This is a genomic window from Streptomyces sp. NPDC090088 (genome assembly GCF_044747345.1).
Taxonomy (GTDB): Bacteria; Actinomycetota; Actinomycetes; order Streptomycetales; family Streptomycetaceae; genus Streptomyces.
In genome coordinates this window covers 822,346-880,016 of record NZ_JBIVDZ010000005.1, presented here as the reverse complement: position 1 = coordinate 880,016, position 57,671 = coordinate 822,346, and the positions used below count along the sequence as shown (strand labels likewise).

The window sequence follows — 57,671 nt, the reverse complement described above, 5'->3', positions numbered from 1 at the left end:
CCCTGTCGCACCACAACGGGAGGCAGTGATGTTCAATCAGCTTCCTCGCGGCCGCAACGAGCCGATCGCTCCCCATCATCGACGCGCACCACCATTTGTTCGTCCGGCCCAAAATCCGCTACCTCCTGGACGACTACCTGGCCGATGCTCGAGCGGGCCACCAGATCGTCGCCTCGGTCTGCCGAGGCGAACGCGTTCTACCGCCCAGGCGGCCCTGAGATCATGCGGCCGCTGGGCGAGATCGAGTTCGCCAACGGGGCAGGCGCCATGGCCGTAAGCGGGGCCTTCGGCGATCAACGCGCTTGCGCCGCGATCGTGGGATTCGTCGATCTGCGGTGCGGCGACGGCATCGCCGCCTACCTCGACCGTGCCCTGCAATCGGCGCTCGACCGGCTGCGCGGGACCCGGCAGGGTGCCGCGCAGCATCCGAGCGAAGCCCCCTACCGGTACCTGCCGGGCAGGCCGCGCCGCAGCATGCTGGCCAGCCCGCAATTCCGGGCCGGGTTCCGTCATCTTGCCCCACTCGATCTAAGCTTCGACGCTGCGGTATTCCACCACCAGCTACCCGAACTCGCCTGCGTCGCCGACGAGTTCCCCGAGGCGACCATCACCGTCAACCACTGCGGCCTAGCAGTCGCCATAGACACGGACGCCGCCGACCATGCAGAGGTGTTCGCCGAGTGGTGCGAGGCCCTGCTCCAGATCGCCCAGCGCCCCAACGTCCTGTGCAAGATCAGAGGCCTGGAGTTGCCCTTCTGGGGCTTCAGCTTCGAAGACCGCACCGACACCATCGGCTCTCTGGAACTCGCCACCGCTTGGGCGCCCTACGTGGAAACCGCCATCGAAACCTTCGGAGCCGACTGCTGCATGATGGCCAGCGACTACCCACCCGACAGCAACTCGAGCGGCTTCGTGCCGCTGTGGAACGCCTTCAAATCCATCGTTCGCTCAGCCATGCCCTCTTCCACGACACCGCAGCCCGGGCCTACCGCATTGAACCGCTCGGGTAGCGAGATCGGGCACCTGCCCACTGCTGCTCGCAGACACGGCAACGCTCTGCCCCACGACATCGCGACGCCCCGCTGACAGCGGGCTGACCACCGTCTCTTATGTGCCTGAACGGACCCGCGGCCAACCGGACGGGGACGGGCCCGGGCCGTGAGCAGCGAGCACGCGCTCGGGCCGCGGGGCGCAGTCCGAGCAGCCCTCCACCTGGCATCCCTATCGAACCAACGGCAACGCACCGAAGGACACACGTGGACATCGTCGACGCGCAAATCCATCTGCACCTCACCATGAACGTCGAGGAAACCCTCGCCGCAATGAACTCGATGGCATCCAGGCCGCCCTGGCCGACGAGTTCCGGGGTTTCGACGCGCAGACCGGCCGCAGCAGCCCGGGAATGTTCCTGCCGGAGCACAACGCCTTCCGAGCCACGGCGGCCGGCGCCGAAATCGCTGCCGCACGCCATCCGGAGCGCTTCTCCTACCTGCTGCGCATCCATCACCGCGACCCCGACCTGGTGTCCGGGGTCAAGGCCGTGGCGGATGCCCCGCATGCACGGGCAGTGCGGATTGTCGCCCGGCGTGACGAGGACATCAAAGAACTCGCAGACGGTGCATACGGGCCCGTCTTCGACGCCGCCGCCGACAACGGCTTGCCGGTTTTTGCCATCGCTCCGCGCAACGCACCCCTGCTGCGCCCCTACGCCCAAGCCCACCCGGAGATCTCGGTGGTCGTCGACCATGTCGGCATGCCGGGCAACGACGAGGAGTTCGAGCAGGTGCTGCGCCTGGCCGACCTGCCAAACGTCGCGATCAAGTGGTGCCACGCCCCTGAGCTGTTCCACGCCGACGAGTACCCCTTCACCCGCGCCACCGACAAGTTGTTGCGGGTCCTGGATTCCTTCGGCCGTGAACGGGTCATGTGGGCAAGCGACTTCACCTCGATCAGCAACCACCGCTGGGCCGATGAACTCTTCTCGCTGCGCGAGAGCGACCGGCTTACCTCCGCGGACAAGGAATGGATTCTCGGCAGGACGGTGCACACCCTCCTGAGCTGGCCGAGCCCGACCGAGCTGTACACGACTCCGAAGATCCCACACTGAGTACTCGGCTCGGTCGATGCACCGCCGTCGGCACGAGCGCCTTCCCGCCGCAGCCCGAGATGCCCGGCCTCTCATGCCATGGAGAAACCATGTCCGCAACGATACCCCCGCCGACGCAGACCGCCCGTTCCCGCCTCATGGTCGGCGTCCTGGCCTTCTGCGTTTTGATCGTCGCCGTAATGCAGACGCTGGTAATCCCGCTGTTGCCGCACGTCCCCGCCCTCACCCACTCAACACCCACCGCCGCCAGCTGGCTAGTGACCGTTACCCTGCTCACCGGCTGCGTCTGCACCCCGGTCTTCGGACGCATCGGAGACATGTACGGTAAACGCAAGATCGTCCTCACCTCGATGTGCCTGCTGACTGTCGGCTCCGTGCTGTGCGCCGTCAGCTCGCAGATCGCCCTACTGATCGCGGGGCGGGCCTTCCAGGGCGCCGCGCTCGCTATCGTCCCGCTGGGCATCAGCATCATGCGGGACGAGCTGGCGCCCGAGCGGGTCCTGCGCTCGGTCGCGCTGATGAGTTCCACCCTGGGCATCGGCGCTACGATCGGCCTTCCGGTGACCGCCGTAGTGATCGAGAACTTCGACTGGCACACCATCTTCTGGGCCTCGGCCGCCATCGGCCTGCTCGACATAGTGCTGGTACTGCGGTTCGTGCCGGAGTCCTCGATCCGCTCCCACGGACGCTTCGACGCGCTGGGGGCACTCGGCCTGTCCACCGCCCTGATCGCCCTGCTGCTCGCCGTGACCCAGGGCGCCGACTGGGGGTGGCTGTCCGCACCGACCCTCGCTCTGCTCGCCACTGCCGTGATCATCGGCCTCCTGTGGGGCCTCTACGAGCTCAAGGCAGCCACTCCTGTAGTGGATCTGCGGGTGTCGGCCAGACCTGCCGTCCTGCTGACGAACATCGCGGCACTGCTGATCGGCTTCGCCTTCTACGCGAACTCCCTGTCCACCGGCCAGATGGTGCAAGAACCCCGCAGCACCGGCTACGGACTGGGCGCATCCATCGTCGTCAGCGGACTGTGCCTGCTGCCGAGCGGGCTCGCCATGGTGGCACTCTCGCCGGTGTCCGCCCGCATCTCGGCCGCCTGCGGCCCCAAGACCACGCTCGCCCTCGCCTCCGTGCTCCTCGCCGTCGGATACGTGGTGCGCCTGTTCACCAACCGCTCGCTGGGACTGATCATCGCGGGCTCAACCGTGGTGGCCGCCGGCACGGCCATCGCTTACTCGGCGCTGCCAGCCCTCGTCATACGCGCGGTACCGTTGGCCGAGACCGGCGCGGCCAACGGCCTCAACACGCTGATGCGTTCGATCGGCCAGGCATGCAGCAGCGCAGTCGTCGCCGCCGTGCTGGCGAACGTCACCTCCGTGGTCGGCGGACGTGCCCTGCCCACCCTCCGCGCATATCAGACGGTGTTCCTCATTGCCGGGGCAGGCGCCGTCCTCGCCCTCACCGTCACCCTGTGCCTGCCGGGCCGGTCCGGGCCGGCAGGCGAGACGACCGCGCAGGGCGGTGGTGTCCGGGCGACCGCCCCCGCCAAGAAGAACGCATGACGAACCCAGCCACCACATGCCACGGCTGACAGCCACCATGCCGTCGCTCCGCACAACCAGAAGGCCAGCTCCTGCTCCGGGCGGCCGTGACCCTATGAAAGGAACACCATGAAGACAAGGATCATCGGAGGACTCCAGGTCTCGGCAGTCGGTCTGGGCACCATGGGCTTCAGCCACGGCTACGGCCCCGGCGTGAGTGATTCTGAAGCCATCCACCTGATCCGCACGGCATTCGACCTGGGCTGCACCTTCTTCGACACAGCGGAGGGCTACGGCGCCGGCGCCAACGAACAACTCCTCGGCCGCGCCCTGGCACCCGTCCGCGACCAGGCCGTCATCGCCACCAAATTCTTCATCGACAACGCCCCCACCCGCACCGAACTGGGCCGGCAGATCCGCGCCCGCCTGGAGAAATCCCTGGCCCGCCTCGGCACCGACCACATCGAGCTGTACTACCAACACCGCGTGCCCGACTCGATTCCCGTCGAGGACGTCGCAACCGTCATGGGCGAACTGATCGACGAGGGAAAGATCCTCGGCTGGGGCCAGTCCCAAGCCACCGAGGAACAGATCCGCCGCGGACACGCCGTCACGCCACTGACAGCCGTGCAGAGCGAATACTCCATCATGGAACGGATGTGGGAACAGGACGTCATCCCCGCCTGCGAAGAACTCGGCATCGGCTTCGTCCCCTTCAGCCCACTCGCCAGCGGCTTCCTCTCCGGCACGGTCACCGCCGACGACACCTACACCGGCGACGACGTCCGCCGGGTCATCACCCGCTTCGAGGCGGACAACATCCGCGCCAACCAGCCCCTCCTTGACCTCCTCACCAGCTTCGCACGCCACAAGGACGCCACCCCCGCACAGATCTCCCTCGCCTGGATGCTCCACAAGAAGGACTTCATCGTCCCCATCCCCGGCTCCCGCAAGCTGAACCGAATCCAGGAGAACCTCGCCTCCGCCAACGTCACCCTCACCAACGACGAGTTCACCCGGATCGAAACCGAACTGGCAAAAATCGAGATCCACGGCAACCGGACCGACGAAGACATCGCCAAACTCAACCACGACGCATGAACAGATGCGGGTTGGGCACGCCCTCACTCGGCAGGCCAAAGGCGTCCTGGTCTTTCAGCGGCCACGGCGGGAGCCTGAGCAGATGTTGGGGGGTCTGCCATTATCAGTAACGGCAGTGCCTTCCCAGTGCTGTGAGGTTCCGGTTTCCTCAGTGACGGCAGTGGATGCGGTGACGGGGTCCTGTCCGGCGAGCGCATACCCCGGCGCGTTGGCGTGCCCACGGGCGGCGGCTTCACCGCCGCCTCCTGCTCCCTACGCAGGTAGACCCAAATGCACACGCGCACCCTGGGCCAGGGCCTCGAAGTTTCGGCGATCGGGCTGGGCGCCATGAGCATGTCCCAGTCCTACGGTCCCAACCCGAGCGGCCGACAGGGCATGATCGCTGTCCTGCGGGGCGCCCTGGAGCACGGCGTCACGTTCTTCGGCACCGCCGAGGTCTACGGCCCCTACGTCAACGAGGAGTTGGCGGGCGAGGCCCTGGTCTTCTGAGTCATGAGTTCTGTTCGTAAGTAGTAGTGTCACCTTTGACCGGGTGGACTTCTTGATGCCTGTCTGGGAGGGCAGAACCGTGGATGCGGATGTGGTGACGCGCTTGGCGGCACGGGCGGCGGCGGAGCGCGGACGTGTAGTCACTGCCGCGGACGGACGGTTCGCCGACCGGGTGGGGAGACGTCTGCGCTTGGTTGGGCGATAACCGGACGCTTGAGGTATCGGATGTCGCGGAGCGGGCCAGCGCATTGAGGCAGAGTGCCGGTGGCCTGCCGCTTCAGGAGGCGTATGCACACGGATTCCTCCTCGCCGCGGAGCTGGCGGTGACACTGGCGAATCGTGGTCACTCCTTGTAGCTCTGAGGGACTCGGTTGAGATAGCAAGCGAGGCGTTCGAGGATCTCGTCTGCAGTCTTCGTCCAGATGTAGGGCTTGGGCTCGGTGTTCCATGCGGCGATCCAGGCCCGGATGTCCTTCTCCAAGGCGCGTACGGTTTTGTGGACACCACGCCGTATCTGTTTGTTGGTCAGCTCGGCGAACCACCGCTCCACCAGGTTGAGCCAGGACGATCCGGTGGGCGTGAAGTGCAGGTGGAAACGGGGGTGGGCCAGCAGCCAGGTCTTGATGGCCGGGGTCTTGTGGGTCGCGTAGTTGTCCAGCACCAGGTGGACATCCACGCCTGCGGGGACTTCCTGGTCGAGCTTGATCAGGAACTTCTTGAACTCCTCGGCCCTGTGCCTGCGGTGCAGGGAACCAATCACCTTGCCGGTGGCGACCTCAAGCGCGGCGAACAATGTCGTGGTGCCCGCGCGCACGTAGTCGTGGGTCACCCGCTGCGAGACCCCGGGCATCATCGGCAGCACCGGCTGCGACCGGTCCAACGCCTGGATCTGCGACTTCTCATCCACGCAAAACACCAGCGCCCGCTCTGGCGGGTCCAGATACAAGCCGACGACATCGTGAACCTTGTCGACGAAGTACGGGTCGGTCGACAACTTGAAGGACTCCGAGCGGTGCGGCTGCAGGCCAAACGCCCGCCAGATCCGCGACACGGTCGATTGCGACAGGCCCATCTCCTGGGCCATCGCCCGGGTCGACCAATGCGTCGCGCTCTTCGGCGTGGACTCCAGCGTCTTGGTGACCACCGCGGCGACCTGTTCGTCGGTGACCGTCCTGGGCCCGCCCGCCCTCGGCATGTCGCCCAGGCCGGCGATCCGGTGCTCGACAAAGCGGGCCCGCCATCGGCCAACCGAGTGCGATGTCGAGTCCAATTCAGCCGCAACGTCCTTGTTCGACGACCCGGTTGCACAGGCCAGGATGATCCGGCACCGCAGAGCCCACGCCTGAGGCGTGGAACGACGCCGCACCCATCCCTCCAGCGCAGCCCGCTCTTCGTCCGGCAGAGTCAACTCGGCCTTCGGCCGCCCAGTCTGTGCCACACGGCAACCCTACACATCTGAACAGAATTCCTGACTCGGAAGACTAGTAGGGCTTGGTCAGGTTTGTATGGGTATGGGTATGTCGCGGTGGCAGGTGGGGCAGGCGCCGGTCCAAGTGGCGAGGATTGTCTGCAGGTAGCGGACGACCTGGTAGAGGCTCAGACCGGCGCTGTGTCTTTTGGGTTTCGCGTCAGTCGTTGCAGGGTGCAGAAGGCGTGGGCGGCGGAGACGAGGGGGACGTGGTGGTGCCAGCCGCCCCAGGTGCGGCCCTCGAAGTGGGCCAGGCCCAGGGCCTGTTTCATCTCGCGGTAGTCGTGCTCGATGCGCCAGCGGAGTTTGGCCAGCCGCACCAAAGTCGCCAGGGGCATCCCGGAGGGCAGGTTCGACAGCCAGAACTGCACCGGTTCGGTCTCGCCGGACGGCCACTCGGCCAACAGCCACCGCTCGGGCAGCTCCGGATCACCGGCAACCTTGCGGATGCCGCGTCCGGCCGGGCGGACTCTGAGGGCGACGAAGCGCGAGTACATGCGCTTGAAGCCACTGCGGCCCTTGCCCGGGCGTGATACTTCCCGCCAGGACACCGGCCGTGCGGCCGCCTTCCCTGCTGCGACGGCCAAGTCCTTCATCGTCCGCGCAGGCTCGGGATACTGCACTTTCGGTGGCCGGCCGGTGCCCGCACAAGCCGGCTGGACGGGCCGGGCGTCGGCCGGATGCGCGGTGCGCCGGCCGGAGACACCGACCGCATAGGGCAGGTCTCGTTCCTCCAGGCCGAGGCGGAAGGCGGCGGCATCGCCATAGCCGGCGTCCGCGACCACCAAGGGGACATCGATGCCCCACGACCGTGTCTCGTCGATCATGTCCAAGGCCAGCTGCCACTTCTCCACATGCCCCACCTGGGCAGGAATCCCGCAGCGGGTGCGGCGGGCGACCTTGTCCGCATCCGCCACCGCGGAGGCCGGATCCCAGGAAGCCGGCAGGAACAGCCGCCAGTTCACCGCGGCCGAGGCATGATCGCGGGCCAGGTGCAGCGAGACGCCCACCTGGCAGATGGTTACCTTGCCCGCGGTGCCGGTGTACTGCCGCGACACACCCGCCGAGGCGTCCCCGTCCTTGAGGAAGCCAGTGTCGTCGATGATCAGCGCTTCCGGGCCGATCGTCTCGTGCATCCGCCAGGCCAGCCGGGCCCGTACATGCGCCGGATCCCACGGGCTGGAAGTGATGAAGTGGGCCAGCGCCTGACGGTTGCCGTCCTCGCCCAGGCGAGCCGCCATCGGCTCCACCGACTTGCGTCTGCCGTCCAGCAGCAGCCCGCGCACATACGCCTGCCCCCAGCGCCGCTGATCCGCACGGAAGAACCCGTCGAACAACCCCGCCGCGAAAGCCTCCAAGTCCTCCCGGACTTCGGTCATCTCCTCAGGAGTCACACCAGCTCAACAACACCCACGAGCAAGCGGACACGCCACTCACGAGTGAAGATGACCAAGCCCTACTAGCGCCCGTGCGCGACCAGGTGGTGATCGCCACCAAGTTCGGCTGGCGTATCGAGGACGGGCACTTGGCCGGCCTCGACAGCCGCCCAGAACAGATCCGGCGCGTGGCCGACGCCTCCCTGCGACGCCTACGTACCGACACGATCGACCTCTTCTACCAGCATCGCGTGGACCCCAGGTGCCGATCGAGGAGGTGGCAGGCGCTGTCGGCGACCTCGTCAAGGCCGGCAAGGTGCGGCACTTCGGGCTGTCCGAGGTGTCGGCGGCCACCATCCGCCGCGCCCACGCGGTCCACCCCGTGACCGCCGTGCAGAGCGAGTACTCCCTGTGGACCCGCAATCCCGAGCCCGAGGTCCTGCCTGCGCCGGCCGAACTGGGCATCGGATTCGTACCGTTCAGCCCGCTGGGCAAGGACTTCCTCACGGGCACGGTCGACCCAGCGACCGCCTTCGCGGACGTAGACATCCGCGCCACGATTCCGCGCTTCAGCAACGCCAACCTCGCCGCGGACCAGGCACTGCTCGACCACATCGTCGAGCTCACCCAGAGCAAGAAGGCCACCCCTGGCCTGGCTCCTCGCCCAGCAGCCTTGGATCGCGCCCATCCCCGGCACGCGCCGGATCGAGCGAGTGGAGGAGAACTCGGCAGCGATCGAGGTGGTGCTGTCGGCTGATGAGGTAGCCGACTTCAACGCCGTGGCAACGCGCATCGGCGTGCACGGGGCCCGCTACAACGAACGGCACATGGGTCTCGTCAATGGGTGAACCCCGCCATCCTCTTCAGGTGACTCGATGGCGTCGTCGTCGCCACCCAGTGCAAGCTTCCTCAAGGCACATAGTCAGCCGACCGGATCAGTGGGGCGTCGCGCGTCGCAAGCAGCGCATCGGCACAGCCGTGACCAGCAGCACGGCACTGATCAGGGCCACCACTAGGCCCAGTTGATGCAATCCGACGTCATCGGTATGAGTGCCCACCAGCAGGGCGAGCACGGCAGCGGCCAGGTTTGCCCCCACGTACTGCGAGGTCCGGTACAGGCCGGATGCAGCTCCCACGCGGTCTGCGGGGGCAGCGGCATACACGGCGTTCTGGTTGGACATGTTGTTGAAGCCGTTGGGTAGGCCCAGCACGGCGCAGACCACCAGCAGCAGCGGCACCGGGGTATCGGCCGTCGGTAGGGTCAGCAGCAGCCCGCCAACCAGCAGTGCCGCCGTGCCCACCAGGAACGGGGCGCGGATTCCAAGACGGCGTTGCATCCGGGTAGCGAGCACGGTCGAGAAGACACCGAACACGGCAATGGGAAGTACGACCAGGCCGGCGTCGGTGGGGCCGAGGCCACGTGACTCCTCCAACCACTGGGGCAGGCCGTAGAAGATGCCGTAGAAAGCGGTGTAGACACCGATCGTGCGGAGGTAGGTGACAGAGAGGAGCCTGTTGCGGAGCAGCCGGACATTCAGGAACGGTTCACGAGTACGCGCCGACCAAGCGATCAGCGCTCCGAATGCGGGCACCATCGCGGCGATCCACCACCACTGCGGGGTCTGCGACAACGACAGCAGCCAGCACATCAGCGATCCCACCGCGAGCACGAACAGGGCCATGCCTGGCAGATCGAACTGGCCCCCGCGTCGATCCTGTGCATGACCAGCATCGGCGGGCCCCCAAACGGTGATGGCCACAGCCGCGCTAGCGACCAGCGGGATATTGATCCAGAAGATTCCGCCCCAGCCAAGGAGTCCAACCAACAGCCCACCGAGCGCCGGGCCGAGCGCCACCATCACCTGTGCGCATACGGCGAGGGTCGCGAGGGCGTTGTGGGGGGCGGCGCGTGTCTCGTCGGCCGCCCGGCGGATCATCGCTACACCGCAGGGGTACTGCGCCGCGGTGCCCACGCCGATCAGTACGCGGCAGGCCACCAGGACGCCGATGGATGGTGCGAACGGTGCTACTGCGGAGGCCACTCCCACCAGTGCGAAGCCGCCCAGTGACACCCGGCGTGGTCCCAGCAGGTCTGCGAGGCGCCCCATAGCAGGGGCAGCCACCGCCGCGGCCAGGTACAACCCGGAGACCAGCCAGGTAGCGGAGGCTGCGGCATGGAAGTGGGATCGGATACCTACCAAGGCCACCGCGATCATCGAGGAGTTGAGCGGCTGCAGGATGGCCCCGAAGGCGACTGGGGCCACTACCTTCTTGGAAAGCTGGGGCCGCAGATCAGATATATACTCAGCATTACTTCGTATATTCTCCCGACGGCTCGCCCCGGAGCCGGCACCGCTCACGACACCTCTTCCTTTATCGGGGAATCCGCCAGCCGGTCCAGCAGACGCCCCGCCAGCAGCAGCAGGTCCCTTTCGACATCGGTGAGTTGCTCGCCCATCGCCTGTGTCAGCCAGGCATCCCGGAGCTGCCGGTCCCGCTCGATGAACTCCCGTCCAGATAGCGTGATCTTCAGCAAGGTCTGCCGCCGGTCAGCGGGATCCGGGGCTCGTTCGACCAGCCCACGCTCAACCAGCTCGGCCACCGACCGCGTCATCGACTGCGGCGTGATGCGGTCCACTGCTGCCAAGGCGGTCGTAGTGGCCGGGCCTTCACGGTCGAGGTGACCGAGTGCCGAAAGGCAGGCGAGGTTGAGGGCGCCCGGCACCCTCTGGATACGTAGGCGACGGGCGAGCCGCATGACGCTCAGACGGAGGTCTACAGCCGACCGGTCGATCGCAGCGGGGGGCTGCGGCGCGGCTACTAGAGCCATACACTAAGCTTAGCTTAGTTAACCGTTTCCGTCATGGGATAACCGCCACAAGACACATCCCGTCCAGATGCAGCAGAAGGGCTCGACTCGACCCGTCTCGGGGGGTGCGGCGTCGCTCGATCTGGACGTCGTCCAGTTGACCCCTCAACCGCTCGTCATCGCCGGAGACTTTGGTAACTCTCCGACCCTGTTCGTCGGTCAGTTGCACGGCGTGGGCCCCTCGGGGAGCCGGGTGAGTGCGCGCCCGACGGCGGCCAGCAGGCGGGCGGGGGTATGGCGGGACACGGTGTCCAGGTCCGCCACGACGGCATGAACGCCTTGAGCCCGTCGGAGTCGGCCGCCGGGAGCTGACCCGTCAGGCGCTCGACCTGCCCACACCCTGCTGGCCACACACGCTGAACTTCTGCATCGCGGGCCGGGCAGCACCTCCGAAGGCCGCCTCAGACTGTCCGGCCTTGGCAACCCAGCTCCCCGTCAACCGACTCCACCCTCCAGCATCACCGAGAGCAGCGCCAGGGGTCGCCGCCTCTCCGGCTGCGCCGCTCCGGACCGCTCGGCGGCTTCCTCGGAAGCTGTTGTCTTTTCAATCTTGAGAGATGCGCGTCGAACGGGAGTCCCGATCGGCCGGTCGCGGGGGCGCTGCACACATATGGACAGGGCCTCCTGAACAGCTCGTTGGTGTCGAATCACCGAGCAGCAGGAGGCCCTGATGCAGCAGTCTTGCTTGCGTGCCGATGGCCGGACACAGCAGACGTGCTACCCGAAGGACATGACGGACGGGGAGTGGGCCGCCGGGATCGAGGCCACCATCTGCCCGGGGAGGAAGTCAATTTCCTCTGCGCATAGACCACTCCACCAGCACATATTTCGTTTTGTTCCCATTTGCCCATCGGGGCGGAATGAGCACTTCGCGGATACCCTCCAAAAGAAATCCCGCAGCCCGTCAAAACATGCGCCTTGAGACTTGAACGCCTCACCCGTTGCGATGCGGGAAACGCGCCGCTATCTCGGCGGGCATGCACGCCACGTACGCGTCGCGGTCCACCCACCGGGCGGCAGCTCACCTTGGGGTCAGATAGATCTTTCTGCAGGATAGGTGAGAGTAATATAGAGCGGGTGGGTATTGGCGGAGAGGAATGGCTCGCTGTGGATCTATCCCGACGGCAGACCTCGATTGATGTCGTGGACACCGCCTCTGCGCTTCTCGACGAGCAGGGCACTGTCGTGGGCTGGACCCTGGAAGCCGAGCGGCTGCTCGGATATCCGGCAGCGGACGTTATCGGCCGCGCAGCGGCGTCACTGCTTGCCCCCGAGGACGCCCGGCGACTGACCGTTCTCGCCGAGCGGTGCCGCGAAGAGGACGGATGGGTCGGCACGGTTGCGGTACGGCACCGGGACGGCCGAGCCGTCACAGTGGGAACCCGGATCGTCCCCACCACCGCCGATCAGGGCCGGAAGGGATGGCTCATGCTCGCCGACGACGCTAGCGGTGCTCTGAACTGGGCGATGGATCGCGCGGTACTTGAGTGCATGGTCACGCAGTCCGACGTCTCGATGGCGGTGTTGGACACCGACCTGCGGTTCCTGTGGTCGAATCCCGCGCTGGAACGGCTCGGCGGCGTTTCGCTGGACGAGCGTCTCGGACGGCGCCTGGGAGAGGTCCAGCCCGGCGCGAAGGCTAAGGCGATCGAAGAGCAGATGCGCCTGGTGCTGGATACCGGTGAGTCGGTAACCGATTTCGAGCAGCTGTCCCGCCCCCGGTCGAGCCCCGACCGGGACCGCGCATACAGAATGTCGTTCACTCGCCTGGAGGACGCGGCCGGGCGCCCGGTAGGTGTGCTCTACACGGTGGTAGACATCACCGATCGGTACCGGGCCCGGCAACGCTTGGCTCTGCTGGAGCGGGCAAGTTCCTACATCGGCCGCACGCTGGATGTGTCACAGACAGCGCAGGACCTCGCTGACGTGGCCGTACCTGAGCTCGCCGACTTCGTGACAGTCGACCTGGTGCAGGGCGTGGTCGACGGATGGGAGCCCGCTCCCGGGCTCCTGTCCGAGACCGATGACCTCACCTTGTCCCGAACGGGAATGCAATCCATCCACCAGGGCGTACCGGAGGCAGCGACCGAGACCGGGGCACTCGTCACCTACCACACATGGTCGCCGCCGATCCGTAGCCTGATCAGCGGCACGCCCCAGCTTCTTTCCCGGATGAATCCAAAGGACAGGAAGGGATGGGCTCGCGTCGACGTCACGGGAACACACGTGGCAGTGACACACAGTTCAATGGTTGTGCCAATCCGCGCCCGAGGCATCACCTTGGGTACCAGCCATTTCTTCCGGCATGCCACAACTGAGCCCTTCAGTGACGACGACCTCAAACTCGCGGAGGAATTCGTCGCCCGCGCGGCCGTCTGTATAGACAATGCCCGTCGCTTCACACGCGAGCGTAACGCCGCCCTCGCTCTGCAACGGGCCCTGCTGCCCCGGGCTTTGCCCGAGCAGAACGCGGTGGACGTCGCGTTCCGCTACCTGCCTGCGCAGGCGGACATCGGCGGGGACTGGTTCGACGCTATTCCTCTGTCAGGCGCTCGAGTGGCGCTGGTGGTCGGCGACGTAGTCGGCCACGGTTTGCACGCCTCGGCGACCATGGGTCGCCTGCGCACCGCTGTCCGCAATTTTTCCGATCTCGATCTGCCCGTCGACGAGGTGCTCACCCACCTTGACGGCCTTGTCGCTCGCCTCAATGATCAGACGGAAGAAGCTGGCGAGACCGAGATGGTTGGCGGCAGCTGCCTGTATGCGGTCTATGACCCGACCACCCGGAATTGCACCCTGGCCCGAGCCGGCCACCCGCCACCGGCCCTCGTCCTTCCAGATGGGACGGTCACGTTTCCCGATCTTCCCGCTGGACTGCCCTTGGGTCTGGGCGGCCAGCCCGTCGAGACCGTGGACCTGGAGCTACCCGAAGGTAGCCAGTTGATCTTGTACACCGACGGACTCATCGAAGATCGACACCGTGACATCGGCACCGGACTGGAACGAATGCGGAAGGTCCTCGCCGAGCCGCACGACCATCCAGAGCAGACTTGCCAGGCGCTCATGGGCGCCCTACAGCCCGCCAGACCCCTGGACGACATCGCCCTGCTGGTCGCACGCACCCGTACTCTAGACGCCGAGCATATAGCCCGTTGGGACCTGTCTCCGGACCCAGCAGCAGTCTCCGATCTGCGTGCGGCTGTGACCCAGCAACTGACTCACTGGAACCTGGACCATCTCGCCTTCGCCACCGAACTGATCGTCAGCGAACTGGTCACCAATGCTCTCCGCTACGCGACACCGCCCATCCACCTGCGGCTGATCCGCGACCGCGCGTTGATCTGCGAGATCTTCGACTGCAGCTCCACTGCACCCCACCTGCGTCGCGCGGCCAGTACCGACGAGGGAGGGCGCGGCCTGTTCCTCGTCGCTCAACTCGCCCACCGCTGGGGCACTCGCTACACTGCCAGCGGCAAAATCATCTGGGCCGAACAGTCTTTCGTTCCCCAGGGAGCACAAACACTCGCGTCTGCCAGCGGCCCCTGAGTCAGCCGGTTGTCGGGCCGAAAAACAGCTGTATATCCCTGCCAATGGTGCGCGGCCTGCCAGCCAGCAGGCGCATCCTCGGCCACCGGATCAGATACCCCATGGCGTTTGAGGTCAAGCGGGTTGGCCGGCGCCTGCGGGATGCATGTCGGACGCATATGACTGGTGCGGGTGTGGCCACACCTTGACGTGTCATCTGCACCAGGACGGTGGGCACTCCTGTGCGCCTTCTGTAACGTGCGTCAGTGACTTAGACGGCGGCGGTGACGTCGCCGCCGGACTGGGCGGAGCCGTAGGAGCATTCTTCGGCGCGGTCGGCGCTAGCACGCTTTGCGAGTTCTGCGCATAGCCGCGCATCGGGCGGCACAGCTAGACGCGGCGGAAGCTGTGTCCGAATGTTCACGGCTGAGGGCACCTTGGTGGGGCCAACTACGCAGGGCACATTCTAGGCCAGCAATCGTCCTTCGTGGATCAGAGACCATCACAGTTCCCCCGCCACCTCCACCAGCAGGCTGATCAGCCAGCGCAACCCGGGATCATTGAGGTGGTGGGGGTGCCAGTGGGCGGCTTCGATGAAGGTGATCTCGGGAAGCGGGACATCGGCGACAACCAGGTTGAGCTCCGGATCGCAATGTCGGGTGAGGCGCTCGGGTACGAAAGCAAGCAAATCTGTGCCGCTGACTACGAACGGCAGCGGCAAGTGGCTGTGGCACACGACGTCGATCGTGCAGTCGAGACCGAGCTCCGTCAACACTCGACTGCGCGGCTCCCCCATCTGGTCCTTGATGTTCGCCACTGCGTGCGGCAATTCCTCCAGATCCTGTCTGTTCAGCCTGCCGTCGCGCAGTCTTGGGTTGTTGCGGTCAACGATGCATACGAAACGGTCGGAGAACAGTATGCGGTGCAGACCAGGTACCCCGATCTCGACGGGCGCCACCATCACGTCCCGGTCGACCACCCGGTGGCCTGTGTCGCCGAACTGGTACGGCAGGGGTTCGAAGTCCACGCGAATGCTCGGTGCAACCACAGCCAGGCATTTGAGCAGCGGCTCGACCAGGACGGCCAGCGCGTAGTCGGAGGACACCACCGAGAATGCGCGTGTGCTCTTAGTAGGGTCGAAGTCGACCACGCTACCGGTGAACCGTCTGGCCGCTGCCACGGCGGCGCGAACCTGGGGCAGCAGACGGCTGGCGAACGGCGTCAGTTCGTACGTTCGTCCGACGCGATGCAGAAGCTCGTCGTCGTAGTGTCTGCGCAGGCGCGCCAAGGTCTCACTCATGGCAGGCTGGCTGGTGTTGAGTCGGTGTCCGGCGTGAGTAAGGTTGCGTTCCTCCAGCAGTGCCTCAAGTGAGACGAGGAGGTTCAGGTCGGGGCTTCCTGAGCGGGTCACACGTCTCCCTCCTCGGCCACAGCACTGCCCGGCGTTCTCGCACGCGGAGTCTTGCATGCTCTGAGCAGCGATGATTGCATGCGTCGTGGCTCAGCAGAATCCCTGGAAAGTGACTGTGTCCTCACCGTGGCCAACCTCGACCTGAATCTTCTCGTGGCGCTTCAGGCGCTGCTGGAGGAAAGCAATGTGACCCGTGCTGCGGCCCGGCTAGGCACGGGGCAGCCCGCGATGAGCGCCTCCCTGCAGCGTCTGCGCAGGCACTACCGGGACGAACTGCTGGTCCGGATCGGCCGCGAATATCGGCTCACCCCTTTCGCCCGCACGATCCTCCCCGGGCTTCGCACAACCGTACGCAATCTGGAACTCGCGCTGTCCCCCTCCCCCGATTTCACCCCCGAGGACAGCAGCAGGGTGTTCCGTATCGCTCTGTCGGACTACGCAGTCACTGTGCTCCAACGGCCCCTACTGCGCCAGGTGCGGGCTCTGGCGCCGGGGGTACGCATCGAGTTCGGTCCATTGCCCCCACGCGCCACCGCGGAGCAGGCTCTGCTGGAGACAGACGTACTGGTCGGCCCGCGCGGTTTCGGCTTCCCCGGAGCGTCCGTGGAACTCTTCAGGGACCGGCTTGTATGCGTGGCCGACCCGGCGAACCCCGCGCTGGTGGGGCGGTCACCGACCCTGGCTGACCTGTCACAGCTGCGCCATGCGGTGGCGGTCGTCGGTGGCCCGCAGCAGGGCACTCCGTCCGACCGGCTCCTGGACCAGCTCGGCGTGCGCCGCAGTGCGCAGGTCACGGTCTCGGGATGGCTGCCGACACTGTTCGCTCTGCATGGCACCCAGATGATCGCCGTGGTGCCCGAACGGCTGGCTCTCCGGGTCGCCGCATCGGCCCGGGTAACCGTGCACGAGCCGCCCTTCCCTCGCGCTGAGTTGATCGAGGCTGCTTGGTGGCACCCGGAGCACGAGGTGGACAGTGGCCACCGCTGGCTTACCCGAGTGCTCCGCGAGGTCGGAGAGGGCCTCGCGGAACAGCAGCCCGGGTGGAGCCGTGATCAGTAGCTGTGTGTCTCGGCGAAGGTGCGGTAGTGCTCTGGCAGTAGCGGGAAGTATTCAACCCGTGCCTCTGTGGAATACATCCATGAGTACTGCGGCTCGCCGTCCGGTTCGGTGCCCTCGGGAAAGACCCGTGCGGCCGAGCTCTGCACGTTCACCTTGTTGTCGACGAAGCTCACATCGTACGGATGCGAGGTCAGTCCGGTGACGATGTAGTGCCAGATCTTCCAGCGGCCCTGCTCCTCGTCGTAGAGGAAGTCGCAGGCGCGCACCGCGGTGCCGGCGCCGGCGGTGAAGGTGCCGTCCGGCTGGTCCTTGGCGCTGTAACCGGGGCAGATCCACAGGCCCTTCGCGGTTTTTAGGTCGTCCGCCACCTCGATGATCGGCTGGGTGTTGGCGTTGTAGAAGAGCACACCGGGGCGGGGGCGTCCCTGGTCGTCCAGGCACAGATAGGAGTGGTAGCCGACGATGCATCGGCGCACCGACTCGGGCCCCTCCCAGCGGCCGAACGGCAGCTCGACACGCACGTCGGGCGCGTCGGTGGCGAAGAGGTTGTCGTAGACATACCCGAACTGGTCATGGGACATCATGTACTCGTACCGGTTCATGACGTTCTCCACCTCGCGGGCGGCGAAGGCTTTGAATGCCTGATGTTCGAGCCGCTTGGGGGCGCCGACGCCGGTGGTGTCGAGTGTCTGGGTCATGAGGGGTTCCTTGTCTGTCTCGTCGCGGATGAGGCTTTGGAAAGGTGGGGAAGGGTCGTGGAGGGCGCGGATGCAGCACTGGAGGGTGGTCCGCAGCTCGCTCGCCTCTGCGGAAGGCAGCCGGGCGAGGAGGCCCTCCTCGATGCTTCGTGCTCGCACGTCACAGCGCTTCAAGAGCGCACGGCCTGACGCTGTGAGATAGGTGCGCAACACCCTGCGGTTGCCAGGGTGCGGCACCCGCGCGATCAATCCCCTGTGCTCGAGGGTGCGCACGAGTTTGTGGGCGGACTGTGCCGTCACAAACGAACGTCGGGCCAGTTCCGCCGACGACAGCCCAGGGGCTGAGTGCAGAACGCTGAGCAGTGTGTACTGGGGGACGGTCAGGGCATGCTCCCGCAGCAGCCTGTCGAGCTGGTGGCGTACGCCGAGCTCCAGCTGCTTGATCAGATAGAGCAGGCCGCCGCGGTTGCGGATGTCCGGCACGGAATCAGGCCTTGTCGGGCCGCGGGTTGCCGATCACGGCGGAGCCGCTGCGTATCGTCGCATCGATGCCGTCGAGTGCGGCAGTGATGGCCTGCGCGTACGCTGTGGGAGCATCTTTGCGGATGCTGTGCCCGGCTCCGGAGATGCGGCATACATTGGCCCGGCCCAGTAGACGCACGCACTCCATTTCTTCCTGGGGGGAGACGACAGAGCCCCGCTCCGGGTCGCCGGCAAGCACGGTGATGGGGAAGGCTGCCTCGGCAAAGATTTCCCGCCAGGGGCGGACGAACCAGTCCAGTCCGTAGTCAACGAAGCGCGGGTCGAACTTCGCCCGGTCCTCGGCGACAATCCGTATTTCCTCTTCGCTCGCCCCCGGCATCGTTTGGCGGACCTCGTCGCGCAGTTGCGCCGGGGTGAGAGCCGCCGCACGGCTGAGGTTCTCGCGCATCTCCTGAAGGTAGGAGGCTGGTTCGGTGCCGGCCCGCAGGGGTGGGTCCTCCAGGATCAGTCCGGCGACTAGGTCGGGGCGCTGTACGGAGAGATTCACCGCGAGGGCGGCGCCCAGCGAGCCGCCGATGACGGCCGTCCGGGCAAGGTCCAGGTCGTCGAGCACCGCGGCGATGTCCAGGGATACGTCGGCCCGGTCGAGCGGGCCGTCCGGGAATGCGGAGTCGCCATGGCCGCGTACGTCGACTGCGACAACGAGTCGCCCGGTCAGGGCGGGCATCAGGCTGAGCCACGAACGGCGGGACGACGATGCTCCGTGCAGGAGCACCGTAGGCAGGGGGCTGGTGCCATCATCGCCTTGCGCCGGTACCGGCTCCCAGCGGCTCCAGGCAAGATGCCCGGTGCGACCGGCTTCTTCAATGTGTCGGGCTGTGATGTGGGGGGTGGCGCTCATGTGGTTCCCTTCGCAGCGGGGGCCTGTGGATGGCCGGACCGGGAATCGAACAGGTGGCATGCAATCACCCGGTTGCCCACCGGGGTGTCGGCGGGGCGGCTGGTCACGCACGTGTCCGCGGCCTTGGGACAGCGCGGTGCGAACGGGCAGCCTTGTGCCGGGGGGGCGGTGGCGTTTGCGCTGTTTACGCTGACCGCCTCGGCCCGTTCGGCACGGCGGGCGCGCTGCACGGCGGGGTTCGAGCTGGGCACGGCCAGAGTGAGGGCCTTGGTGTATGGGTGGAGCGGGTGCTCGTGGATGTCGCGTGCGGGGCCGCGCTCCATGACCCGTCCTCGATACAGGACGACGACGCGCTGGGCGAGGTAGGCGACGAGCGGGAGGTTATGGGTAATGAACAGCATGGCCACGCCGGTCTCGGTGCCCAGGCGCTGCAGCAGGCCCAGTATCTGCGCTTGCGTGACCACGTCCAGGGCGCTGGTCGCCTCGTCACACACAACCAGTTGTGGCGTGGGAGCGAAGGCGCGTGCGATGCCCAGGCGTTGGCGCTGTCCGCCGGAGAAGGCGTGCGGGTAGCGGTCCGCGGCTTCCGCTGGAAGGGAAACCTCGTCAAGCATGCGGGTGATCTCGGCCGACAGATCGGCACTCCGGCGTCCGGCATGTGCCTCCAGCGGTTCGAGGAGGCTGCGGCCTACGGCCCGCGCCGGGTTGAGCGAGCCGTAGGGATCTTGGAATACGGCCTGGAGCGAGCCTGCGAAGCGTGATCGCCGCTCAGCGCGCAGGGTGGTGATGTCCTCGCCGCGGAAAGTGATGTGACCGCCTGTGACGGGAGTCAGACCCAGAACGGCCCGGCCTATCGTGGTCTTTCCGGATCCGGATTCGCCGATGAGGCCGACCGTCTCGCCCTCCGTTACGTCGAAGCTCACACGATCGACTGCGCGCACCGGCATTTTGCTGCGGCCGCGGCGGGTGAAGGTCACGTCTAGGGCGTCGAGGCTCAGCAGGCTGGTCACTGGTGAACCCTTTCCGTCAGAGGGAGCTCGGCGACACGGATACAACGCACCTGGCGTTCATCCGGCCGGTCCAGCAGGTGCGGCGGGTGTTCCTCGCAGGCGTCGGCCACGTACGGGCAGCGGCCGGCAAAGCGGCATCCGTCGGTCCACTCCCCCGGGGACGGCACCGTCCCTGGGACGGTGCTGAGCGGGACGCCAGGGATCGCTTGCTCGGCTGATGCCGCGTGCAGGGCCTTCGTGTAGGGGTGGGCCGGCGAGGCCAGGACCTGCTCCACGGCTCCTTCCTCGACCACTTGGCCCGCGTACATCACCACCGCTCGGTCGCACAGGTCGGCGACCACGCCCAGGTCGTGGGTGACAAGGACGACAGCCATGCCGAGCCGGTCGCGCAGGGAGCTCAGCAGGTCGAGGATCTCGGCCTGGACGGTGACGTCGAGCGCGGTGGTCGGCTCGTCAGCGATGAGCAGGTCGGGTTCGCCCGTCAGGGCCAAGGCGATGCACACCCGTTGAGCCATGCCGCCCGACAACTCATGCGGATGGTGGCGGAGCACCGCTTCAGGCTCGTGGATGCCGACCATGCGGAGCAGTTCGGCGGCGCGGGTTCGTGCCTGCTCTCGGGTCGTTCCCTGGTGCAGTCGGAGCGGTTCGCACAGCAGGGATCCGATGGTGAAGCAGGGGTCGAGTGCCGCCATGGGCTCCTGGGAGATGTAGCCGATGCGGCCACCTCGCAACCGCGCGACGGACCGCTCGTCCATCGTCACGAGGTCCTCACCGTCGAGAAGGATCCGGCCCTTGCTGATCCGGCCGGGCGGTGGAGTGAGCCGTGTCAGGGCCAGCGCGGTCATCGTCTTGCCGCAGCCGGACTCACCCACCAGGGCAACGATCTCACCGCGCCGCACGGTCAGATCGATCCCGTCCACAACCGTCAGCGGCTTTCCGTCCGGGGCGTCTGGATCCGGGAATGCCACGGTGAGCCCGTCTACCCGCAACAACACCTCTTCGGTGATGTCGGGAGCCGTGGAAAGGAGGACCGGCTTCGGGTCCGTGGCGTACTTCTCTTCTGTGCCGGGGATCCCAGAAGGGCCGGCGTTGGTGCGCTGCACGAGGAGGCTGCCTCGCTGAGCGCGCGGCAGCGTGTCCACCAGCGCGGAGCCCAGGAAGTTGAGCGCCAGCAGGGTGAGGACGACAGCCAGGCCTGACGGGACCATCATCCACGGTGCGTCCTGGATGTGCTGGGCCGAGTCGTTGATCATCTGGCCCCAGCTGGGTGACTCCGGCGAGTAACCGATGCCCAGGAAGGAGAGCGAGGTCAGGAAGAGGAACGCTCCCCCATACAGCAGGAACGCCTCGACGGTCAGGGCGGCGAGCACGCTCGGCAGGATGTGCCTGGCGAGGATGCGCCAACGGGGAACAGCGGCGACCCGGGCCGCGTCCACGTACAGCAGATCGCGGGTGGTCCTGGTGCCGGCCCGCACCAGGCGGACCAGGCCGCCGCTGAGCAGCACGCCCAAGGTCAGGGTCAGGGCCCACAGGCTGTCGCCTGAGACGATCGCGACGGCGAGTATCACCACGAGGGACGGCACGGAGAACAGCACGTTCGTCACGAAGGTGATGAGGAGGTCGGGCAGACCGGCCAGGTAGCCCGCAAGTAGCCCGAAGACCACGCCGAGAACGCAGGCGACGGTAACAGGTAGCAGAGCAGCGGCGAGCAGGGCCCCTCCGCCGTGCAGCAGGCGTGAGAGCAGATCGCGGCCGAGTTCGTCGGTTCCGAGGATATGCGCGCCGGATGGGCCCTGCAGGGCAGCGGACAGGTCTTGTGCCAGTGGGTCGTACGGAGCGAGCACCGATGCGAGCAGGCTCGCGGTGATGACCAGCGCCATCCAGGCAAGGGCAGCGACAACGAGGGGGCGGCGCACTGCCTCGGTGAGCGCGGCCCGGGTCGGGTTCTTTGTGTGGCGGCTCATGCGGTACGCGCCCGGGGGTTGAGGGCGCCCGCTGCCAGATCAGCCGCCAGGTTCACCCCGGTCACCAGGAGGCTGAAGTACACCACGGCGCCTTGAACGACGGTGAGGTCATGGTTGTTGACCGCTTGGAGCATGACCGTACCGAGTCCCGGCAGATTGAACACCGCCTCGATGATCACCACACCTCCGAGCAGGAACAGGAAGGTCAGCCCAGTCACCGTGACAACCGGAACGGCCGCGTTGCGCAGTACGTGCCGCACCAGGATGCGCCGTCGCGGCACGCCGACGGCCTGGAGGGTTCGGACGAAGGGCTGCCCCAGTACGTCGATGACGGCGGCCCGGGACTGGAAAGCAATCCGGGCGACGGAGGGAACCCCGAGTGCCAGCACCGGCAGCACGAGGTGTGCGATCCACTCCCCCGGCGACTGGGTGAACTCCACGTACTCCCCGGTGGGAAACAGTCGTATCCGTATCGCGAGCAGCAGCACCAGTACGGCGGCGAGCCAGTAGGCGGGCACGGCCATGACGCACGTGCACACGGCGTACACCACCCGGTCGGTCCGCCCGCGCCGCACTGCTGCCAGCAGCCCCAGGCCAGTGCCTACGGTGACCGCAAGGAGGGTTGCCAGCACTGCAAGGGACAAGGTGACCGGGACAGCCTGGGCAAGAGTCTGGGAGACCGGCTGGCCGGTGACGAAGGAGGTTCCGAAGTCCCCTCTGACGGCCTGGCCCAGCCAGGACAGGTACTGCGTTACGAGCGGCTGGTCGAGACCAAGTTCGTGGTCCATCGCGGCGCGCTGGGCGGCGTCCGCCTGCTGCCCGAGGACCAGGGTGGCGGGGTCGCCGGGCACCAACTGGACCAGGAAGAAGCTGATCGTGGCGACGACCAGGACGGTCGGGACTGCGATGCCGAGGCGTTTGGAAAGAAAGCTCCACATGGTCTTACTCCGTGGTCCGGCTGCGCGGGATGGGCTGCGGTACGTTGGCACCGTGTCGTCAGCCGACGGGCTGGATGTCGTACAGGGCGAGGGTCTGTGTGCGGCCGTTGGTGAGTTTGACCTTCTTGGGGTTGTAGGCGGTCCGGCTCTGGAGCAGCCCCGGGATGATGTACCAGGCCTGACCCGCCGCGTAGTCGAGCAGCTGATGGTAGGCGGAGTTCCTGGCAGCTTCGGTGGTGGCCGAGGCCGCCTCGGCGAGCAGCGCGGTGATCTTGGGGTCGTTCACGTGCTGGAAGTTGAAGAAGGCACCCGGAGTCATCGACAGAGTGACGTCGGTGAAGGTGTTGCCGGAGACGGACAGGTTGGTGTTACCCGCGGCCCACTTGCCGCTCGTCGCCTGCTGGAGCAGATCACTGGTGTGGTCCTCGATCGTGACCTTCACGCCGACCTTGCGCAGATATCCGGCGATGGCCTGCACCAGACCGTCCGCCGCCGGGGTGCTGAGCACCTTCAGGTCGAAGCCGGAGCCGTAGCCCGCCTCCTGCAGGAGCTTGCGCGCCTTCGCCGGGTCGTACGTGTAGGTGCTGGCCAGTTGTTTCGTCCACCCTGCGCTGGAGGAGTTCGCCGGGACGGAGGGGTTGAGCTCCGCGTCTCCGCCGAGCACGGTCTTGATCAGTGTCTGCCGGTCGATCGCATAGTTGAGCGCCCTGCGGACCCGGACGTCTCCGAGTGCTTTGTTGATCTTTCCTTCGACGTCCATGAGGGCGATGCCCTGTCCGAGGGATGCGGCGCCCTTCTGCACGGTGAGGCCCGAGGTGCTCGTTGCCGGGCTGACGGACAGCACGTCGATGGTGCCGCTGCGCACCGCGTTGGCTTGGGCCGTCGGGTCGGTAACGATCTTCATCGTGACCTGGGAGAAGGGATAAGTCTTAGGCGACCAGTAGTCGGGGTTGCGCTTGAGGACGTACTTCTGTCCGGCCACTGTCCTGGTCGTGTCCAACTGGTAGGGGCCTGTGCCGTCCGATGCGAGCCGTAGGGACGCGGGCTTCTGCAGTGCCTTGGGGCTGACCATGTAGCCGGCGGATCCGGTGGCGAAGGCGACCGGCAGATCGGGGTTGGCCGATGCCAGGGTGATACGCACGGTGGTCGCGTCCACTGCGGTCACTGTCTTGACGCCCGCCAGCACCGACTTGGAGCCGTTGGTCGCGTTCTTCTTGCCGTATTCCAGGTTGGCCACGACCGCGTCCGCGTCGAACGCCGTGCCGTCCGTGAACGCGATGCCGGTACGCAGCTTCATTTCGAACGTGGTGGGATCGGTGAACTTCCAGGAGGTGGCGAGCCAGGGCGTGGCGTTGCCCTGCTTGTCGACATGGGTGAGCGTGTCGTACATGGCCTGCTGGAGGAGCAGTGGGCCCTGGGCCCAAGGGTCGAGGGTGCCGGGCGGTGCCGAATAGTGCAGGTTGAGCGTGCCGGCGCTCGCGTTGTTGGCTGCACCTGCGTTCGGGGAGCCGGAGCACGAGGTAGTAGTTGCGAACATGGCCGCCGACACCGCCACAGCACTCCACGCGCGCATCCATCCGGTAGATGGACGACGGACACCGATGAACTTCTCGCCGAGCGCCACCGCGACCTCCTTGTTGCTGAATGCCCCTTGCCCACCGAGGGCGTGCTGCGAGTGAAGCACCAGGTGTTAACGCGACTGAAATAAAGCCTCGCCATACAAGTTATCAACGGATCTGATACTCCGCTTCGCCGTACCGGCAAGGCTCTGACCAGCTATTTGAGCGGGGCAGGGAGGCACAATCGATTGGCGCGATGGCACTCATGCTGAAGCCGGGAGGGGCAACCGCAATCACATGCGTCATGCACATGACGCCAACACGGCACTTCCCCTCTCGCCTCCGAACCGTTGCTGTCGATCAGTTCTTCCGTCCACCGCGGCGCGCGGATCCCAGCATCAGAAGCGACGATATTCACAAATCAGCTATATACAGTGCAAATGCGGATGATCTGAACATTCTGTGCCGCAAGTGGGAACGACATGCCGGAGGGGCGCCCCTATATCTTTCTCCGAGCGCGGCGCGGGGTTCCGGGTTCAAGGACCTTGTGCGCCCCCCCGGTCGAACTACCCGTTCACCAGGGAGACTTGCGTGAAGGCCTGCCCCGCGCTCAAGAGCAGTCACAGGCAACGGGTCACGCTCCCCCGAGCAGTGAGCAATCGCTTTCCAGGCGGGGCTTCCTGACACCTTGACACCTTCAGGCTCGGCCATCAAACTTCCAGAAGTGATCGATCACTGATCTTTCATCACTTCACTGAGCCAGGAGCTTTGCCAACAACACCTGCGGTCTGATGAGCCGCCAGGTCACTACGGCTCAAGACCCTCGCAGAGATCACTCTTGCCGTGTGGGCAGTTGACATGACACCCCTTGGATTCGGCTTGGGGCACTCCACCACGTCGGCCAACTGCACGTCCTGCGCCTTGTCGGCTCACGGTCGCTCCGCTTGTCCGGCATGCTGCGGTTTCTCCATAACGCACACCTCGCCTCACTGGTACGCGGCGGCCGTATCAAGCACGTCGGGCATCAGCCCGTCAGGGCACATCGGCCGTATCTCGCGATTCCTTGCGGCCCGGCTCCAGGCGCGTATGGACTCTGCCACTGTTCAGCGACGTCCATGACGAATGAAAGGAGACGGGCCGGCCACGCCCGCGCGTCCCGATCGCGCAACCCCACCTTCCGGTGCTGTTCCCTCAAGCATCCCGGGTTTCAAAGGAGATTCCCGTTGAAGGCAAGAAGGCTCACCGCTCTCCTCGCGGCCTGTCTGGCGGGCACCATGTGCGTTTTCGCTCCGGCCGGCTCCGCCGCAGCAGCAGCCGCTACAGTCACCGTCGACTTCTCCGTGGACAGCGGCCCCTCGGACCGCGTCGCCAGCGGATTCCTGCACGGCATCAGCGCCGACTCCCCCGCCCAGTACCTCGTGGACGACGTCCACGTGACCGCCGTACGCGGAGCAGATCACCATCCCAACCTGCCAAGTCTCTTCGACTCGGCCACCCAAGCTCGCGTGGCGACAACCGGGGCCAAGACGATGGTGGGCCTCTACTACTACACAGCCGACAGCTCCAACCCCCACCACGGCTACTGGCCCGGGGACGACGGTGACTGGGCGACCTGGCAGGACATCGTGACCGGCGTCCACAACGAGGCCGGGGCAAACGGCTACGACGTCTATTCGTGGATCCCCTGGAATGAGCCTGACCTGCAGTGGAACACTACCGCCCGTCCCTACACCCGTTTCCTGAAGACCTTCGACGTCGCCCACGACACAATGAAGGCCATCAACAGCAGCCAGCGGATCCAGGGGCCCGAGCTGTCCAGCTACAGTTACTCCCGGCTCACAGCCTTCCTCACCTACTGCAAGACCAACGGTTGTCTGCCCGACATACTGTCCTGGCACGAACTCACCTCCGCTCCCGCCGACGTCGAGGCGCACACCGCGCAGATCAGGACGTGGATGTCCGACAACGGCATCGCCCCGATGCCCATCGCCATCACCGAGTACCAGGGCACCGGCTACGGCGACTCCAACGCCTACAACGTGGGACAGAACGTCTCCTGGCTCGCACGGATGGAACGCGCCCGGTCCAACGGTCTTGCGTTCGGACTGTACTCGGCATGGGAGTGGGTGGGCAGCGACTCCAGCTTCGTCGCCACGCTGGGTAATGCGACCACAGCGGAGGCGACTCTGCCCCGGGGCGTGTGGTGGAACTACAACGCCTACAAGGAGATGACCGGCGACCTCGTGGGCGTCATCTCCGCTGCGGGGCTCGAAGCCTTCGGCTCGTCCGACCCGGCGACGCGTCGCGCGACCTTCCTCGTGGGCAATCAGGACTCTGCCTCCAAGAAGATCACGCTCAGTCTGAACAACCTGGACTCGGCTTCGTACCTGACGCGGGGCGGCAAGATCCATCTCACCGCCGAGGCGGTTTCGAACTCAGCGACGCTGACCGCGCCAGCCCAGGTGATCGACGCTGACTACACCGTCAAGGACAGCGCCCTCTCGGTGGATTTGCCTAGCCTGGCCGGGTACGGCGCCTACCGGATCTCTCTCTCCTCGGCCACCTCGGCCGCGCCGACATACAGTTACGAGGCCGAATCGCTCCCCGTCACCTCGACCGACGGCGTCACGTACCGGACCTTCACCGAGTCACAGGCCAGCGGCGGCGCGTCGACGTCCCTGGACGCGACAGCGCCAGGCCAGTTCGCGAAGTACACCATCAACGTGCCAAGTACCGGCGTGTACAACGTGGACGCGATTCTCAAGAAGGAGGCCAACCGCGGAATCTTCCAGTTGTACGTTAACGGAACGGCCTACGGTGAGCCTCGGGACGAGTACGGGTCGTTCCTGTACTACAGGGCCGGCTTCGGGAACATTCCCCTCGTCGCCGGGAGCAACGTCCTGGAACTGCGCAGTGTCGCGAAGAACCCCTCGTCCAGCGCCTACTGGATCGTCGTCGACAAGTTCCAACTCAAGAAACTCTGACCGGGGGGGTAGGAGGCTGTCTCCCCGACTCCTTGCCCATCACGATCCACGCTCCTGGGGATGGCGGGCAAGACACACTGATGAATCATCGACGATCGCGCCGCTGAACGACCGCCAAGGCCGTCGGCGCAGTAAGCCCCCCCCCCCAAGGGCGGGCGCCAGCAAAGATGGACCCAGATGCCGAAGTCACCGGGGACGGCTAACAAGCCGTCGACGATCCATGAGGTGGCCCGGCTGACCGGTGTTTCGCACCAGACCATGTCGCGTCATCTGCGGCAAGACCCGGGCATGCAGCCCGCGACGCTGGCGAAGATCGCGCGTCCGTGCCTACCTGAGCAAACGCGGCGCCTGACCGGGCATCCGAAGCCTGGGGACCCAGCGCCTACCCGGTCAAGACCGAGGAACCGAGCACAGGCTGCCCAAAAAGGGGCCGCCCGGCACCCCCAGGGCGGCTAGGACCAGGTAGACGCCGATGACAGCACGGCGGAGCCACCCGGGGGCTCAGCGCCCGCACGAAGGCACATCCGCTGCACAGGCTGGGCGCCCGGCGCCCAGATGTCCCTGCCCGGCCAAAGGTGGCGGTGACCGAGCCCTCAAGAGCGGCGCGAGCTGAGACGTGTTGAGGCCTCAGTAGCGCGAGGTGGGCCGCCAGGTGCGGACTTCGAGGTGGACGATCTGTGCGTCGGGGTGGATCCGGCCGGTCTCGACCAGCCACTGGTGGACGGCGGCGGTGACGCATCGCTTCCGGCTCCTCCCGCCTGCGCCCCCTGATCGCCGAAGCCGCACGCCGGGGCCTGCGCCTGGCCTTCACCGTCCGCCTCGCCAAGACCAGCTACCTGCACCCCTCCGGCAGCCGCACCGACTCACCCGGCATCCGCCTCGACGTCATCCAGCGCGCCGACCCCAGCCTTCCCAGGCCGGAAAGGCGTGAACGGTGATGAGGTCGGTCACAGTCCACCGTCGGCCCGAACCGGGCGCTACGGGTAGTCCATACAGGCAACGACAAATGGACCAAAACGCGCGGCATCGCCTTGCCCTGCGGATTCACGTAATCCCATCAGGCATTATCGGGCGATTTCTGCCTATCGCGGGCCGCTTTGCATGAAATGGCGATTGATATAAATATCCGACAAGTCCGGGCGCGCCGCGCCCGGACCGGAACGGAAGGCGAGGCGAGGCGAGCGCGATGAACGCCGAAGAGCGTCAGAGCCGGATTCTCGCGCTCGCCCGTCACCAGGGACGGGTCAAGGTCACCACCATGGCCGTCGATCTGGCCGTCGCGCCGGAGACCGTCCGCTGCCTCGCCGTCCGCTGCTCCGGGCCCGCTGGCGTCTTGGGAGCCTGAGGTGGCGGCACTGGTGGCCAAGGGCCTGAGCAACCGGCAGATCGCCTCCGCACTCAGGCTCTCGCCACGTACTGCCGACCGGCACATCGAGAACATCCTCGCCAAACCCAGCTTCGGCTGCCGCGCCCAGATCGCTTCGTGGTGGTGCGGCGAACTCAGTACCCACTGAGTGATAGCCCGATACCCACAGCCCAGCGTCCCGCTCCTTGGGTAGAAATGCGTATCGCGCAGGCAGCCGTCGCCAGCGATCCTCCTTGCATCGATATCCGCTCCGACGCCCTCGGACACTTCGCACAGCCCAGGCCTCAGCCACTGCCCAGGTATTGAGCCGGAACATGCCTGGAGTCAGGTGCGCACAATCCCGGACTCCAGCATGGCCGCCCGAAGCCGCAGCACCTCACGCGCGGCGGCACGGACGTCCCAGGACGTCGGACCACCCGGCTGTGCACCGGTGTGGAAGTTCCTCTGTGGGAGGAAAGCATGCGAAGAAGAAACGCGGCCCAGGCCGTGCGTGCGCGCATACGGACCGTCCTCGGGCGTGGCCTGGCCTCGCCGACCGCCTCGGCCGCTCCCAGCCCGGCGCGGTCGGGCGGCTCGTCACGCAGGCGGCGCGTTGTCGCCGGCGTTGCCGCCGCTCTGTCGGTGGTGGCAACGGCCGGTGGACTGGCGTTGACCGCCACCGTGCCGGCCCAGGCTGACGTCACCAACGGCCTGATCCTGGACTACCCGCTGAACGAGTTCGGCGGCAACGTGGCCTATGACTCCTCCGGCAACCACCGCGACGGCACTGTCAACGGCACCGTCAGCTGGGGCGGCAACGAGGGGCTGACATTCAACGGCTCCAACACCTACATCAAGATGCCCGACAACCTCATGTCCGGGCTCAGCTCGATCACCGTCGACTTCGATGTGTGGATCGACCCGACCATGGGCAAGCCGTACTTCCTGTATGGCCTGGGCAACTCCAGCAACGGCAACGGCAACGGCTACCTGTTCTCCACCGGCAACCAGTTTCGCACCGGCGTCACCCAAAGCGACTTCCATGCGGAGCAGCAGACTCGGCCGTCCACCTCATACCAGCTGGCGCGCGGCATGTGGAAGCACGTCACGTACACCCAGACCGGCAGTACCGGCATCCTGTACGAGAACGGCGTGGAGAAGGCCCGCAGCACCTCCGTCACCATCACCCCGGGCTCGATCGGCAGCGGAACCACGACCGCCGACTACATCGGCCGGTCGCTGTACTCCAGCGACCTTTACTTCAAGGGCCGGATGCGCGACTTCCGCATCTACAACCGGGCCCTGGCCGCGAACGAGGTGGCCGAGCGAGCCAACTGGCGTGACGTGCAGTGGGCGCAGCTGCAGGCCCTGGCTGACAACAACGGCGTCCTGGCCATGTGGCAGGCGGACACCGGGATCACCGGGGGCACCGGGGCATGGATGATCGTCCCTGCGGACTACCCAGCCGACAAGTACTGCAGCGACTGCCTGGTGGCCCCCACGGGATGGACCTCGGACTACGGGGTGGTGCCCACCGAGTGGCCCCAGCCGGATGTCCTGGTCCGCAGCCAGTTCACCCAGCAGCAGATCAATGACATCGAGGATGCGGTCGTCAACCAGGTGCAGCCCACCTCGGACACGATGGTCCCCGACACCACCTACCGGCTGAAGTACTTCTACGACGGTCCGAGCGACAAGGTCGTGGTGCAGACCGACGCTCCCACTTCGGTCACCGATCCGCTCAAGACGGCCTACCCCGGCGAGGTGACGATCCAGGCCCTCCCTGACGCCACCCCGGCGGACAGGTGCACCGATGACACCCGGACCGCGGGCCAGGTGTCGGTGCTCCCGGCCGCCCCGGTTGAAGGCATGGACAACGACCGTACGGATCTGGAGTGGCAGCAGGTGGAGGCCCTGCGCGACTACAACTGCGCCCTGGGCACGTACGACGACCCGACCACCGGGCCGGTCCTGGTCTTCCCCTCGGACAGCACCGACCTCAGCGTGGCCAACCCGTCGAACTGGACTTCCCCCTTCGGGCAGCAGCCGGCGGACTGGCCGAAGCCGACCGCCAAGAAGAGTGCCCAGTTCACCGTGGACCAGATCAAAGAGATCCAGGCCGCAGTCCTCAATCAGCTGTCGCCTGAACACGTCGACGACGGCAGCCCGTCGTACATCGTGTCGGTCTACTACGACGGCGCGTCCGACCGGGTGGTGGTGGAGACCGACGCACCGTCCTCGGCCACGGATCCACTGGTGACCGCCTACCCCAACCAGATCACCATCAAGCCGTACACGTCGCCCACCGCAGCCCCTGAGCCGACCGAACAGACCGTGAACTAGGGCCGGTCATCCCCACCGCAGGTCGATGCCGACAAGGACCATCCGTACCGCTTGACAGCGGTGCAGGAAAGGACAATCGATGAGACTTCGCCTGTTCAGGACGCGCTGCAGTACGCAGCACAGAAAGAGAAGAATACCCAGCATCATGGTTGTCGCCGCCATGATCGCCAGCACCCTCAGTGCGGTCCTCTTCTGGGGGGCGCAGCCAGCCTCCGCCCTGGTCGAGGACTTCAGGGCCGCCAACTGGAACATGCAGGGCGCCCAGAACCAGCAGGACAACAAGTGGCAGTCTGGTGTCCGCGCCCTGATCAACGCCGGTCACAACGTGATCGCCCTGCAGGAAGCTGGCCAGGTGCCGGCCTCGGCAGGAAGCTTCGACTCCTCGGGCCACTGGGTGTCGGGGCAGCCGGATCAGCATTGGACGTTCCTGACTGACCTGCGCAACGGTGCCGGCTATACGGTGTATGAGTATGAGTGGCGACCCAACGGAACCCGTGGCGATGTCTACTACATCTACTTCATGCAAACCGACTTCGGCGCGAACCGGGTCAACCTCGCCATCGTCACCCTCCAAAGGGCGAATGCAATCAACGTCGCCCGACCGTACATCAACGCCAACACTGGAACGACCGGCCGGCCGGCTTTGGGCATCAGAATCGACAACACGTACTTCTGGAGCGTTCACGCATCGGCCAGCCGCGGATACGACGCCACTACCCTGCTCCAAAACATCGATGCCGCTTCGAATCACCGCCCGTGGGCTGCGATGGGCGACTTCAACCGCGAGCCCAACACTCTGCAGACGTACGCCGACGGAAGCAACCTGTTCATCTACAACACCGGCCAGGCCACCCACTACGGCGGGAGCGGAACCAACCGCGAGCTCGACTACATGGTCACGAACGAACTGGTCCCGGGGTTCACCCCTGGCACCACCGACCTCGGCTCCGACCACCGCGCCGTCTTCTACTACACCCTGCGTGCCAACGCGGACGTGCAGATCAGGGTGCCCAGCTTCGACGACGCCACGCTCGCCGGCGATACATCCGAAGACGACCGGGTACGAGCCTGGGCCGAAGACACGTCTGGGTGGCCTGACGTGAACTGGCGTTACACCCAGGTCCAAGGCAGCGTGGTCACCATCAAGAACGACAGCACCGGACTGTGTCTGGACGCCTCCGACACAGTACTGAGAAGCAAGCCTTGCAACGGCACCACCGCGCAGCAGTTCTACGCCGATCTCTCGCAGAACGGGCTGCTCGAACTTCAGCCCTTCGTCAAGCCCAGCATGTGCGTTGCGCCAGTCAGTCGCCTTCTAGGGGGCCTCACGTCGACTTACATGTCGACCACAGCCAGCTGCAGCAGCGCTAGCGCTCACCTCAACACCCGGTACAACGGCGACCCCGGGGCCGGTGCGGCGCCCGCGATCTTCGGCCATCTACAGGTTCCGACCACGTTCACGGTCGCGCCTGACGGCTCTGCCCAGTACCGCACCGTGCAGGCCGCGATCAACGCCGTCCCCACGGATGGGAACCCACACACCATCGTCATCAGCAAGGGCACCTACAACGAGGTCATCAGCGTCCCGAGCAACCTGACCAATCTGACCATCAAGGGCGCCACCGGAAAACCCGAGGACGTCAACATCACCGCCGGCAACGCCCACGGCATGATCAACCCCGCGACAGGCCAGCAGTACGGCACCGAGGGCAGCGCCACCGCCACCTTCAAACCGACCAACCTGAGGGTCCAGGACCTCACGATCACCAACTCCTTCAACCCCACCCAGCACCCGGAGATCGACCAGTTCTCGACCCAAGCGGTAGCGCTGGTCGCCAGGGGCGACCGCCAGGTGTACACCAACGTCCGTCTCATCGGCCGCCAGGACACCGTGCTCGCCAAGTCACCGGTCGCCACCGACCAGACCCGTCAGTACTTCCGCAACGTCTTCATCTCGGGCTCGATCGACTTCATCTTCGGCAACGCCACCGCGGTGTTCGACCGGGCCAACATCCAGATGAACCCCTGGCCAGGCGGCACGATCACAGCGCCCAACACCGAGCAGGCGAAGCAGTACGGAATCCTCATCACCAACAGCAGCATCTCCTCCTCGGCCGGAGCGAACACCATGTACCTCGGCCGGCCCTGGCACAACACCACAACCGCCCAGCCCCAAGCCGTGATCCGGGACAGCTCGCTGCCCGCCGCAATCACCACCGCCCAACCCTGGACCAACATGGACACCACCTACACCTGGCAGCAAGCCCGGTTCTTCGAATACCACAACTCCGGCGCCGGAGCAGGAGTGAACTCCAACCGACCGCAGCTGACCGACGCCCAGGCCGGGAACTACACCGCCCAGAAGTACCTGGCCGGCACCGACGGCTGGAACCCGACCTGGTGACCCCAGCCGAGCCCGCCCTCACGGCGCGGTGAACCACAGCGGGGCCGGGACTGCACGAATCCTCCCGGCCCCGCCACTACGGCAGTCACCCACACCGACGACCAGACGTCGCATCGAACCAATCACCGCCGCCCCAACACAGTGACGCCCGACAGAGCAACCGCGCGCCGCACACTGCGGATCAGCATTGACGATCTATTCAGAAGCAACCTATGGGAGCCGACCGTGCCCCCTTACGGCTTCATGGCGGACGGGACACCCTTCATGGGCATACCCACGAAGGCGGCCGTTGTTGAGACCTTCCGATGTGTCCGCGACGGCTGAAAAGTGGTTCTGGGTCACATTTGGCGCCGGAGCCACGGAGGGGCACCAGCTCCGCGATCATGAACGGTCGTGACCCACGACCGGCCTCATGCCGTGTGAAGGACATACAACAAGATCAAGATGATCAAGCGCCGAATGTTCGGCCTCGCCAGCTTCGACCTGCTGCGCAAACGGTGACCCTCGACGGCGCCGGAGCTGTAGCGCAGGGTCAGCCCGGCGACGACGGCGTCGAGGTCCTGCAGGAGGCCAGTGGCGAACCTCTGCAGCGCGGGGTCCTGGTCCTGTTGGATGCGGGCGATCCAGTCTTTGAGCTGGTGGCCTCGGCGGTCGTTCATCAGCTCGGCGAAGGTCCTGACGTGCTCGGCGGTGCGGGCGCGCACCGGGGCGCGCGCGAGGATCTCCTTGAGCTGCAGAGCGTCGTCGGTCAGCTTCTCGGGGTGGTGGGTGATCCATCCGATCACGTCCCGAGCGGAGGGCTTGAGGCGAGGTGGATCCTGGTGCGGGAACGCCTCCCGCGGCTGCCGCACCCAGACGCGGACGATCTGCTCCTGGCCCGGGAACCCGCACTGCCGGATCTCCTCGAACAGCCGCCGAGCGAGGGTGAAGCCCTCGGCGTACCGCTGGTTGAGGTGGAGCCTTACGGCCCGAGGCGGGCTGAACGCACCGGCGTATGCGCGCGCCTGTGACGCCCGCGCCGCGCCGTCATTGAGGAGCACGGCTCATGCGCCGGGCCCCGGGGCGGTAGCTGGCCCCGGGGCCGTGGTGTGTCCGGGCGCGGTCCAGCGACTCGGTGGTGGCCTCTCCTCCGCGGCCGTCAGCCTCGCCGTGGCTCTGCCGGAAGGTGGCGACGTGTTCACCGAAGTACGGCTGGTGACCGGGGGTGTCAGCAGCGTGACGGTCGAGAAGGTCATTCCGCAGGCGACACTGCCGGTGACGGCTCAGGCTCCTGTGACGCTCCTGATCCAGGCGCGGTGGGAGGCGATGCTGCTGTACTCGCTCGGTCCGAACAGGACACCCACCTGCCTGCCCTTGTAGAAAGCGGGGCCGCCGGAGTCGCCAGGCTCGCTGTCACCGCTGATCTTCTTGGTCCAGATGGCCCGCCCGATGATGTCGTCGTGCTTGATCGCAGTCACACGGTTGGTGGCCGTCTGCAAGGGCTTGGGGTGCTTACCGAAACTGCCGTATCCGTAGATGCCAACGACCGCGCCCCTGCGCGGGTCGACATCCACGAGCTTGACGTGCGGCACCCTGACCGGCCTGTCCAGCCGGAACAGTGCCACGTCGTCCACACCGTCCGTCTCCAAGTGCCGGATCTTCGTCACATTTGCCTTGGCCCCGTGTCCGATCCTGACCGAGCCGACCCTCACGGACACCTTGCCCGGATGGTCGTCGTAGCAGTGGTAAGCGGTGAGCACCCACCGGTCGGTAAGCATGGTGCCCGTGCAGGTGAACCGTCCATTGTCATAAACCTGCACGGACCAGGGCGCGGACACGACAGCCCTGCCGCCGCTGATTGCGTGCGCGGAGGTGAGCGGCAGGGCCACCGTGACGGCAAGTCCGATTCCTGCAGCGATGGTGACTCGATGGTGGTGTCGCATGGCACTCCTTGCTGGTCGGGTGATCTGCGTCAACCCTCGCCGAGAGGAGGCCCGGTCGCCTCGGCCAATCGGCCAGAGATGACGAGAGCGAACGGCATCCATGCCGGATCACGTCGGCCTTTCGGCCGAGAAACCCGTAAACGGGCGCGGTCGACGATCGGCGCCGCCGACGCAATGACGACGAGGTGCCTTGCGACCGGCCAGAGGACGGACGGCTTCGACTCGCTCGCATCGTCGGACGCCGCCCTGTTCACCGGTGGGGCCTTGGTCCGGCCGCTGTCCGAAACACAGGCAGTCAGAAGCTGAGGTGTCCGATCCCCTCCTTGATCGTGATGCCGGTTCCGAACGGTTTCGAGAGTCGCTGCCAGCCGTTGGAGAATCCGGTCCTCGGCGGGGGGGCCGGGCGGAGGATGCCTCGGTCGGCGTCGCGCACACCGTCCCAGTGCAGTTCGACGACACGCAGGGTGTCGTGGCGGCTGATCGCGATGACGGACTCGTACCAGATGTGCTCGCCGAAGACGCCGTGTACACGTTTGCGTTCCAGTAACTCGGCGGGGTTGCGGAACAGCGACAGCGGCACGAGCAGGTCCTCGGCCCGTCCTCCACGGCCACGAACAGGACACCGGCAGCCAGGAACCCGGCGAACCGGCCCAGGTGCTAAGCGATCCCCAGCCGTGGTCGGTGTCGGCGGCGAAGAAGATCAGGCAAGGTCGTCATCGCTGAGATGAAGATGATCCCGACCCGGCCGATGCGCTTGGTGGACTTGTGGCTGGGCAGCTTCAGGCCGATGACGAGGGCGACGATGCCGATCGGGATGTTCAGCCAGAACGCACAGTTCCAGCCCAGGAGGTCGACGAAGAAGCCGCTCAGCAGGGGGTCCGCCGCCGAGGTCCTGGATGGCGCGGAAGACCACGAGCGCCCAGAAGTTGCCCGCCAGCGCCGCGCCGAGGGAGGCGGCGAATGAACAGGGCGACGGCGATCAGGAAAAGCACCGGCGGCCCATGACGTCGCCGAACTCACGAGGGCGGTCAGCAGGTAAGCGGTGGTCGACGCCGCCGAGCTGCCCGACGATGGCAGACAGAGCGGTGCAGACGATAGTCTGGTCCAGGCTCGCGAGGAAGCATCCCTGCGAGTGGCACGGCGAAGATGACGCCGCACGCGCTGCTTGGTCAGCAGCCTGGGCTCGGTGTCGGACTGGGGGCTCCTTCAAGGTGATCCGGGTCGCCCCAGCGCCGACTCGAGGCAGGAGGACGCGCCGGGCAGGGGTCAGACTTCGGGGATGGACAGGCCCATCCGCAGCGGGTCGAAGGAGTCCGGGTGCGGAACCCGGCGCCGCTCCGAGCTCAGCCCGTCGAGACGGGCGAGTTCGTCGGTGGTGAGCTGGAAGTCGAAGACGGCGAAGTTCTCGGCGATCCGCACCGGGTGCACGGACTTCGGGATGACTTGCCGGCCGTGCTGGAGGTGCCAGCGCAGCATCACCTGCGCCACCGACTTCCTGTGGACCTGGGCGATATCGGCGATCACCGAGTCCTGGAGGATCGTGCCGGTGCTGGTTCGGGCGCCGTAGAAGGTGATCCCGCCGATCGGGGACCACGCCTGGGTGAGGATGCCGTGTTCGGCGTCGGTGGCCTGCACCTCGGGCTGGGTGAAGTACGGGTGCAGCTCGACCTGGTTGACGGCCGGGACCACGTCGGTCTGCTCCAGCAGCGCGCGCAGGTGGTGCGGCAGGAAGTTCGACACTCCGATCGCCCGTACCCGTCCCTCGGCCAGCAGGGTCTCCAGCGCCCGATAGGCGGCCACGGTGCGCTCGAAGCGCTGCGGCATCGGCTGGTGCAGGATCAGCAAGTCCAGATAGTCGATGCCGGGCTTGGTCGCGGATTTCTCGAAGGCGTGCAGCGTCTCGTCGTAGCCGTAGTCGGAGACCCAGACCTTGGTCTGGATGAACACCTCGGAGCGGTCCAGCCCCGAGGCGCGGAGGCCGTCGCCGACCTGGCGCTCGTTGAAGTACGCCGCCGCGGTGTCCACATGCCGGTAGCCGACCTCAAGGGCCGCCTGAACGGCGGCAGCGGTCTCCGCCGGCGGGCTCTGGAACACGCCCAGCCCGACCGCCGGGATCACGACCCCGTTGTTCAGGATGAACGAGTCGAACGTGTCAGTGGCCATGTCAGGCTCCGGCGCCCGACTGCGGCAGGACCTGCTCGAAGGCATTCCGGTCGGTGTGCATCTGCCACAGCGCCTCGGCCAGCTCGTCCCCGCTTACCAGCCGGTAGGACTGGGCCGCCTCCAGCGACATGGCGCGCACCTGCTCCCACAGATCGCTGCCGTCGATCATGGCCGCCACGTACAGCGCTCCGACATACACGCCCGCCGGGGCGACCTCGGTGTGCAGGGACTGCAGCCAGTTACGTGTCGCGGCCAGCGCCGGGCCGACCGGCCCGGTCAGCCCCGGCGCGGTCTGGATCGCGATGACCGCGTTCCCGTACAGCACTGAGCCAGCCCCGGCAGCCAACATACCCGGCAGCACCGCCCGCACCGCCTCGATAGGTGCGAAGGTGTGCAGCACGGAGGCGGCTGCCACCTGCTCAGCGGTGACCTCCTGCGCCAGCGTGTGCGGCTCCTCGGCGGTCGCACCGAAGTACAGCACCTCCACCGGCCCGAGCCGGTCCTGGATCCGCGCGAGCAGCCCCGGGATCTCGGCCACCTGACGCAGGTCAGCCGGGAACGCCTCAGTTGTAACCCCGTCCGCCCGCAACTCGGCAACCATCGCCTCCAGCGCCTGCGCGTTACGCGCCACCAGTGCGACCTGATACCCCTCCGCGCCGAACCGACGGGCCACCGAGGCGCCCAGCCCGCGCCCGGCCCCGAGCACTGCGATCGTCTTGCTCATTGCCCCATGCCTTCCACAATCGCTAAACTGACCCTAGCGTCAGATTACGAGCATAGGCCATAAGTTGACTCGTGCGTCAACTTGGGAGGAGTGGCGGTGCTGCGGACATGAGCACGGTGCGGGCCGACGCGGCACGGAACGCCGCGCAAATCAGGCAAGTCGCTCTCACGGCGTTCGCCAGCAACGGCCTCGACGTGCCGCTGGAGGAGATCGCCGCCAAGGCCGGCGTCAGCAAGGCAACCGTCTACAATCGCTTCGGCGGTCGGGGCGGCCTCATCGACAGCGTCGTCGACGAACTCGTCGCGACCTACATGCTCGCCGTCGTCCAACGCGCCGACGCGCTCGCCGACCCGTGGCAGAAGCTCGAGCTCTTCATCACCGGCAACCGGGACTTGCTCTACCAGCACCGCGCTGCCATCGATGTGATCCTGAATCGCTACCCGGAATCCGAGCGGATCGCCGAGCTCTGCGACGCCTGCGCCGACGCCTGCCGCCGCATCGTCGCCCAGGGCCGCGCCGCCGGGGTGCTGCGCGAGGACTTCCACGTCAACGACCTCTACGACGCCTTCGTGACCACCGCCCTGGCCCTCAAGCACGGACCCCGCCCCGCCCGCGCCGACTTCCGGCGCCGCACCCGGTTCTTCATCGACGGCATCCGCGCCGCTGCACGCGCCGACGACAAGCCGAGCGAAGGGCGCTCTGGCTCCTTCTAGAGCAGGGGTGTGGGGGCGGCATGTTCACAAAGCAGCGTTGCTGCAGCACTCCGCCGAGGGGATGCGGGCGGCGATCTCCTTCGCCCAGCGACCAGCTTCTTCGGCGGTCTCGCCCTCTTGCTCCGCAACAGCCAACAGCGTCCGCAGTAGGCCATGCGCCTCGCCCAAAGTGAGCAGGGGCAGCCGTTCCATCTCGGCTTCGACAGGGGCGAAGTCGACATCGTCGAAGGGGGTGTTGTCGTCATGGTCCATGCCCTGGGCAACGCGCGCGCCCCGACCAGGTCACTGCACCTTTGGCACGTCCGCTACCGGGTAAGCCGCGGGAAACTCCCACCCAGCCCCCACCAACGGCCTCACAACCCGGTCGTTCGGCTGCCGGCCCGGCCAACCGCCGGGTCGTGGAAGATGCCGTAGTCGCGGGCGAACCGGCGGGCCTCTCCCGCCGCTCCGGTGACCTGGCGCAGCCACAGCGCGTACGCCACCGACTCCATCTGGGGCCGCGTCAGGCAAAGCCGCCACCGGCCCGCCACCCGGTCGCGGACAGCGTCGCGGACCTGCTCCGCGAGACCGTCCGCCGGCACCGTCTTCGTCTGCCCGGCCCGCACGAGGGCGAGGTACATCTGCACCACCATCATCTGTGACGGCAGCAGCTGAACCGGCCGCGCATCTGCGGGCGGTTTGGGCGGCGCCGGGTCGGGCAGCAGCCGGGCGAAGGCGAGCACGTCGTGGCTGGCCGCAGGCAAGCGGGCCGCCCACCGTACCGGCCGCTGCTCCCACGCCGACAGCTCGGCCCGCGTCTCCCCGGTCGGCCATCTCGACCAGACCTCGGCCCGCCAGGACCTGCACGTGATGATGCAGCGGAGCCAGCACCGCATCCACCGCCCAGCCGTACTCCGCAGCCTCCTGTCCCGCCCGCACCGCCCGCAGCACCTCAAGTGCCTTCTCCGCCCCCACTGCCGCCGCTCCCCTCCCCCCACCGCGCACCGGAGCCACGGCCGCGGACTGTGACGGCACCCGTTTTCCGAGCGCCTGGTACGAGAGTGGCCTACGCCCTCTTCCGCGCCGGGAAGTTTCGGGTGGTCTCCCTTCGATGGTGTGACTAGTTCGCCGTGTGGGTGAACCCGTCCCCAACCGGCGGTCGCCGTGCCGCCCGGGCCGCTACGAAGATCACAACCCTTGTTCGTGATCTTCGAAACGGAGACCGGCCGTGCGCCTCGCCTGTACCCGACGCACCCTGATCACCGCGCTGTTCGCACTACTCGCCCTGCTCGTCCCCGCCACCGCCCACGCCGCCGCGGCACCCCCACACCAACTCGCGCACCGTGCGCCGGGCGAGACCGTCACCCTGCCGGTGCGTGACGCGCTGGCCGCGCTGACCGTCGCGGACGAGAGCCGCGCCGGCTACTCCCGCGACAAGTTCAAGCACTGGACCGACGCGGACAAGAACGGCTGCAACACCCGCGCCGAAGTCCTCCTGGCCGAAGCCGTCAACGCCCCCGAGATCGGCCCCAAATGCGCCCTGACCGGCGGCAGCTGGTACAGCCCCTACGACGACCAGTACTTCAACAACGCCAGCAAACTCGACGTCGACCACCTCGTCCCGCTCGCCGAAGCCTGGGACTCCGGCGCCTTCGCCTGGACCCCGAAGGAACGCGAAGCCTACGCCAACGACCTCGACGACCCCCGTGCCCTGATCGCGGTCTCCGCGGCCTCCAACCGGTCCAAGGCCGACAAGGACCCCACCGAATGGCTCCCGCCCTACGCCCCCTACCGGTGCACGTATGTCACCGACTGGGTCGCCGACAAGACCCGCTACCAGCTGAGCATCGACCCCGCCGAACACAACGCGCTCGACGAGCGCCTCGCCGCCTGCCCCGACCAGCCCATCACCGTCACCCTCGCCCACTGAATCAGGCGTCTGGCCCGTCACCACGGCGGAAGAGTGGGTGACGGGCCAGACAAAGGGGGACTCTACGCGGCGGCGGCCGACGGTACGCCCCGGGACAGTGGCGCAGCGCCGACCGGGGGCGGTGCCGGGGCCGGGCTCGGGTCACCGGCAGCGCCGGCCGGGTCAGTGGCGGATGCCGTCGCCGTTGCGGTGCTCCCCGCGGTCGTCGCCGCGGTGGTGCCCCGAGGAGAACTCGTCGACCAGGCGGTCGCGGTCGTTGCGCAAGGTTGCAGTGTCCGCGTCGTTGTTCCACACGTAGCAGAGGCCGTCCGGTTCGCCATCGACGTGAACGAAGACCCCGAAGTTGTGAACCTCGGAGACCGTCCCGGCGACGACCTTCCCTTGTTCAAATGCGAGGAGGAAGGACCGCAAGGCCGGAATCTCGCGTGCCCTGGCGGACAGGTGAAGCTGACCTTCGCGCCAACGCCCGATCTCTTCGGCGTTGATCTCCTGGCCGATCTCGAACAGCTCGGATGGATGTTCCATCCGACGCATCGACGCCTCCTGTCGAGGAATCCGAGCGATCTCCGCTTCCTCACCTTCGACATCTACGAGCTGCACCAAGACGTCCGCTCCGTCGAACCCGGTGACCCTCACCGTTCTCACGGCCCCCGGCCGGAGCTGGTTGATCAAGGACTGTATGCGAGGGTCAGGGGCTGGATCGGACACGGGGTGAGCCTAGTCGGCGCCAGCCGCACTGATTCCAACTCTCGTGACCAGGCTGCAACTATCGTGTCACGGCTCAGTTGAAGGTGCAGTGTGGCGGCTTGGCTGTGTTGTCAGTAGTCGACGTCCAGGTAGTCGATGTCGGTGAACTCGACCAGCAGGCCGTGTGCGCGGCGTCCTCGGTCCTTGAAGTAGATGTCCTGGAGGCCTTCGGCCACGATGTCCATGAGCTGTTGCTCTGTCGCCCCAGCGGTGTGTGCGTCGAAGAGGCGCGCGGCATAGGCGGGAGGCAGTCCCTGGGTAATGGGGCGCATCCGTGGATCGTCGGTCGTACCTGGAGCCGCGGTGAATCCGAATCTGGCCCTGGTGTCGATGAAGATTCCGCCGGTGCTGGCGGCTTGCTTCCGTGCTCTGTCCCGGACACGGGGTTGCCATCGTTTGCGGACTTCGTCGGCGAGCCGTTGAGCGAGGTCCTGGCGGGGCTGTTTGAGCTGTCCTTTGACGTAGCGTTCGACGGTGCGCTGAGTGACGCCGAGGAGTTCGGCGGCGGCCCGAGTGCCTTTGGCCTGTCCGACGAGGTATTGCATCTGTTTCTGGGCTGACTTCGGCATGGGCCGGGTGAAATGCGCGGCGTCGGCCCGTTCCAGGCTGTCGGTGAGAATACCCATCGGCTGTCAGTCTTCCTCGCCGTAGGTGTCGACGGTGCCGGTCTTGATGTGGCGGGCGATGTTCACGTCCGGGCCGTGCTCTTCGTTGAGGCCTTCGGCCCATAGCACGCTCTGGGTGCCTTCGTGCTTGACCATGCCCGGGGAGACGCCGAGCCGGAAGCCGCCGGGCAGTGGCTTGCCATCCTTGTAGGGCAGGAAGTCGAGTGGGCTGGGGCCGCCGGAGGGGTACACGACGCAGTCGGAGAGTACGGCGAGTGGGTACAGGTCGGTGTGAGTGGCGAGTCTGACCATCTTGCGGTGCATATTGGTGCGGGCGTTAGCGATGACGGCGGCGCGGATGTCGGGGCGCCAGGTTGGGCGGGCGAGGGCGGGCCAGGGTTCGCCGGGGCGCCAGTTGCTGCCGCGGGGGCGTTCGCGGAGTTTGCCGATGCCGCCTTTGACGGTGGCCTTGATGGCGCCGAGGACGGCGACAGGGACGGGGCCGGCCTGCTGGCGGGTGGCCATCGCGGTCAGGAAGTGGTCTTCCGGCATGCCGGGGGTGACGCCGAGGTCGGCCATGGTAGCGAGGTAGGCGTCGCGTAGCCGGGTGTACCAGGCGTCCAGGTAGGGGCCGTGTTCGTAGCGCAGGTACGCCTCGATGGGGTGGACCTGGTGGCCGAGTTCGACGGCGTAGGCGATGGTCGGGGTCGCGTACCAGGCCGGGCCCTGAGGACGCTCGCCGGTGGGGGTGAAGGGACTGGGCAGGCGCTCGTCGAGGGTGATGTGGGACAGGTCGATCAGCCAGGAGCCGGGCAGTTTCGGGTCGAAGGCGGGGCGGTGGACGTGGACGGGGGCGGACAGTCCGACGGTGAGTCGGTTGGCGGCCGCGGCGAAGGCCATGTTGACGTCGATACCGACGACGTAGGGCTTGGTGCATTCGTCGTCGGTCAGCAGCCTCGACCACTGGTAGGCCTCTTCGTTGAGGATCTGGTCGGGGGTGCGCTGGTGGAAGCGCTGGTACAGGGCGGCGACGGCGGGGTGTCCGTCGGGGGCTTCCGGCGGGGCGCACTCGACCGGCTCGCTCAGGGCACCGGGCATCGGGCCGGAGGCCCAGTTGCCGGTGGCGGGGTCTTTGACTGCACGGGTGGGCGGGCGCAGGGCGGTCATCAGTTCCAGGCCGGTGACGGCGGTGGACCCGCAGGGGGTGATCACGCGCGTGGCGTAAGTACCGAGCAGGCGGGCGAGTTCGGCCGGCTCCATCTGGTCGGCCTGTCCCCAGGAGCGGGCATCGAGCGCCTGCCAGGGCAGGACGGCAAACTGGACGCAGTGCCGACGCGCGCCCTCGGCGGAGCGGTACACCCGCGCCCAGGGGCCGAAGCCGCGCTTGGTCAACTTCCAGTTCTGTGCGGCCAGGCGGCGTACGGCTGGGTGGCTGTCGGGCAGGCGCAGGCTGCGCCGGTCTTCCAACTCGGGTGGCAGCCCGAGGCGGTGGCAAGCACTGGCCGTCAGTACGACGAGAGGGTCGGTGTCCTTGCCAGAGCGGTGCAGGCGGGGGGCGCCCAGCTTGGCCTCCCCCAGCGTCCACTCGGCCAGCGCCGCGAGGTCGGTCAGCGGGCAGTCGAGAACCAGGCCGTCGAGGCCGTAGGCGCGGCCGTCGCCGTCGATGACAGCGAGGGGACCGTTGGAGAAACGGGGAGACGTTGACGTCGGCGCCATCGCGGCGTGTTGAGGGGATGGAACGGTGCGCGATGGACTCGCTGACGGTGTCACGGCCTCCGGGGCGGGTGCTGCCAGCCGGGGGGCCTGGGACTCGGGAGGCGGCGGTGCGGGGAACCGGTCGGCGAGGCCCTCCAGGAGCCGTGCGTATGCGGCGCGCTTGGGCGGGCGGGGCTCGCTACGGCCCGCTTCCCAGCCGGTGACCGTCTCGCGTCGCACGTTCAGTGCGTTGGCAACCTGGTCCTGGCTCAGGCCTGCGGCTTCGCGCAGCCGTTTGCGCTCGGCCGGGTTCGGCAGAGAGTCGACCGCCACCTGCCCCAACAGGGCGTCAACAGACGCGAAGAGCCCGTTCTGCTCATCGGACACAAGAGCCACCTCCGCACCCACCCTACCCGAATCACACATCGGATCACACATCAAACGCACATGACGTGTGCGTTGGTCGAGAGTCAGACGGAGGTGTACGCAAAGCCGCTGCCCCGTACCTCAAGCCCGGCCGACGGTGCACGGCAGGACCAGGAGGGACAGGGAGTGCTGGCGGTGGATTCCTGACCACGCTCGCGCAATGGGCAGGGACCGCCGGAATGCACTGACGCACAGGCACCAGCAGCCGGGATCAAGGAGAAGCTCAGCGCCTTGTAGGGGCGGGCCAAGGTGGAGGGGCAGCAGGTCCACACCGCAGACTATGGCCGCTGCGGCGGAAGCGAAGCCAGTACGAGCCCGGCTTCTGCGGCCCGTCAGTCAGCGTGCAGGCAGGGAGCGATGAGCCGGGAGGGCTGGCGCAAGGCCGTGTGCAGCACCTGCCGCAGCAGATGATTCACCCGCACACCCGTGATCATTTCGGACTCCTGGCGAATTGACCTGGCAACCAGTCAGTCGCGTCCGGATCTGGGAGCACCGGGCGTGCTGTGCTGAAGGGTCATCAGCAGTGCGCCGGCGACCAGCACGCTGCCGGCCAGGCAGACCAGTGCGCCGAGGACGCCTTGGACGGCGCCGCCCAAGGCAGTGAGCATCACGACTGCCAGTGCAGCGGCTTTGTTCCGGATGGACGCACTGAAGGCTCTCCGCGTGGCGAGTGCCCGGCCGCCACGCCGCCACGTTGCACTGTTGTGGGGTTGCTGGCGGGCACAGGTGACGGCTTCCATGACCTGTTCAGAGCAATGATTCAGGTCCTGTTCGTCAGCACGGATATCGAGCTTTAACCGTACGTAGCACCGATAGAGTCAGACTGTGACATCAGTTTCTTGTTGAATCATCGCTGCTCCCCCTCCACAGGTCCGCGAAGAACGACTTGAGCGTGTCCAGGCCTTTGTTCGCTTCCGCCAACCTAGGCGGCGGGGCGTGCTGCCTCGGCGACCCGCTGCCGGTGACACTGTGATCGAGGAACGGCTGTTGGGCGATGAACCCCCAGGCCCGCTGGCAGGCTGAAGGTAGGCGACGCGGGTGCGCGACGCATCAGCGATCGCCTCGAAGGCGTTGATCAGTTCGCCGATCTCTTCTCTCAGCAGCTGTCAGGGTTGCGCAGGAACAGGGCACCGGTGCAGATCCCTAGCCGTGCAGCGGGCCGGTCTGCCAGGAATTGCAGGGTGTGGTGCGGGAACGGCATGATTGAGGGCGGTACCTCTTTCTGGCTGTGTCCAATGGCTGGACTCAGGCTGGGAACCTGACTCTTAGAGAATCCAGCTCTTGAGAGTGGACGCGATCGCATAAATGTCGGCGCCTTCGGCGGCCCGACGCACGAGGTCTCGGACTTCTTCAGGGCTGGTGGTGATCTTCAGCCCGCATGCAGCCAGGTAGCCATAGGCGGCTGCCGCAGCGAACAGGGCGTTGCCGCGTTCCAGGGCCGGCACGTTGATGAGCTGCTGCAAGAGGGCCGCTGCCCGCTGTGGAGGGGTGTCGTACACGGGGATGCCGAAGATCTCTGCATGGACACGGCTCACGGCGGCCATCAGTGCTCCCCAGTCGCTGACGACGGGATCCCCGGGTGTGTTCTGCTCGGCGATCATGAGGAGCCAGGCAAGGTCGATGGTGGGCAGGCCCGCAACCGCGGGCGTGACTGCCGGTTCGGGGACTACCGCGGGCTCGGGTGGTGGAGTTGTCGCCGACTCGGGCTGGGCGAGTCCAAGGAGTTCCAGTACTCCTTGCAGTCGAGCCGAGTCGGCCGCAGTCATCTCAGGCTTGGCAGCTGCGGTCACGACGCCGGTCAGCGCGTCGAGGGCAGCGTCTGCTGCCTCTGGATAGACATCGGCGAACATCTGGCGCATGACCTGCTGCGCACTAGCCTTCTCCGTCATCGCTTCCACCGTGTTGTAGTGCTGGTTTCGGCATCAGGGCCTCGGTACCCGCAGTTCTCATGGGGCAACGCTCCTACGCTGTAATGCATGCCCAGCACTTTCCCGCCTGGGCCAGGGTCTTGCACAGGGCGAGTGCCAGTCGCTCGGCTTCCTGGCGTGCCTTGCTTTTCGGCAGCTTCTCCAGTTCTTGAACATTGTCTCCGAAGTGCTCAACGACGCGTGTCCAGTGGTCCTTGGCTGTCTCCCAGTTCCCCGAATGGGCGCGCTGGACGAACTCTTCCGCGAAGGTCCGGCGCTCGCCGCCGGCTGCATACATGTCGGTCAGAGACGTCACGGGGTGTCCCCGTCCGTCTGCTGCGGCGCAGTGATGCTGGCCTCTTCGAGCATGCGGCGGGTGACCTGCTCAGCCGACTCCTGCCGCCGCTGGTCAACTTGACGGTTCACCAGGTACCCGACGACCCCTCCCACGACTGCCGGGGTGACCAACCAGCCCACCAGCGACAGGACCCAGGCCAACATCCGGTGGGATGCTGCAGCCGGAGAGGTGATGCCCACCAGAATCTCATATGACACCGTCCAGCCCAGTACTGACCCGCAGGTCACGTACAGGGCTGCGAAGACCAGTGCCCCGGGCAGTCCCCTCTTCACGAGCCAGTATGCAGGCCGGTTCCATCCGGACAGGCCGCGATAGGAGTCCCGTATGCGCTCCGCCAGCGTGTCCCTCGGCGGAGGCGGTAGTGAGGGTTGCTGCTCCACCGTCAGAACATAACCCGGCACGGGAACCTGTGTGCTGCGCTTGTCCACGCCTGCCGCGTCCGGCCCGGTCACGTTGGCCTGGGCCGCTGGCGCGCAAGCGTCCCGCCGATGGGATGTTTTCGGCGTGGTCTTGGTCACCGCGGGACCGTGAGCGCGTCCAGGCTGACCGGCACCTGCCCGGGGGCTGTCGCATGGCCGTCTTCATCCGCCAGGGACGGAGTATTCCCTTCTCAAGCGCGGCCGTCTGTGCAGCTCCTGGCAGAACGTTCAGGTCCAGCGCATGTCGAGTGCTTCCAGCGCGTCGAGTTGTTCACGGGTCAGGCGGAAGGGTCGTAGCCGTTTTTCGGAGAGCCATTCCCCCAGTCGGAAGGGCTTGCCGCGCTCCCAGACGACCTTGTTGTAGGGGATGTTGAGATGCTGGTGGGAGCGCCAGTAGGCGTGGGCGTGGCGGAGGCCGTGGGCGAAGGCGCGTTCACTCTGGCTGCGGGGCGGGCGCAGCAGGAGGGCGAGGGGGTGGTCCAGGGACAGTGCTCCGAGGAGGTTGTGCTGGTCAGGGCTGAGGCTGGGCAGGACCTGGAGTTGTTTGTCGAGCCAGGACTCCAGGGGTGAGTCTTCGTCGTCGGGGGCGAGGTCGGGGAAGGCGAGGTCGCCGCGGCGGGCGGCTGCGAGGGCGCGCGCGTAGCTGCGTCGCCAGTGCCCGGGTTTGTCCCAGGAGGCATTCCACCACGGGCTGATCTCGTTGAGGGCGCGCTGGTAGCAGTAGGGGAGCTGTCCCCGGCGGACCTTGGTGCGGCATTTGTTCATCCAGCGGCCGATGTCGAGGCCGCCGAAGCGCTCACGGCTGACGGGGACGAGGTGGCCGTGCTGGGCCTGGTAGGCGCGGGCGATGTTCAGGTGGTGTTCGATGCTGGTGCGGGGGTGTTCCCAGATCATGCCCAGGGCGTCGAGGGCGTCGATGCGCTCAGGTTTGAGGCTGTGGTCCATGTGCAGGGAGCGTTGGTTGCCGAGCCACCAGCCGAGGTAGAAGCGGTCGGGTCCGCAGTAGCTGCTGGGTACCTTGAGGTGGCCATGCTGGTCGCGGTAGCGCTGGGCGCTTTGGAGGCCGAGTTCCCAGATGCTGTTGTGGGGGTCTTCGGCGTGGGGCCGGAGCAGGGGGATGAGTTCGTCGGCGCGTTCGGGGCGGGCGGCGGGGTGCAGGGGGTTGCTGATGGAGTGGCGTAGTTGGAAGACGCGGTGGAAGACGTGTTCGTCGTAGAGCGAGAGGGCGAACAGGACCTGGTAGAGGATGTGGAAGGGGGTGCCTTTGGCGGCTTCGGCGAGGTTTTGGTCGGGGGCCTTGTAGATGGGGACGATGATGTGGGCGACCTTGGCCTGGCCGGGCAGCGGGCGCAGGGCGCGGCCGACGGCCTGGACGATCTGGTAGGTGCTGGTCTTGGGGCTGGTGAACAGCACGGCGTCGATGGCGGGGACATCGACGCCTTCGGCGAAGATCATGCAGTTGGTCAGGACGGCCCGCAGCGGCTTCTTGTCGTTGGAGGTCAGGGACGCTTCTTTGAAGGCGTTGATTTGGGTGAGCCGTTCGTAGCGGTTCTGCTCGCTGTTGACGGTGCCGGCCTGGAGCGGGCCCTGCATCGATTTGGGCATCAGGGCAGCCGTCTCCGGAAGGGTTTCGGCAAAGATCTCGGCGACCTTGATGCGGGGGCAGAAGACCAGGACACGCCGTAGGTCGTGTTTGTGCATGGCGCGCAGGAGGGCGACCTGGGCGGCCGCCACGCGCAGGCCTTCGGAGTCGGCGGCGAGCAGCGGGTTGCGGTTGAGGATGGTGCGCAGGTCGGCGTCGTCGACGGCGACGATGCGGTAGTCGGCGAGCAGCCCCCGGTCGATGGCGTCGGCCAGGGAGAGGCGGAAGACAGGCGGCCCGTAGAGGTTGAGGTCGTCCATCGAGGCGACCTCGATGTCGACGGGGAGGTCCTGGCCCGGGACGGGCCGGAAATTGCGGGGGGTCGCGGTGGTGAAGAGCCGGTGGTGGGCGAAGATCCGGTTGGCGTCCAGCAGTTGGGCCCAGGGCTTTTTCAGGTTGCCTGCCGTGCGGTGGGCCTCGTCGCAGACGAGCACGTCCCAGGGCGGCATGTGGAAGAGCCGGTGGGCGTCGGCGATCTTTCCCAGCGAGTGGTAGGTCGCGAAGACGTTGACCGGGCCGTCGGCCTGGGAGATCTCGGCGGCCAGCGTAGCGGCGTCGGTGACGGCGGTCAGGATGCCGTGCAGGGCCGGGGTCCTGGGCAGGTGCCGTTCGCCGCTCAGCGCCAGGTAGCGGCCGGGGCGGCCTTCCTTGTGCCACTCCCCTGCGGTCTGCTCGAGCAGGTCCAGGGTGGGCACGACGACGACGGACGTGCCCGCGGGCGCCATGTGGTTGACGATGTGCAGGGCGATGAGGGTCTTGCCGCTGCCGGGGGGGCGCGTCGATGCGGCAGCGCGGTGCGCCGAGGACGAATTCGGTGACGCTGTTGTCGACGGCCTGTTGCTGGTAGGGGCGAAGTGCGGTGCGGAGCTGAGGCAGTTGGGCCAAAGCCGTATTCCTTTCGGCTTCGTCTGGGGGCAGCCAGGACCTGTTTCGAGGGTGGAAGGTCGGCGTGACTGTCTGTGATGCGTAGACGCGCATGTTTCACCCGAACGAGCGATGGGGGCTTGCGCTCGCACACGTCCGGACTGCGGTATGGAAGTTTCGTCGCGCGCTGCGTCCGGCCGTGTTGCGAGTACTGGAGCGAAAATGCGCAGGTGGCCTGGGTGGATGGCATGGGAGATGCGATGGCAGACCGGGCGGGCGTGTGGGGGCCGCAGCGGCGGCTGAGGAACTCCGTACCTCACCTGGCCGGCGAGTCGACCGGGTCGTTCGCCAATCGCCTGGCGCACGCGCACGGCCTGGAGCTGGGGGCGTTCCTGGACCGGGTGGGCACGGGCCGCCAGCCGGTCAATCCCCGGCTGCCGTCGCTGGCGGAGCTGTACGTCAACCGGGCGGCACTGGACAACCTGGCGGTGCTGTCCGGCCGGACGCCGCACCAGTTGCAGCTGGCCCTGCCCAACCTCCAGGAGCGTTTTCTGCTGTCGGGAGATGATGCGGCCCGCTGGCAGTGGCCGTTCGAGGCCCGGGAGGGGCACGTGGTGCGCTGTTGCGATCTGTGTGCCGGCGCGCGGGGCGTGGATGAGGCGGCGTGGCTGCTGTGGCCGGATCAGTGGCGGGTATGTCTGCGCCACCGGCGGTTCACCGACGATCACCGTGGCCAGGGTCCCTCCGTCATTCGGCTGGACGGGCTGGAGGAGGTGGTGCGGGCGCACACCGAGCGGCTGCGGCTGGAGCGCCGCTTCGGCACGGCGGGAACGGAGTTGTTCGCTGACGGCTTCCAGGTCGTGGCGCGCTGGTGGGCCCGCATGCCCAGCATGTGGAGCTGGACGCAGCGGGCCTGGCAGGTGGGCCTGGAGGCGCAGGAGCTGCGCACCGCCCCGCTGGTGATCTATCCGGAGGCTATCCAGCTGGCGCGGGAGATGCTGCGCTACGAGCAGCGTGCTGAGAACACGCGTGCGGTGCGGGCAGCATGGGTGGAAGAGGTGCAGCAGCTGATGGCCGGGTGGGGGCTGGAGGAGGTTGACGGCTGGAGCGAGCTGGTGCAGTGGCTGGATCACCACAGCAGCCCCGCTCCGGCTTCCTCTGCAGCGGGCCGGCGACGGCGACGGGAATTGGCCGTGGGGCACAGTCAGCTCGCCGGGCCGTCCGGTTCCCTGAGGGAACGGTCTTGCATGGAGTGACAACTGCCCACCTGATCAGGCCAGTTGATCCCGGAGGCCGGGAACAGCGCACGTCAAGGGGGATCCACTCTTTCGGGTGACAGCTTCTTCGTGCGCTGACGGCTGCAGCCGGATGGTAGCCAGGCTGGCTCCACGGGCGCGTAGGAGGGAGCTGCGGGTGCGAGACGTGATGGCGTGGCATCTCGACGGCAGCGGGCAGTTGGCGTGTGTGACGCCTAGAGCGCTGTGGGGGGGTGGCGTTGGAGGAGCGGCAACCGCCCACGGATCCGGTCGCCTATCACGGCCGGCAGGGCAAGCTCAACGACTGGTGGTCCTCGACGACGGGCGCGCTGGTGGTGTGTGGGTCCAAGCGGCGCACCTACGTGGCCGCCGACCTGCATCGGTCTGAGGTGGAGGCTGTTCGGCCAGGACGGCCAGCAGCACCTCGTGCCGGGCGGGTCCCAGCGCATCCGCGGGTACCCAGGCGCCGCGGACGGGAATACCGGCGAGTTCCGCGTCGAGTTCGGGGGCGGTGTCGTACAGCCGCTGTACCAGGCGGTTGGTCCGTGAGAGCGGGTCGGCCGTGGTCTGCGTGTCGGCTGCGGCGTGCACCGACATCCTGGTCTGCAGCGCGTCCGTGGTGGACGGCGGCTCAGGATCATCGGTCGGCATCTGCCCGAAGGGACCCTCTGGTGGTCTGCGCCGTCGGTCGCGCACGGGAAAGCGCCACTGATGGCCTTCGCTCTCCCGCTTCCAACGGACGTCCAGTGCGTCGTCCCAGCGTTTGTCCTGGGGAAGGAAGATGTCCACGGCGATGCCGGAGCGGCCGATCCAGACCCAGCTCATGAAGTAGGCGTGGTCGCGATGGGAAGCCGACCAGAGAGCGAGTTCCTGCAGCCGGCTCCTCTGCTCGGCAAGCGGCTGCTTCGGCAGGAGGGCCTTGGCGCGACGGTGCCGGCCCCGGGCCTCTCCCGCGACCCGGCCGCCGGGCAGATGGAACAGCAAGTCCGGTCGGACACCGCCGTTTGGGTAGTCCGTCAGCATGCGGCCGGGCAGCGCGTCGAAACTGTGCAGGGCGTGCGCTGTGTTGTCCCAGGCGAAGAGTGCTTCGCTCGCCGCTGTCAGCATGCCCAGTCCTGAGCTTTCGGTGACGAAGCTGCGGATGTGCCGCGAGCTCGCCACGAACGCCTGGTGATCGATCTGGAGCGGGGCACCGGCCCCGGGAGCATCGAGATAACTGGCCAGGAGGCGGACCTCAAGCTGCTTGGTCCGGTAGTCGACAACCCGGTTGAGGTCGCAGGCGAGCGCGTTGATGTGGATGAGGCGGGCCAGTCCCACTGGCAGCTCGCCCTGTCCGGCCTGGGTGGCGGTCACCACCGGCCCTTGCACCCGGAACTGCCAAACCCGGGCCCGTACGGTGCTCAACGTCGCATTCCCCCTATGCGGTGCGCCCGCGCCATGGCGTATCGCAAGCCGTCACGTCCGATTCTCCCTGCCCTGCAGCCACCCGGGTGTGACGCCGTCAGTCGCCCAGTCCCCGGCAGGTGAGTCCGCCCAGCTCGCTTTCGATGGTGTCCAGTCCTTGCCGAAGGTGGAACTGCTCGGTTCCCGTGGCGCACTGGCGGTACGTGCGGTCCAGGTACTCCTTCAACCGGCTGCGGGAGGTAGACAGCAGGGCCGTTCCCTCAGGAGAGTTCAGCCGGATGAAGGTGCGGCGTTCGCGGTCCGGGGTGTCCTCGGGAGAGCTCCAGACGACGACATCTCCCTCTCCCGTCCTGCGGTCGAGTCCCTCGGCCAGCAGATCGCGGGCGAAGGTCCACATCACTGGTTCGCCTGGCCCATCAGAGTAGAAGGACACTTCGATCGCATAGGGATCTCCGAGCCGGTAGGCCACTCTGGCCCAGAGTGCCTCTCCCTCGTCTCTTTCCTCCCGGTGGATCGCCATCTCCAGACGTGCCTGGAGCACCGTGCCGTCCGGGGCTTCGTCGATCCATGCCCTGGGTCCGCCCGGCACAACCAGAAGTCCGCTGTCTCCGTAGGGCTCTTCCCGGTCGCCGAAGGCACGGCGGCGCGCCGCGGGAATCTCCTTGTCGGAAAGCCCGGATGCCGTCGGCTCCGTCTCTGGCTGTGCCGGCAACCAGAGCTGGGGCACATGGCTGACGAGGAACAGGCCTCTCCCCCACGGCCGGTGGGAAACGGGCAGCGAAGGATGCCTGCCGGCGAAGGCGGACCCCATGCTGTGCAGCAGAGGTGTCCGAGAAGGGGCGGCCAGCCAGTGCACGGGCCCGGTGAGTGCCGGTGTTCCTTCGGGCAGCCCGGGCACGGGACCGCCGCGGCACTCTGCCAGCGGCCGCGCACCGCAGGCTGCTGGCTTTTCACCTAGTTCATTCTGCTCTATGCAGAATGGTACGAGCTGAAAAAAGGGCGAAGAAAAAAGTGTCCCTGTCCGCCCGCACGACGCACCCTGCAGCGGTCGGCCTGCCGTTGCCTTCGATCCGTCCCCGGCCAGCAGTGCCTGTTCTGAAGCAGGAGCCGTCTGTCGGGGATGAGGCCAGGCGAGCGAGGCCTGCTCACGGCTTCGCTCGGATGGGCAGCAGGCCGGCCACAGGGCCTTCACGTCCCGCAGCGTCACAGCCCGCGCGGAGAAAAGCAGTTCGGTCATCCAGCCCAGGCGAAGTCCGGGTACGCACAACGCGCTGGTCTGGTGTTCCGCCGCCTCGGCCCGTGTGCCGAACAGCATGCTCAGGCGGGCGGCGACTGCGGTTGCACGGGAGACGGACGTGCAGGTGTGCCCGTCGTCGGCGGCGATGCCATGCTCGCGCGCGAGGGCAGCGGCGGCGAACCCGTCCGTCAGGCATTCACGCAGTTGGACGATGTGACGCAGCGGCGGCCGCGCCGCCCAGTCGTCCCAGGAGGCAGACAGCAGTGTTGTGTCCGGGCAAGGATTACGCAGCAGATGGAGCACCTGCAGCATGCTGTAGGTCTTGCCGGAACTGGCAGAGCCCCATACGACGAGGGCGGTGCGCCCGCACTGCATCGTCTCCGTGAGGCGGTGCAGGCGGGACAGCAAGTCGTCGTAGATGTCGTCGCATACGTAGAGGGGAAGGCCGCTCTCGGCTGCGCAGCCGGACTTCCCCTGAACCGGCGGCTCGGCAAGCGGCCTTGCCGGGCTGCCTGCTGCCTGGGACAGGCGGCAGTAGACGTCGTCAGGAATGGGCTCGCTCTCGGCCAGGACGTGGGGGGCGCCGAGGCTGGAAGCATTGAGCAGCGCGTCGAAGTCGTCATCCTCGGTTGCCGTGACGTTGTCCATGCCCTTGCGGACGGTCATCGTGCTCCCCCTTCCCCGAGTTCGGGCTCATGCACGTAGGCGATCATGATCCTGGTGCGGGCTCGGCTGAGGCGGCGCTCCAGCGCCTTTTCCGTCAGGCCGCTCCGCACGGCGGCTTCGGCCTGTGTGTAGCCCAGGGCACGCCAGCCGAGTCCTTCGCGCACCTGCCGGTCAGTGATGTGGGGCAGGATCCGCGCGAGTTCGTCGTTGGTGGCTGCGGCGTAGTAGGGATCGGTGGCCCGCTGGTCCGGGATATCGCGCTGCGGCTCGTCACCCGCCCCTCGGGGGCCGGTGTCCAGCTCAGCTTGCCCTGTCCGATCGCTGCGGAACCATGCCATGTAGGCGGGCCGGAAGGAGCGGATGGAGGCTCCGACGGCGTAGGTGGTGAGGCTGGCGCCGCCCTGCGGATTCCACTGTCCCTGGACGAGTCCGCGCTCGCGGAACATTTCCATGCCTGCCATGACCGATTCGGTGGCCACCTGGTAGCGGTCGTCCTGGGTCCAGGTGGTGGTGATCATGCCGGGTGGAACGGGGCGTCCGGCCTGCCGGGCGCGGGCGAAGATCTCCCCGGTCCTCGTCCACTTGACCAAGATCCGCCAGCTGTAACTCCACCAGCCGGCAGCGGCTTTGTCGTAGCGGGGACCCTGGAATCCGTCGCGGCGCAGTATCTCGACGAGTCGCTGGTCGGCTTCCAGGCGTGAGATCCGCGCGACGGTGTTCTCCCGTATGCCTGCGGCGAGGGTGAGGGAGGTCTCCAGGCTCAGCAGATTCCGCGTGCTGAACTCCGCTTGCTCCGGGGTGTCTTCGTCGTGCCTGTCATGGTCGGGAGCGAACTCCCCTCTGGATTCGTCCGGCACATCCGCTCCCTCACATCACCATGACCCCGGCAGGGCCATCGAACTCGACGCCCAGGGTCTTAGGCGGGCAACGGAAATCTCCCCCCGCCTCTCCCCCGAACCCGAACCGTGATTCAGGTCACACGGGGGGAGGCGGCTGCCGTGCTGCTAGAGCATCCACGACACCGCTTCCGGCCGGCGCCGGCCACCGCCCCTTGCCCATCAGGGAGTTGACAGTGAACAACCCGAATCCGCAGCCGCTTCTCAGCCTGCGCACCGCGATCATCCTGCTGCTGGGCATCCTCACCGCCGTCGGTTCGGGCGCTTTGACCGTACTGGCCGGCGGCAGTCCCGCCGGTGCGGTACTCGCCGGTGGGGCCGCCTTCGCCGGTGCCGTCCTCTTCTTCCACGCGATCATCGCCTGACCGCCCTGCGCCTCCTGCCCCCTCTCCCGTCAGCGCCGCCTGCCGCAAGTGCCGCCGTCCCGGCCATGAGCCCGCGGTCCACGAAGGGATCGCCATCTTGCCGCGACTGCCGGGATCCGAGCGAGCAGCAGGTTCCCGGGCACGCCGGAGTGGGGCCGCCGCAGGCCCATTGCCGGCGCGCGTCGGCGTGCACTTGGGACACTCCGTGAGTTGCACACCGCCTTCGCACTCCCGCACTCCGATCACATGCAAAAGGCGGGCCGTTCGGGAACTCAGGCTCGCACCGTGACGTCGGACGAGGCGGACAGCCCGTGCAGACCCACAGGGCCCCTTCCCGGAGCTTGGCACTCCGCTCATCGGCTATTTGGTTCTGTGCGGTGCGGGGTACATGCGCGGCGAAGGAGCGACGATGACACATCGGGTTGAACCCAGCTTGAACCGGCGCAAGCTACGCCTCGCGCTGCGCCGGGCGCGTGAGCGTGCGAATCTGACTCAACAGGACGTGGCCGAACGGGTCGGGTGGTCCCCGTCCAAGCTGATCCGGATGGAAACCGGCACGGTCGGCATGTCGGTCAGTGATCTTCGGGCGCTGCTGACGCTGTACGAGGTGACCGATCCCGAACAGATAGAGGATCTGGAGCAGGCCGCGCAGGGCAGCAAGGGACCGAGCTGGTGGTCCGGCTATCACGAGGTCATCACTCCGCAGTTCGCCCAGTACCTCGGGTACGAAGGCGCAGCAGATTCTCTGCGCACTTATCACCCCGTCGTCGTGCCGGGGCACTTGCAGACCCGCGCCTACGCCGAGGCACTCCTCGCCCCCCGCGATCTGGAGGAGAGCAGGTTCCGGAGAGTCGTGGACCTGCGTATGGAACGGCAGCAGCGGATGTTCAACGACTCGGGCAGGCCAGCCTGTACGTTCGTGCTGGACGAGGCAGCCATACGACGCCAACTCGGAGACAAAAGGGTGCTCGAGGAACAGCTGGACCACTTGCTCTGCCTCGGGCATCGCCCCGAGGTCTCCGTGAGAGTGCTGCCCTTCGAGGCAGGAGCGCACTACAGCACCCTGGGCGGCTTTGCCCTGCTCGGCTTTCCCGACGATGACGATCTTCTCTATCGGGAGCACGCCGCTGGCAGCATGATCGGCAGCGAGGACCACAGCCTGCTGGACCGCTACCAGGAGTGCTTCCAGGCGATCACCGATATGGCACTCGACGAGCCAGAGTCGGCCGACCTGATCAGCCGTGTCCGGCAGAAACTCGGCGCCCGTCAGCAGCCGGGGTGACAAAGGGTGAGGTGAGGGCCAAAGAGGGAGAAGTCCGGCGGGATGTAGAGGGTGACAGACTCCTCGCCTTTGTGGCCTGCCCGTGCCACTGTATTCGATCCTGCAGGGCTTGGTGGCATGGGTCGGAACGGCCACCCGGCCGCATCTGATCCTGGGGGGAGCAGTGACGCGTCGGGCGCGGTGCTCGCCGCGTGCCGCGCTGGATGCCCCGCCTGGGCAGGCCGGCGTTGTCCGGTGTGTGGGGACTCTGTGCTGCCGGGCGTCAGTGCGGGGAGGAGCGCAGGTACATCGGCAGGACGCTGCGCATGAGCTGTTCACCTCGGGTAGTAATGGCCCCGAAGTGGGTGCGGGTCATGGCGGCGAAGTTGGTCGGGTAGGTGGCAACTGCACTGCGAGGGACGGAGTCGGCGGGCGGTGCGGGCAGGCGGTGGTCCTTCATGCCGAGGTAGGCCAGGGCGAAGCCGTCGATGCATCCGCTGGCGGCCCATTCGTGCACGCGCAGCAGACCTCCTGCTGCAACAGGCTGACCGCGCCGACGAGGCAGTGACATGGCTCGTGCCCCTGGCCCGGGCCGGATACCTGGGCGCGGAGCTGTGCGTGGCCGAAATCCTCGAAGAGTCAGGGCACCACGACGAAGCCATCGCCTGGTACTGGCAAGCCGCCGAATCCGGCTACCCCAGCGCCCGCAGCGCACTGACACGCCTGTCCGCCACCGGCACCCCATCAGCCCAGTGCCCCGGAGAAGAACAGCCGCCGATCGCACGCACCCGCAGGCTGCCCACCGACACTGCTTACCGGCAGAGGGCGATTCGTTACGGTGTACCCGACGCAGCCTGATCGAACTTGTGTCACCTCAGAGGGGTTGTTCCTAGCTTTGAAATGCGATAAAGAGCATAGCC

General features: G+C 66.9%; 50 protein-coding genes and 1 pseudogene. 20 read left to right on the top strand and 31 right to left on the bottom strand.

Annotated elements, in window-relative coordinates; all coding sequences use genetic code 11:
• The first annotated feature begins 222 nt into the window (after positions 1-222).
• From ACIPSJ_RS27705 to ACIPSJ_RS27685, 5 genes are all read left to right on the top strand, one after another.
• Positions 223-1,086: an amidohydrolase family protein gene (locus tag ACIPSJ_RS27705; protein WP_401350063.1), complete on the top strand. Its 864-nt coding sequence runs from the start codon at positions 223-225 to the stop codon at positions 1,084-1,086.
• A gap of 316 nt (positions 1,087-1,402) precedes the next feature.
• Entirely contained in the window at positions 1,403-2,107 is a 705-nt protein-coding gene (locus ACIPSJ_RS27700; protein WP_401350060.1) for an amidohydrolase family protein, read from the top strand.
• An 89-nt stretch (positions 2,108-2,196) separates the two neighbouring features.
• The gene (locus ACIPSJ_RS27695) at positions 2,197-3,666 is read left to right on the top strand and encodes an MFS transporter (RefSeq protein ID WP_401350057.1); all 1,470 of its coding nucleotides are present in this window, start codon (positions 2,197-2,199) and stop codon (positions 3,664-3,666) included.
• A 108-nt stretch (positions 3,667-3,774) separates the two neighbouring features.
• Entirely contained in the window at positions 3,775-4,746 is a 972-nt protein-coding gene (locus ACIPSJ_RS27690; protein ID WP_401350054.1) for an aldo/keto reductase, read from the top strand.
• A gap of 270 nt (positions 4,747-5,016) precedes the next feature.
• Positions 5,017-5,235, top strand: a complete 219-nt coding sequence (locus ACIPSJ_RS27685) for an aldo/keto reductase (RefSeq protein ID WP_401350052.1) — start codon at positions 5,017-5,019, stop codon at positions 5,233-5,235.
• A gap of 343 nt (positions 5,236-5,578) precedes the next feature.
• Here ACIPSJ_RS27685 and ACIPSJ_RS27680 read toward each other — a convergent pair whose 3' ends face one another.
• Entirely contained in the window at positions 5,579-6,673 is a 1,095-nt protein-coding gene (locus ACIPSJ_RS27680; protein WP_401350049.1) for an IS630 family transposase, read from the bottom strand.
• A gap of 158 nt (positions 6,674-6,831) precedes the next feature.
• Positions 6,832-8,082, bottom strand: a complete 1,251-nt coding sequence (locus ACIPSJ_RS27675) for an IS701 family transposase (protein WP_401350047.1) — start codon at positions 8,080-8,082, stop codon at positions 6,832-6,834.
• An 89-nt stretch (positions 8,083-8,171) separates the two neighbouring features.
• On the opposite strand from ACIPSJ_RS27675, the pseudogene ACIPSJ_RS27670 reads away from it, so the two are divergent.
• Positions 8,172-8,927: pseudogene (locus tag ACIPSJ_RS27670) on the top strand (aldo/keto reductase).
• Between the two features lie 87 nt (positions 8,928-9,014).
• Here ACIPSJ_RS27670 and ACIPSJ_RS27665 read toward each other — a convergent pair.
• Both ACIPSJ_RS27665 and ACIPSJ_RS27660 read right to left on the bottom strand, forming a co-directional pair.
• Complete coding sequence (locus ACIPSJ_RS27665) at positions 9,015-10,439, bottom strand: MFS transporter (RefSeq protein WP_401350045.1); 1,425 nt, start codon at positions 10,437-10,439, stop codon at positions 9,015-9,017.
• On the bottom strand, positions 10,436-10,909 hold the full coding sequence (locus ACIPSJ_RS27660; RefSeq protein ID WP_401350042.1) for a MarR family winged helix-turn-helix transcriptional regulator: 474 nt from the start codon (positions 10,907-10,909) through the stop codon (positions 10,436-10,438). The genes ACIPSJ_RS27665 and ACIPSJ_RS27660 overlap by 4 nt, the downstream gene beginning before the upstream one ends.
• A 1,116-nt stretch (positions 10,910-12,025) precedes the next feature.
• Here ACIPSJ_RS27660 and ACIPSJ_RS27655 point away from each other — a divergent pair.
• Positions 12,026-14,494 carry a SpoIIE family protein phosphatase gene (locus ACIPSJ_RS27655; protein ID WP_401350039.1) on the top strand — a complete coding sequence of 823 codons (2,469 nt, stop codon included), beginning with the start codon at positions 12,026-12,028 and terminating at the stop codon, positions 14,492-14,494.
• Between the two features lie 481 nt (positions 14,495-14,975).
• On the opposite strand, the gene ACIPSJ_RS27650 is transcribed toward ACIPSJ_RS27655, so the two are convergent.
• A complete protein-coding gene (locus tag ACIPSJ_RS27650) occupies positions 14,976-15,884 on the bottom strand; it encodes a LysR family transcriptional regulator (protein WP_401350037.1) in 909 nt (302 codons plus the stop codon).
• Between the two features lie 126 nt (positions 15,885-16,010).
• Between ACIPSJ_RS27650 and ACIPSJ_RS27645 the strand changes: the two genes are divergently transcribed.
• A complete protein-coding gene (locus tag ACIPSJ_RS27645) occupies positions 16,011-16,943 on the top strand; it encodes a LysR family transcriptional regulator (RefSeq protein ID WP_401350034.1) in 933 nt (310 codons plus the stop codon).
• Here the strand turns inward: ACIPSJ_RS27645 and ACIPSJ_RS27640 are convergent.
• From ACIPSJ_RS27640 to ACIPSJ_RS27615, 6 genes are read right to left on the bottom strand one after another with little or no spacing between them, the layout of a single operon-like run.
• Positions 16,937-18,124: a MarR family winged helix-turn-helix transcriptional regulator gene (locus ACIPSJ_RS27640; RefSeq protein WP_401350032.1), complete on the bottom strand. Its 1,188-nt coding sequence runs from the start codon at positions 18,122-18,124 to the stop codon at positions 16,937-16,939. The two genes, ACIPSJ_RS27645 and ACIPSJ_RS27640, sit on opposite strands and share 7 nt — an antisense overlap.
• 4 nt (positions 18,125-18,128) lie before the next feature.
• On the bottom strand, positions 18,129-19,025 hold the full coding sequence (locus ACIPSJ_RS27635) for an alpha/beta fold hydrolase (RefSeq protein WP_401350030.1): 897 nt from the start codon (positions 19,023-19,025) through the stop codon (positions 18,129-18,131).
• Complete coding sequence (locus ACIPSJ_RS27630; protein ID WP_401350028.1) at positions 19,022-20,035, bottom strand: ABC transporter ATP-binding protein; 1,014 nt, start codon at positions 20,033-20,035, stop codon at positions 19,022-19,024. Before ACIPSJ_RS27630 ends, ACIPSJ_RS27635 begins: the two co-directional genes overlap by 4 nt.
• Positions 20,032-21,999, bottom strand: coding sequence for a dipeptide/oligopeptide/nickel ABC transporter permease/ATP-binding protein (locus ACIPSJ_RS27625; RefSeq protein ID WP_401350025.1), 1,968 nt, complete (start codon positions 21,997-21,999; stop codon positions 20,032-20,034). Before ACIPSJ_RS27625 ends, ACIPSJ_RS27630 begins: the two co-directional genes overlap by 4 nt.
• Complete coding sequence (locus ACIPSJ_RS27620) at positions 21,996-22,937, bottom strand: ABC transporter permease (protein ID WP_401350023.1); 942 nt, start codon at positions 22,935-22,937, stop codon at positions 21,996-21,998. The genes ACIPSJ_RS27625 and ACIPSJ_RS27620 overlap by 4 nt, the downstream gene beginning before the upstream one ends.
• Positions 22,938-22,995: 58 nt before the next feature.
• A complete protein-coding gene (locus ACIPSJ_RS27615; RefSeq protein WP_401350021.1) occupies positions 22,996-24,561 on the bottom strand; it encodes an ABC transporter substrate-binding protein in 1,566 nt (521 codons plus the stop codon).
• A 1,158-nt stretch (positions 24,562-25,719) separates the two neighbouring features.
• Here ACIPSJ_RS27615 and ACIPSJ_RS27610 point away from each other — a divergent pair.
• From ACIPSJ_RS27610 to ACIPSJ_RS27585, 6 genes are all read left to right on the top strand, one after another.
• Positions 25,720-27,480, top strand: coding sequence for a carbohydrate-binding protein (locus ACIPSJ_RS27610; RefSeq protein ID WP_401350018.1), 1,761 nt, complete (start codon positions 25,720-25,722; stop codon positions 27,478-27,480).
• Positions 27,481-27,657: 177 nt separating this feature from the next.
• Entirely contained in the window at positions 27,658-27,936 is a 279-nt protein-coding gene (locus ACIPSJ_RS27605; protein WP_401350015.1) for a LacI family DNA-binding transcriptional regulator, read from the top strand.
• A gap of 730 nt (positions 27,937-28,666) precedes the next feature.
• Positions 28,667-28,825 carry a hypothetical protein gene (locus ACIPSJ_RS27600; protein ID WP_401350012.1) on the top strand — a complete coding sequence of 53 codons (159 nt, stop codon included), beginning with the start codon at positions 28,667-28,669 and terminating at the stop codon, positions 28,823-28,825.
• A 1-nt stretch (position 28,826) separates the two neighbouring features.
• Complete coding sequence (locus ACIPSJ_RS27595) at positions 28,827-28,994, top strand: LuxR C-terminal-related transcriptional regulator (protein WP_401350010.1); 168 nt, start codon at positions 28,827-28,829, stop codon at positions 28,992-28,994.
• Positions 28,995-29,494: 500 nt separating this feature from the next.
• Positions 29,495-31,168 (top strand): LamG domain-containing protein, encoded by a 1,674-nt coding sequence (locus ACIPSJ_RS27590; RefSeq protein ID WP_401350008.1) that lies wholly within the window; start codon positions 29,495-29,497, stop codon positions 31,166-31,168.
• Between the two features lie 145 nt (positions 31,169-31,313).
• Entirely contained in the window at positions 31,314-33,572 is a 2,259-nt protein-coding gene (locus tag ACIPSJ_RS27585; RefSeq protein WP_401350006.1) for a pectinesterase family protein, read from the top strand.
• Positions 33,573-33,982: 410 nt separating this feature from the next.
• Here ACIPSJ_RS27585 and ACIPSJ_RS27580 read toward each other — a convergent pair whose 3' ends face one another.
• The 6 genes from ACIPSJ_RS27580 to ACIPSJ_RS27555 form a co-directional block, all read right to left on the bottom strand.
• Positions 33,983-34,357 carry a hypothetical protein gene (locus ACIPSJ_RS27580; protein ID WP_401350004.1) on the bottom strand — a complete coding sequence of 125 codons (375 nt, stop codon included), beginning with the start codon at positions 34,355-34,357 and terminating at the stop codon, positions 33,983-33,985.
• Between the two features lie 477 nt (positions 34,358-34,834).
• Positions 34,835-35,494 carry a S1 family peptidase gene (locus ACIPSJ_RS27575; RefSeq protein WP_401350002.1) on the bottom strand — a complete coding sequence of 220 codons (660 nt, stop codon included), beginning with the start codon at positions 35,492-35,494 and terminating at the stop codon, positions 34,835-34,837.
• Between the two features lie 295 nt (positions 35,495-35,789).
• A complete protein-coding gene (locus tag ACIPSJ_RS27570) occupies positions 35,790-36,074 on the bottom strand; it encodes a hypothetical protein (protein ID WP_401350000.1) in 285 nt (94 codons plus the stop codon).
• A gap of 77 nt (positions 36,075-36,151) precedes the next feature.
• Complete coding sequence (locus ACIPSJ_RS27565; RefSeq protein WP_401349998.1) at positions 36,152-36,514, bottom strand: hypothetical protein; 363 nt, start codon at positions 36,512-36,514, stop codon at positions 36,152-36,154.
• Between the two features lie 246 nt (positions 36,515-36,760).
• Positions 36,761-37,657 carry an aldo/keto reductase gene (locus tag ACIPSJ_RS27560; RefSeq protein ID WP_401349996.1) on the bottom strand — a complete coding sequence of 299 codons (897 nt, stop codon included), beginning with the start codon at positions 37,655-37,657 and terminating at the stop codon, positions 36,761-36,763.
• Position 37,658: 1 nt separating this feature from the next.
• The gene (locus tag ACIPSJ_RS27555; protein WP_401349994.1) at positions 37,659-38,381 is read right to left on the bottom strand and encodes an SDR family NAD(P)-dependent oxidoreductase; all 723 of its coding nucleotides are present in this window, start codon (positions 38,379-38,381) and stop codon (positions 37,659-37,661) included.
• Between the two features lie 107 nt (positions 38,382-38,488).
• On the opposite strand from ACIPSJ_RS27555, the gene ACIPSJ_RS27550 reads away from it, so the two are divergent.
• Positions 38,489-39,094 carry a TetR/AcrR family transcriptional regulator gene (locus ACIPSJ_RS27550; protein WP_401349992.1) on the top strand — a complete coding sequence of 202 codons (606 nt, stop codon included), beginning with the start codon at positions 38,489-38,491 and terminating at the stop codon, positions 39,092-39,094.
• Between the two features lie 24 nt (positions 39,095-39,118).
• Here ACIPSJ_RS27550 and ACIPSJ_RS27545 read toward each other — a convergent pair whose 3' ends face one another.
• Positions 39,119-39,346, bottom strand: coding sequence for a DUF6417 family protein (locus ACIPSJ_RS27545; RefSeq protein ID WP_401349991.1), 228 nt, complete (start codon positions 39,344-39,346; stop codon positions 39,119-39,121).
• Between the two features lie 101 nt (positions 39,347-39,447).
• On the bottom strand, positions 39,448-39,969 hold the full coding sequence (locus tag ACIPSJ_RS27540; RefSeq protein WP_401349989.1) for a DUF6417 family protein: 522 nt from the start codon (positions 39,967-39,969) through the stop codon (positions 39,448-39,450).
• A gap of 332 nt (positions 39,970-40,301) precedes the next feature.
• Between ACIPSJ_RS27540 and ACIPSJ_RS27535 the strand changes: the two genes are divergently transcribed.
• Entirely contained in the window at positions 40,302-41,003 is a 702-nt protein-coding gene (locus ACIPSJ_RS27535; protein WP_401349987.1) for an HNH endonuclease family protein, read from the top strand.
• A gap of 162 nt (positions 41,004-41,165) precedes the next feature.
• Here ACIPSJ_RS27535 and ACIPSJ_RS27530 read toward each other — a convergent pair whose 3' ends face one another.
• From ACIPSJ_RS27530 to ACIPSJ_RS27495, 8 genes are all read right to left on the bottom strand, one after another.
• Complete coding sequence (locus ACIPSJ_RS27530) at positions 41,166-41,603, bottom strand: S1 RNA-binding domain-containing protein (protein ID WP_401350136.1); 438 nt, start codon at positions 41,601-41,603, stop codon at positions 41,166-41,168.
• Between the two features lie 218 nt (positions 41,604-41,821).
• Positions 41,822-42,376 carry a telomere-protecting terminal protein Tpg gene (gene tpg, locus ACIPSJ_RS27525; RefSeq protein WP_401349985.1) on the bottom strand — a complete coding sequence of 185 codons (555 nt, stop codon included), beginning with the start codon at positions 42,374-42,376 and terminating at the stop codon, positions 41,822-41,824.
• A 6-nt stretch (positions 42,377-42,382) separates the two neighbouring features.
• Entirely contained in the window at positions 42,383-44,476 is a 2,094-nt protein-coding gene (gene tap / locus ACIPSJ_RS27520; RefSeq protein WP_401349982.1) for a telomere-associated protein Tap, read from the bottom strand.
• Between the two features lie 467 nt (positions 44,477-44,943).
• Entirely contained in the window at positions 44,944-45,087 is a 144-nt protein-coding gene (locus tag ACIPSJ_RS27515; protein ID WP_401349980.1) for a hypothetical protein, read from the bottom strand.
• A 654-nt stretch (positions 45,088-45,741) separates the two neighbouring features.
• A complete protein-coding gene (locus ACIPSJ_RS27510; protein WP_401350133.1) occupies positions 45,742-46,077 on the bottom strand; it encodes a fic family toxin-antitoxin system, toxin component in 336 nt (111 codons plus the stop codon).
• 361 nt (positions 46,078-46,438) lie between these two features.
• The gene (locus ACIPSJ_RS27505; protein ID WP_401349978.1) at positions 46,439-46,699 is read right to left on the bottom strand and encodes a DUF6313 family protein; all 261 of its coding nucleotides are present in this window, start codon (positions 46,697-46,699) and stop codon (positions 46,439-46,441) included.
• Positions 46,696-47,259, bottom strand: a complete 564-nt coding sequence (locus tag ACIPSJ_RS27500) for a DUF6313 family protein (RefSeq protein WP_401349976.1) — start codon at positions 47,257-47,259, stop codon at positions 46,696-46,698. Before ACIPSJ_RS27500 ends, ACIPSJ_RS27505 begins: the two co-directional genes overlap by 4 nt.
• Before the next feature lie 129 nt (positions 47,260-47,388).
• A complete protein-coding gene (locus tag ACIPSJ_RS27495) occupies positions 47,389-49,527 on the bottom strand; it encodes a Helicase associated domain protein (protein WP_401349974.1) in 2,139 nt (712 codons plus the stop codon).
• A 369-nt stretch (positions 49,528-49,896) separates the two neighbouring features.
• On the opposite strand from ACIPSJ_RS27495, the gene ACIPSJ_RS27490 reads away from it, so the two are divergent.
• Positions 49,897-50,922 (top strand): TniQ family protein, encoded by a 1,026-nt coding sequence (locus ACIPSJ_RS27490; RefSeq protein WP_401349972.1) that lies wholly within the window; start codon positions 49,897-49,899, stop codon positions 50,920-50,922.
• Positions 50,923-51,219: 297 nt separating this feature from the next.
• Here ACIPSJ_RS27490 and ACIPSJ_RS27485 read toward each other — a convergent pair whose 3' ends face one another.
• From ACIPSJ_RS27485 to ACIPSJ_RS27475, 3 genes are all read right to left on the bottom strand, one after another.
• Positions 51,220-52,275: a hypothetical protein gene (locus ACIPSJ_RS27485; RefSeq protein ID WP_401349970.1), complete on the bottom strand. Its 1,056-nt coding sequence runs from the start codon at positions 52,273-52,275 to the stop codon at positions 51,220-51,222.
• Positions 52,276-52,423: 148 nt separating this feature from the next.
• Complete coding sequence (locus ACIPSJ_RS27480) at positions 52,424-54,229, bottom strand: SsgA family sporulation/cell division regulator (RefSeq protein ID WP_401349968.1); 1,806 nt, start codon at positions 54,227-54,229, stop codon at positions 52,424-52,426.
• Complete coding sequence (locus ACIPSJ_RS27475) at positions 54,226-55,086, bottom strand: hypothetical protein (RefSeq protein ID WP_401349966.1); 861 nt, start codon at positions 55,084-55,086, stop codon at positions 54,226-54,228. Before ACIPSJ_RS27475 ends, ACIPSJ_RS27480 begins: the two co-directional genes overlap by 4 nt.
• A 215-nt stretch (positions 55,087-55,301) precedes the next feature.
• Here ACIPSJ_RS27475 and ACIPSJ_RS27470 point away from each other — a divergent pair, with 215 nt between their 5' ends.
• Together ACIPSJ_RS27470 and ACIPSJ_RS27465 are read left to right on the top strand one after the other, a co-directional pair.
• Entirely contained in the window at positions 55,302-55,490 is a 189-nt protein-coding gene (locus ACIPSJ_RS27470) for a hypothetical protein (RefSeq protein ID WP_401349964.1), read from the top strand.
• Between the two features lie 409 nt (positions 55,491-55,899).
• The gene (locus tag ACIPSJ_RS27465) at positions 55,900-56,772 is read left to right on the top strand and encodes a helix-turn-helix domain-containing protein (protein ID WP_401349962.1); all 873 of its coding nucleotides are present in this window, start codon (positions 55,900-55,902) and stop codon (positions 56,770-56,772) included.
• 262 nt (positions 56,773-57,034) lie between these two features.
• On the opposite strand, the gene ACIPSJ_RS27460 is transcribed toward ACIPSJ_RS27465, so the two are convergent.
• Entirely contained in the window at positions 57,035-57,268 is a 234-nt protein-coding gene (locus ACIPSJ_RS27460; protein ID WP_401349959.1) for a hypothetical protein, read from the bottom strand.
• Between the two features lie 101 nt (positions 57,269-57,369).
• Between ACIPSJ_RS27460 and ACIPSJ_RS27455 the strand changes: the two genes are divergently transcribed.
• Positions 57,370-57,609, top strand: coding sequence for a hypothetical protein (locus ACIPSJ_RS27455; protein WP_401349956.1), 240 nt, complete (start codon positions 57,370-57,372; stop codon positions 57,607-57,609).
• The last annotated feature ends 62 nt before the right edge of the window (positions 57,610-57,671 follow it).

Excerpts from the sequence above, each read along its gene's own strand:
- ACIPSJ_RS27675 (WP_401350047.1), bottom strand. The coding sequence starts at position 8,082 with ATGACCGAAGTCCGGGAGGACTTGGAGGCTTTCGCGGCGGGGTTGTTC.
- tap (WP_401349982.1), bottom strand. The coding sequence starts at position 44,476 with ATGTGTGATTCGGGTAGGGTGGGTGCGGAGGTGGCTCTTGTGTCCGAT.
- ACIPSJ_RS27555 (WP_401349994.1), bottom strand. The coding sequence starts at position 38,381 with ATGAGCAAGACGATCGCAGTGCTCGGGGCCGGGCGCGGGCTGGGCGCC.
- ACIPSJ_RS27685 (WP_401350052.1), top strand. The coding sequence starts at position 5,017 with ATGCACACGCGCACCCTGGGCCAGGGCCTCGAAGTTTCGGCGATCGGG.
- ACIPSJ_RS27545 (WP_401349991.1), bottom strand. The coding sequence starts at position 39,346 with ATGGACCATGACGACAACACCCCCTTCGACGATGTCGACTTCGCCCCT.
- ACIPSJ_RS27575 (WP_401350002.1), bottom strand. The coding sequence starts at position 35,494 with ATGCGACACCACCATCGAGTCACCATCGCTGCAGGAATCGGACTTGCC.
- ACIPSJ_RS27700 (WP_401350060.1), top strand. The coding sequence starts at position 1,403 with ATGTTCCTGCCGGAGCACAACGCCTTCCGAGCCACGGCGGCCGGCGCC.
- ACIPSJ_RS27495 (WP_401349974.1), bottom strand. The coding sequence starts at position 49,527 with ATGGCGCCCGCGGGCACGTCCGTCGTCGTCGTGCCCACCCTGGACCTG.
- ACIPSJ_RS27540 (WP_401349989.1), bottom strand. The coding sequence starts at position 39,969 with ATGCGGTGCTGGCTCCGCTGCATCATCACGTGCAGGTCCTGGCGGGCC.
- ACIPSJ_RS27635 (WP_401350030.1), bottom strand. The coding sequence starts at position 19,025 with ATGAGCGCCACCCCCCACATCACAGCCCGACACATTGAAGAAGCCGGT.
- ACIPSJ_RS27510 (WP_401350133.1), bottom strand. The coding sequence starts at position 46,077 with ATGATCGCCGAGCAGAACACACCCGGGGATCCCGTCGTCAGCGACTGG.
- ACIPSJ_RS27605 (WP_401350015.1), top strand. The coding sequence starts at position 27,658 with ATGCCGAAGTCACCGGGGACGGCTAACAAGCCGTCGACGATCCATGAG.
- ACIPSJ_RS27585 (WP_401350006.1), top strand. The coding sequence starts at position 31,314 with ATGGTTGTCGCCGCCATGATCGCCAGCACCCTCAGTGCGGTCCTCTTC.
- ACIPSJ_RS27625 (WP_401350025.1), bottom strand. The coding sequence starts at position 21,999 with ATGAGCCGCCACACAAAGAACCCGACCCGGGCCGCGCTCACCGAGGCA.
- ACIPSJ_RS27600 (WP_401350012.1), top strand. The coding sequence starts at position 28,667 with ATGAACGCCGAAGAGCGTCAGAGCCGGATTCTCGCGCTCGCCCGTCAC.
- ACIPSJ_RS27690 (WP_401350054.1), top strand. The coding sequence starts at position 3,775 with ATGAAGACAAGGATCATCGGAGGACTCCAGGTCTCGGCAGTCGGTCTG.
- ACIPSJ_RS27660 (WP_401350042.1), bottom strand. The coding sequence starts at position 10,909 with ATGGCTCTAGTAGCCGCGCCGCAGCCCCCCGCTGCGATCGACCGGTCG.
- tpg (WP_401349985.1), bottom strand. The coding sequence starts at position 42,376 with ATGGGTATTCTCACCGACAGCCTGGAACGGGCCGACGCCGCGCATTTC.
- ACIPSJ_RS27480 (WP_401349968.1), bottom strand. The coding sequence starts at position 54,229 with ATGACCGTCCGCAAGGGCATGGACAACGTCACGGCAACCGAGGATGAC.
- ACIPSJ_RS27550 (WP_401349992.1), top strand. The coding sequence starts at position 38,489 with ATGAGCACGGTGCGGGCCGACGCGGCACGGAACGCCGCGCAAATCAGG.
- ACIPSJ_RS27465 (WP_401349962.1), top strand. The coding sequence starts at position 55,900 with ATGACACATCGGGTTGAACCCAGCTTGAACCGGCGCAAGCTACGCCTC.
- ACIPSJ_RS27705 (WP_401350063.1), top strand. The coding sequence starts at position 223 with ATGCGGCCGCTGGGCGAGATCGAGTTCGCCAACGGGGCAGGCGCCATG.
- ACIPSJ_RS27620 (WP_401350023.1), bottom strand. The coding sequence starts at position 22,937 with ATGTGGAGCTTTCTTTCCAAACGCCTCGGCATCGCAGTCCCGACCGTC.
- ACIPSJ_RS27695 (WP_401350057.1), top strand. The coding sequence starts at position 2,197 with ATGTCCGCAACGATACCCCCGCCGACGCAGACCGCCCGTTCCCGCCTC.
- ACIPSJ_RS27560 (WP_401349996.1), bottom strand. The coding sequence starts at position 37,657 with ATGGCCACTGACACGTTCGACTCGTTCATCCTGAACAACGGGGTCGTG.